Genomic DNA, 56,560 nt, shown 5'->3' with positions numbered 1-56,560 from the left:
CGCAATAGTTTCTTTCACGGTCCCCTTGATGCAGACGCTGAGCGAGAAGACGGGAAAGCCAAGTTCCCTGAGCTGAAGGGTGTCGCGCACGCCGGTGTCGGTCACGAGACCGCCGATGCCCTTTGCCAGGCAGGCGTTGGCGAGGACATCGCCGAAGGATCCGGCCTCTTCGTATTCGCCGGCCGATACGACGATGATATCGCCCGGCTTTGCATAGTTGATGGCAAGCTGCAGCATGATGTTGTCGCGCGGCGCGCATTTCACCGTAAAGGCCGGACCGCAGAGTTTCATGCGGTAGTCGACGGGCTTCAGGCGGGAGGAAAGGGCTCCGCGGCGCCCTTGGGCTTCGTGGATCGTCGCGGGTGAAAATTTGGAAACGGCGTCGATATCGGCTTTGCTTGGCCGTTCGGCAATATCTTTAATATGGATCACGGATGCCTCCCATCGTTGGCCGACGGCGGGCATGCCCCGCCGTCTGATTTCGTTTGGACATTATTATCGGATGACACCGAGGTCCTAGGGGATCGGGTCGAACTTCAGCTCCGAGAGCGATACGACCTTGTCGGTGCGCGTCATCTTGTATTCGGTATCCGGGCCGAGCCACTTGTCCCAGATCTTGTTGATCTCGCCTGATGTGTCGAGCTTGCGAAGGATCTCGTTGATCTTGGCGGTCAGCGCCGGCTGATCCTTGGCCATGCCGATGCCGATCGGCTGATACAGCATCGGCTCCTCGATCATCCGCATTGGCTTGCCCTTGCTCTTCGATTCATTGACGAACTTGGTCGTCGTCATGGTGTTGGCCACCATGCCGCGGGCCTTGCCCTGTTGGACGGCGAGATAGGCAGAGGCGGTATCCTGGAAGGTCAGCGGATCGGATTTGTTGAGCTTGATCGACATCTCAGACGTCGAACCTTTGGTCGAAGCAATGCGCTGGCCTGCGTAGTCGGCCTTCTTCTTGCCGGCATCGTCCGCCGGCACGATCAGCATTTCCTTGGCGAGATAATAGGGGTCGCTGAACTGGATCTGCTCGGCGCGGCTCAGAGTATAGGCAAGGTTGGCAACGGTGATGTCGACGCGGCCGAGCTTGACCTCGGGCACACGCGCCTCGACCGAAACCGGCTTGATCTCGGCCTTGACGCCCAATTCCTTGGCGATGGCGCCGCAGAGATCGACGTCGAAACCGGCCATTTCGCGGGTCTTCGGATCGGGTGAGGCGAAGGGAGGAACGTCGGCGAACGTCGCGCAGCGCAGGGTTTTCGCCGAGATGATGTTGTCGAGCTGATCGGCTTTTGCGGGCACGGCGGCGGCCATGCCGGCAAATGCGACGGTGAGGGTTAAGCATTTCCAGTTCATTGCTGTTCTCCTTTGTTTTTGGTGGTTGGTATCAATGCCTGAGATCAGCGAGGAATCGCTGCGCACGGGGATGGCTTGGATTGTTGAAGAAGTCCTCGGGGGTCGCCATTTCGAGGATCTGGCCCGCATCGATGAACCAGACCCGATCCGCGACGTCGCGCGCGAAGCCCATTTCATGAGTGACGCAGAGCATCGTCATGCCTTCCGACGCCAGGCTCTTCATGACGGCCAACACTTCGCCGACCATTTCAGGATCGAGCGCGCTGGTCGGCTCGTCGAACAGCATCACCGGCGGTTCCATGGCAAGGGCGCGGGCGATTGCCACCCGCTGCTGCTGGCCGCCTGAGAGTTGACCGGGATAGGCCCGGGCCTTGTCGGCAAGGCCGACCCGATCGAGAAGCTTGAGGGCCTTGTCCTTTGCAACATCCGGCGCCACGCCTTTCACGCGGATCGGCGACATCGACACGTTTTCGACCACCGAAAGGTGCGGAAACAGGTTGAAGTTCTGAAATACGAAGCCGATCCGGCTGCGCAGTGCATTGAGTTCCTTCGCCCGCATGGCGGCGTGAATGTTTTGCCCGTCGAGCGTAATCGATCCGCTGTTGATCTCCTCGAGGCGATTGATCGTGCGGATCAGCGTCGATTTTCCCGAACCGGACGGCCCGCAGATGACCACGACTTCGCCGCGTGTCACCTGCGCATCGATGTCCTTCAGGACCGGGTAGTCGCCGTAGCTCTTGCAGACCTGCGAAAGCCGGATCGTCTGCAATTCCTGTGCTGAAACTGACATGGTCATAGCTGCTCCGATATGATTTTCGATGGCGCGACCAAGGCGGCAGAGGGAAGGTTGGAAAGTCCCGCACGCCGCCGCGTGATGCTCCGCTCGAGGCGATTTGCGAAGTAGGTGAGCGTCCAGCAGATGGCGAAGTAGACGATCGCCAGAATGAGGAAGACCTGGAAAGGCTGGGTCAGGAGCTGGTTGTTGACCTGGCTTGCGGCAAAGGTCAGGTCCGGCACGTTGATCACGTAGCCGAGCGTCGTGTCCTTGATCGTCGAGACGAAGGTGGAGATGATGCTGGGGATCATGTTGTAGAGCGCCTGCGGCAGGATGATGAAGCGCATCGCACCGAGATAGCCGTGGCCAAGCGCACGCCCCGCATCCATCTGGCCCGGTCCGAGCGCGACGATGCCGGCACGGACGACTTCGCTCAGGAACGCGCTCTGATAGACCACGAGTGTCGTCAGCATCGTCACGAAGCTCGGTACATCGGCGCCGGTCAGCAGCGGAACGAGGAAATAGCTCCACAGGATGAGCATCAGCAGCGGCACGCCCCTGGTGAAATAGACCAGCGCAGTGACCGGCCAACGCAGCAGTGGCGACTTGGAGAGCCGCGCCAATGCGAACAGGATGCTGACCGGAAAGGCGAGAGCGATGCTGAGCGCCGAAAGGATCAGCGTATTGGCGAGCCCGCCAAGCGGCCCATTGGGATATTGGCCGATCAGCAGCAGCAGCCAGTAGTCTCGAACGATGGCGATCATGTCGTGGATCATGCGCGCGCGCTCCTGGCAGGATCGGTGCGCATCGACAGATAGGCGCCGATGCTCATGATCACGAGCGAGAAGAAAAGGTAGAGAACCGTGCCGACCAGGTAGATCTCGAAGGTCCGGAAGCTGAGGTTCTCGATCTCCTTGACCGCATGGGTCAGCTCCGAGGCTCCGATGACAACGGCGAGACTGCTGTTCTTGAACAAGGAAACGCTGTGATTGATGAGCGGCGGCAGCGCGTTGCGCACGCCTTGCGGCATGATGACGAAACGCATCGCGGAGACATAGCCGTGGCCAAGCGCACGCGCTGCCTGCATTTGGCCGGGACTGACCGAGCGCACGCCGGACCGAAGATCTTCGCTGAAATAAGCCGCCTGGCAGAGCCCGAGCCCGATCACCGCGAAGATGGCCTCCGCATTATGGACTGCCAGCCATTCGGCTACCCCGCTCGGCATCAGCGTGAAAATCCCGAAGTACCACAGCATGAGCTGAACCAGGGTCGGGACGTTCCGGTGGTAGGAGACGTAAGCGGCGACTAACGGATCGCCGAAGCGAAAGGGCGACAAACGCAAAGCCAGCAGCAGAAGCGCCAGCGCCATCGCCATCGACCAGGAGCCGGCATAGATGATGAAGGTCATCTCGATGCCATGCAGCAGCATGGCGGTATATTCCGGATTTCCCAGGATTGCCGAAAGGTCGAAACCGCTCACGGGCTTGGCTCCCCGGATTGATCCGTCTTCGCCGCAGCGGATTGATCCGGCTTCGCCGAAGGCTGGGGCTTTGCCGTCTGCAGCCCGCCCATAACCTGTAGCGTCGGCGTGATCTCCATGTGCCCGATATTGACGGCGACGGGGGCTGCTATGGCGAAGGCAATCGCGTCGGCGATGTCGGCCGCCTGCGGCAGTTCGAAGCCGTCGATGAACCGTTCGCGGATGCTGGGGTCATCGCCGTGGACGTGATTGAAGATATCAGTGGCGACCCGGCCGGGGCAGATTTCCGTGACCCGTACCCGCTTGCCGAAAGCGTCGATGCGTAGCTGGTTGGACAGCATGCTCACCCCTGCCTTGGTGGCGTGATAGGATGAGTTGCCGCCGAAATTGTAGGCGCCGGCGATCGACGAGATGTTGATGACATGCCCGCGGTCGCGCGCCACCATGCCCGGCACGACCATCCGGCAGATGTGCAGGACCGCCCGGAGATTGACGTCGACGATGAGATCGATATCGCCCTCGTCGGCCTCCAGGAACTTCTTCGGCCGGTCGACACCGGCATTGTTGACGAGAATATCGAACTCCACCCGACGGGTGAGCTCGGCCATGGCCTGACGGTCGGCCACGTCGATGACGTGGGCGACGCAGCCCGTCCGCGCAGCCAGCTGCTGCAGCGCTTCGGCACTGCGGGCAACGGCATGGACCTCGATGTTCTCCCGGCGGAGCCGCTCAACCACGGCTGCGCCGATACCGGAGGATGCGCCGGTCACCAGTGCGGTCTTGTAGTCGGAGAATGGCATTGTCGTTCCCTTGTTGTTGATTGAGACAGTAGCGAAGCTTTAACCCCTTGCCTAAGACCGATTATCTCTGGAGCAATAAGCAACGGTTATGGAGCCGGGAGGGCTGCTGGAAGAAGAGAAAGAGGTGGTCTCAGCATCACCTCGCAGTATCTCTGCCTCGGGCTGCCAGCGACCGCGTCGCGTTGCAAAAGCAATGCGCGTCTGCAAACATGTAAGCAGCGCAGATCAGAACGGTACCCCGATCCTCATGGACATCAGACGCCTCAAATCTTTCATCGTGATCGTCGACAGCGGCAGCATCACGCGAGCGGCGGACCTTCTGCATATCGCCCAGCCGGCTCTCAGTCAGCAGCTTGCGGCACTGGAGGAGCATTTCGGCCACAAGCTGCTGATCCGCAGCCAGCAGGGTGTCAGCATGACCGATGCGGGACACGCGGTGTATCGCCATGCGCAGATTATCCTTCGGCAGATGGAGCAGGCGCAAGCGGATGCATCGGCAGCCGGCAATTCGCTTGCCGGCCGTGTGTCCGTCGGTCTGGTGCCGTTCAGCAGTGCGGCCACGCTGTCGGTCGACCTCCTGGCGGAGACCCGCAAACGACATCCCGGTATTCTGCTGCATCTGACCGAAAGCGTCGGCCAGACCTATAGCCAGATGATCATGAACGGCCGGTTGGAGATGGCGCTTCTCCATGGAACAGGACCGATCAAGGGCGTTCGGTTCGAGCCGATCCTGAGCGAAGAGTTTTTCCTTGTCGCGCATCGGGACTTTGCGATCGAAGCGGATGCGAAACCGGTTCCGCTCAATGCTCTCGACGGAATACCGCTGCTGTTGCCGCCGGCCTACAATTTCGTCCGCCGCGCGGTCGATACCGCCTTCACGCGCACCCGCACCAATTTGAAGGTCGTGGCGGAAGTCGAAATCGTCCGCACTCTGGCCCGCGCGGTGGGCAGCGGTCTCGGCGCCACGATCATGCCGAAAGCCATCGCCGACCGTATCGTATCGGAATCGAGTGAGCCGCTGATCTGCCGGCTCGTCTCGCCGCGGATCGAAGAAACACTGTCGCTGTGCGTTTCCGACCAGAATCCCTTGTCGGAACCGGCCCTCGCCGTCCGCGACATCCTTCTCGAGTTGACGGCGCGGCTGAAAAGCTAAACCAGAGGCGCGACGCCGATCAGCGCATATCCTTGCAGAATTGAGCTATGCGGGCGCATCCTTCGCCGAGCTTTTCCATGCTCGTGGCGTAGGAAATCCGGAAAAAGGGGCTCATTCCGTAAGCCGCCCCTTGCACGGTCGCGACATGATGCTCGTCGATGAGCGCCATAACGAAATCGACGTCGGTGTCGATCTTTCGACCGCCCTTGCTGGTCTTGCCGATCAGCCCGGAAATGTTGGGATAGATGTAGAAGGCGCCCTCGGGCCTATGGCAGCGCAGCCCTTCCACCTCCGACAATCTGGCGAGGACGAAGTCGCGTCTTTCCTTGTAGATCGCGGCACGCTCCTTCAAGAGATCCTGCGGCCCGTCCAAGGCGGCGGTCGCCGCAGCCTGGGTCAGCGTCGCGATGCCGCCGCCATTCTGGCCGTTGACGTTGCTGACGGCGGAGATCAGGTCTTTCGGCCCGGCGCAAAAGCCGAGCCGCCAGCCTGTCATTGCGTAAGCCTTGGAGACGCCGTTCATCGTCAGGACGCGATCATAGAGCCTGGGCTCGACTTCCGCGATCGTGCAGAACTGGAAGTCGTCATAGACCAGGTGTTCGTAGATATCGTCCGTCATGATCCAGACGTTGGGATGTCGCAGCATGACCTCGGCGATGGCGGCCATCTCCGCCCTGGAGCAGGCTGCTCCGGTCGGATTGTTCGGGAAATTCAGGAAGAGCCATTTGGTGCGCGGCGTGATCGCTGCCTCCAGATCCTCCGGACGCAGCTTGAAGCCGCCCTGCTCGTGACAGGAAACAGCGACCGGGACGCCGCCGGCGAATTTGACGATATCGGCATAGCTGACCCAGGAGGGTGTGGGGATGACGACCTCGTCGCCCGGATTGCAGGTTGCCAGCATGGCGTTGAAGATCACCTGCTTGCCGCCGCCCGAGACGACGATCTGGCTGGCATCGTAGTCGAGATTATTGTCCCGTTTGAACTTCCTGATGATGGCGGCCTTCAGCGCCGGTGTGCCGTCCATCGGCGGATATTTCGTGTCGCCGGCAAGAGCTGCCGCATGGGCCGCCTCAATCGCGTGGGCCGGCGTGGGGAAATCCGGCTCGCCGGACGAGAGGCTGACGACCTTGATGCCTTGGGCGGCAAGTTCCCTGGCCCGCTGGGTCATGGCGGCGGATGCGGAGATGGAGACGTTTTTCAGGCGGTCAGCGATGACGGACATCGACATGGTCCTTCGATGAGAGATGGGAACGGGAAATCGCCCGCGGGCGATCGGGATTGCGTCAGTCGGCGAGTTCGGCGGCAGGCGCGAGCGCGGCACCCGTGGCTTCGATCTCACCGCGCACGATGCCGGCAAGCTCAAGGGCGCCGGGCGTGTCGCTGTGGACGAGAATGGAGCGGGCCGGCATTGCGATCACCGCCCCGTCGATCGTCTCGACCGTGCCTTCGAGGAGGAATTGCCGCACACGTGCACGCACTGCGGCTTCGTCCTTGATGACGGCCCCCGGCAGCCCGCGCGCGACGAGTTTTCCGCCGGCGTCATAGGCCCGGTCGGCAAGGAAAAGCGCCAACGTCTTCAAACGTGCGCGTTTGGCCGCCTGCTGAATCTCGCTGCCATGGGTGACGAAGACGACGAGACCCGCGTCCACCGTGGCGATCGCATCCATCATCAGATCGGCCAGCGCAGGATCGCGATTGACCATATTGCCCATGGCCGCGTGGAAGCTGATATGAGAGACAGTGACACCCTCGGCTTTGGCGATCGCCATTAGAGCCCCCAACTGATAGAGCATCTGCTGGCGAAGCTCATCTGCCGGAAACGGTATTTCGCGCCGGCCGAAGCCGAGCCGATCAGGCAAACCGGGATGCGCGCCGATGCCGACGCCGTTCAGCTTCGCAAGCCGGACCATGCGCCCCATGATCTCCGGGTCGCCGCCGTGGAAACCGCAGGCGATGTTGGCCGACGAGACGAGTTTCATCATCGCTTCGTCATCGCACAGCCGGTAGGGACCAAATCCTTCGCCCATATCGGAATTCAGATCGATCTTCATCAGTTCCTCCTTTTGACGGCCTGTTGGGCGACACGCATCAGGCCATCGCCTTCAAGGCGCGCTTGACCATTCGGGATGTCTGCCTGACGTCTTCGACATAGCGGGCGACAGCCTGTTCCACCGTGCGCGCCTCCGCATGCGTCGAGCGAACGAAATTCAGGCGGGCGCCGATGCGGGCTTGCCCGAGCCGCCAGAGATCGCATTCGATCACTCCGGCGATCTTCGGATATCCGCCGGCGGTGTTGGCATCGCTCATTTGCACGATCGGTTCGCCGCCGGGCGGAACCTGGATCACGCCGGGCACGACGCCGTGGGAGCGCATCTCGATGGATGCTGTCGGCGTGATCGGCTCGCCTGATAAGCGGTAGCCCGTCCGGTCGCTTCGGGAGGAAATCCTCCAGGTCTGGCTCCAGAAGGCTTCGCCATCTCCGGCGAAAAGATCATGCTCGCCGGCCGGCAGGGCGCGGATCGGCAAAGCGCCGTCGACAGTGGCCGGGAAGACATCGCGCAGCGCCACGGCCGGTTCGACGACGGCGAGACCAGAGGCCGGCAACATGACCATCTCTGCGTCCTCGCCGACCGCGATCCGATCGCCCTTCGCCAGGGGCCGGCCGGCATTGCCACCAAAGCCACCGCGGAGCGATGTGCTTTGCGAGCCCATGACAACTGGGATATCCAGCCCGCCTCCGAGCGCAACATAGGAGCGTGCAAGCCGCGGGGGCTGTGTCAGTCCGAGAACCTGTCCGGGCTCCGCGAGATAGGCGCACCAGGGAAGCAGTTCCGATCCATCCAGATCGGGATTGCCGTCGGCACCGGTAACGGCAAAGACCACGCGCCGCTCGAAACGCAGGCTGAACGGGAACGTCTGCACCTCTATCGCGGCGGCATCTTCGTCATTGCCGACGAGAATGTTGCCGATCCGGACCGCGAGCGGATCCATTGCGCCGCTCGCCGATACGCCGATGTCGCGATAGCCGGGGCGGCCAAGATCCTGCACTGTATTGAACGGGCCGCTTTCCAAGATCTCGATCATAGCTCAATCCCTGCTGGCAGGAACCGCACCGTATCTCCCGGCGCCATCATGGCGGGGGTCGGTGACCTGGGGTCGAACATCTCAAGCGTCGCGAAGCCAATGGAATTCCAGCCATTCGGACCTGTGAGCATGGCGACGCCGGTCTGCATGCCGCCGATGGTCACGCAGCCCTTCGGCATTTTCAGCGAGGGCACGGTCTTTCGCGGCATGTAGATGCGCGGATCGAGACCATGCAGATAACCGAAACCGGGAGCGCTGCCCAAGGCGAACACACGGTAGGTCGCTTCATGATGGATGCGGACGACCTCGCGGTCGCTCAAGCCTGAGAGATCGCAAAGGGCTGGAAGATCCGTCGCATGTTCGCCGCCATATTGGACGGGGATCTCGATGGTCTTGCCCTTGAGATCGATGCTACGGGCATTCTCCCATGCCTCCAGCAGCCGGGCGACCACCGCATCGGGATCTTCGGGGGTCTCCTTGAAGATCACCAGCAGATTGGTCATGCCCGGGATGTTTTCCGCAAGGTCCGTCCAACCTTTCACAGTCTGGGACAGAGCCCAGATCCGCCGCTGCGCGATAAGGTCGAAGTCGCCTGGCGCCTCGAGCAGGAAGGATCTGGCGCCGATCGAGGAAACCCGCGCCAGGTTTTTGGTGACCGGAACGATCTCGCGTTGCGATGCATGTCTGTTCGTCGTGACGATCATGACTGGAGCTCGATTTCGAACAGAGGATCACCGAAGCCGACCGGTGCGCCGGGTTCTGCGAGCAGCCTGGTCAAAACACCGGAACGGCTGGCGCGAAGGGGAAGCAGGATATGCCCTACCCCGACAAAGCCGACGATATCCGCTTCGGATACGGAGCGCGGCAGATTTTGCGGCGCGGCGGAGGCGGGATGCTCGACATGGAAGCGGCCGGCCATCGGCGCCTTCACAACCACCGATGCGGAGCCGGAAGCCAAACCGGGAACACGGGGCGTCGCTCCGGTCGAGCTGATCCGGGCGCCGTCTTTTCCGGCGACGACGATGCGAAGCTGTCCGTCCGGCCGGGAGATTTCAAGACCGTCCACGCCTGCGGCCATCAGCGCCTCGGTGAGCAATGCGATCGTCGCCGGATCGCTGAAATCGATCGCGCTCATGCCGCCCTCCGCAGCTTCAGCCATTGTTCGAGATAGTGAATGTCCGTCTCGCCGCGCGCGAATGCGCCGTCCTCGAACAGGGCGCGCAGGAAGTGGATATTGGTGGAAATCCCCTCGACCTCAGTGCCGGCAAGCGCTTCGCGCATTCTTGCCATTGCTTCCGTCCGCGTCGGCGCATGCACGATCAGCTTGGCGATCAGCGAATCGTAATAGGGCGAGACCTTGTAGCCGGCATGAATATGCGTATCGACGCGAATGCCCAGCCCGACGGGCAAAGCCAGATGGGTGACGACACCCGCCGATGGCAGGAAGGTTTCCGGATCCTCGGCGTTGATACGGCATTCGAAGGAATGGCCTTCGCATGTTACATCGCCTTGGTTGAGATCCAGAACGTGACCCTGAGCTGCCCTTATCTGCGCCTGGACGATATCGACGCCGCTCGTCATTTCGGTGACGGGATGCTCGACCTGAAGTCGCGTGTTCATCTCGATGAAATAGAAAGCGCCATCCTCATAGAGGAATTCGAAGGTTCCGACGCCCCGGTAGCCGATCTGGAGGCAGGCTTGCACGCAAGCCAGGCCGACCGGCTGGATGATGTCGGACGCGATCCCCGGCGCCGGCGCCTCCTCCACCACTTTCTGATGGCGGCGCTGCATCGAGCAATCCCGGTGTCCGAGCCACACGGCATTGCCGTGATCGTCGCAAATAACCTGGATCTCGATGTGACGCGGATGCTGGAGGAATTTCTCCATGTAGAGCGATGGTGAGCCGAAGGCCTGGCGGGCCTCTTCTCGCGTCAGAGCGATTGCTTCATGCAACACGTCGGCCTTTGGCACGACGCGCATGCCGCGTCCGCCGCCGCCGCCGGCTGCCTTGATGATGACAGGATATCCGATTTCCAGCGCTATGCGCTCGATCGTGGCGGGATCATCGGGCAGCGCGGTGTCCGGACCGGGAACGCAGGGCACGCCGGCCGCCATCATCGCGCGCTTTGCCGAGATCTTGTCGCCCATGGTCGCAATCGAGGAGGTGGTCGGACCGATGAAGATCAGCCCCGCTTTTTCGACGGCGTCGGCGAAGGCGGCGTTTTCCGATAGAAAACCGTAACCCGGATGAACGGCGCCGGCACCGGCGAGACGCGCCGCCAGAAGGATGGCATCCTGATTGAGATAGCTCTTGGCGGCAGTCGACGGGCCGATGCACAGAAAACTGTCTGCGGTCTTGCCGTAAGGCGCTTGCCTGTCGGCCTCGGAGCAGATGGCGACCGTCTTCAGGCCGAGTTCGCGACAGGCGCGCTGGATCCGGGCTGCGATCTCCCCGCGATTGGCGATCAGGACGGTATCGAAGCGGCCGGCCGCGGATTGTTCGGGCCTTTCCGGCATCAGGCAATCTCCGCCAGCAGATCGCCGGTCTCGACCTCGGCATCGTCGACTTCGGTGAGATGCATGATGCGCCCTGAGCGCGGCGCAGCGATCGTGTTGAAGACCTTCATTGCCTCGATGATGAAAAGGGTCTGCCCCTCCTCCACCTCGTCGCCGATTGTGACGAATGGCGGTTCGCCGGGCGCCGGGGTCCGGTGCAGAACGCCGAAGACGGGCGCCTTCACCGCATAGGAAGTTTTCTCGAGCCTCGACGGTGCATTGGAGCCAGCATCATGGACAACGCTCGTCGTCGATCCTGCCTTTTGCTGGGGCTCGGCAGTAGCCTCCTGACCCTGCGACGTGCGGAAAATCCGAACCGTCACGTCCTTTTCGGTCACGGTCAGCTCGGTAATGTTCGATCGTCCGACAAAGTCGATCAGCGTCTTGATCTTCGAGAGGTCCATATGCGTGCTCTGAATTTCAGAATTCCACCGCGCAGATCTGAAGTTTCAGATCGCCCGGCGTTGTGATTTTCGTAGCACGACGCGTCGATTGATGGGGTCAGACGAAGTTTTGATGGAGTGCATCCGCGTTCTATCGCGTGCCTATCCGTTGCAGGTCGCCAGACGGCCGCAAGCGCTGGACGGCGCTCAAGGCCGGTGGACCTCAACCAGTAATCGACAAAGCGATCTCGAAGTCAGGCAAGCTTGAATGTTTTTAACGCAGCTTCAAACTTACCATTCACATCATCCAGTTTTATGGCAACAAAAAATTCTGTTTCCGGCTTGAATGGGCCAGCATCAAGCTCCGGCTTAACAATTAATGATAGTATCCTGTCTGTACTCGAGGCAGAAGAATCCCTAAAAATCTTAATTTTATAGACCGTTTCATCAATGACACCATTTGGGTTCGAAACATCATCACTGCCGTTTGGTTGAGTAGATATATATATATATAATTTATTGCTTAGGCCGGAGCCCATAATTTTGAAAGGCGTTCGAACTAGTAGTGGAGCAACTACAGTCTCAGGCTCCAGGCGCTCGATTGTAACTTTTGGGGTTGCGGTAGACATGTTGTCCTCCCTAGTCCGTCCTATATTCAGATCAATCGTTGTCGCCAGATCTGCGCGGAATGAACCCGCCTGATCTTGACATCACGCCACCAGAGCGGGACAGGGCACCGCCCGATCTGGACATTGCGCCGCTCGTCATCCCTCGGGGATCAGCAGAAACCTCGACCGACAGCAGAATTTGCTCAAAGGTTCCGGTTTCGGCATCGAGCCTCATTGAGACATCGCTCTTGTCGTAAATCCAGACCCTCATGTCCTTAGCAAGAGCTCCGATTTGGGAACCAAGACCGGTTCGCGCACTCGAGCCAGGGGACCGAGACAATCTGTCGTACTCGATATCACCTGCCACGTTCCTTGGGGGTGGATCGTCGGGGTCGGCCCCGGGGCCGTGGACAACGAAGATCACTGGTCGACCAAGTTCAACGAATGTTCCTTCGAATGAGAAAGCAAAAATTCGCGCCATAACCGCGTCGTCTGAACCAAGCTGGTCCCTCAGGAAATTGTTTCTTCCTGCTATTGGTACGCTTAGACCCTGATAAATGGGGCCGCCTCTAAGGATCAGATCGCTAAGCGGGCGCCCGAATAGATGTATCGCCGATATGCCGAGCAAGGTTTCATTGTCTGCCACGTCTGCCTCCATCTACCTGATTATTGACCGATGCTTAATCTCGACAGCAGAACTTTTTCGCGATAACTCATCCTCGGAAGCTCTAGATAATCTATCGGCAGCAATGTCCGCGCAGAAAGGACATGGCTGCGATGCTCGCCGCCTTTGAGGTGCGCGCCGGCGTGCAACTCGCCGATCGCCCGTCGCGTGAAGTTCCTGCTGATAATCCTTGCGAATTGGCCGCTGCTTTCGTCCCGATCGATCGCCAGCACCGTCCTCGCGACATCGCCGTAGTCCAGAAAATCGGGAGCGAGAGCCCACAAGGTTTCCGCCAGATACATCCCGACGATATCGCGTGCGTCGAGCAGTGCTTCGACAAAACCATCTGAGTTCCGCGCGAAAGCGCGGTCGAAAGCGTGCTGCACGGGTGCCTCGGCAGCCGGATCAAATTCGGCAATATCGGAGAGATCTTCGACGGCCCGTGAGATAAGGCCTCGCGCCACCAGGCTCTCGTGAAAGATATCGACGAGTATATCGAATATCGCGCCGGTGAGCGGTTGCGAGAGTTCATGCTCGTCCTTCCACTCATGTGCGAAGTCGGCCATCGTCCTTTTGTTGTTTGCCGACCGTATCTGGCGATGTGGCGAAAATTCCGAGAAGCGCGCTAGGCGATTTGCCCGATAAAGGTTGCCGCGCGTCTCCGCGAGAACATTGTCGATCACGGACGGAAAATGCATGGCCGCGATCAGCGACACGCAGTCGGAGAAGGCCTCCTGGAAACCAAGATATTCCGGGTACTCGGTCCCCGGCCGCGGCACGCCCAGTACGCTGAAGATGATCGCGTGCCCCACCTCATGAGCGATGACGTCAAAATCCAGGCTGAAGGGAAGGACGCGCCCGTCGTTTTCGAACTGGCTCCCAACTTCGAGGAAACCATAGCCGTATTGAGCGTTGTCCCATCGCGGCAGGATCGAGATTTCCAGACGGTCGTAATGATCGCGAAAATGCCAGGTGAGCGGCTGGCCGAGATAGCGCTCCCACACATCCAGTGTGAATCGCACGCAACCAAAAACATGCGCGGCTTCGAAGCCAGCCATTGAAGGTCGAAGATAGTCGAAATTGCCGCACCCATCGGGGTTGGCCGGCTGAAGGATTTTCCCGGTCCAGGGCGGCAGATACATGTACGGCGTTCCGAGCGGTCCGCGGTTCACACCGTAAGGACCGGTCTTGCCGACCGGCTCTACAACGAACATGCGATCGTCGGCCGGACCAGCTGTCAGGCTACCCAGCGGAGACGACACTTCGACAATCTCGGGACTGGACCGAGCATCTTCAAATGGAGGCTGTACAAAAAGTCTGAACCGGGTGCTCATCCGCTTCCCCTCAAAAGACTTTTATGATGCCAGTTTAAGTTGACCTTCGGCGCTCGCGAGAATTTTAGCAAGTAATGAAATAGTATTAGCGCCAGCCTGCCAAATGTACGAGGCGTTATTCAGACAGTTCAACCAATCTCGAATAGCGCGGGTGACTGCGAATGGAATCGAGGTCGGAATCGTTCTTGAACCACAGCCGCATCTCGGCGCCGACCTGAGGCATCCAGGCTTCCAGCACCTCGATCGCTCGGTCAATCTCGCCAAGCAGCGCATAAGTGCAGGCGGCGTTGTACTGAATGTTTATGTCGTTGGGATCAGTCGCCAGTGAGCGGGCCAGCCACTCCAGTGCCCGATCGCGGACACCGAGAAAGGCGAGCACGGTTGCTCCAAGACAGGCAACATTGGCATTCTCCGGATGTAGCCGCAATTCTTCCTCCGCCTTTTTCAACGCGATCCAAGCATAACTATTGGCCTTGTCTGTTTGCCCGAGTGAACGAAAGACGTGCACAAGCATGGTCGGCGCACCATAATCGGCAGGCTTGATTTCCATTGCACGCTGAAAGTAGGTGGCCGCCAGCTCGAACTGACCGTCGGTGACGCAAAATTCGGCATAATACCGGTTCGCCTCGTGGCAATCGGCGTCGAGCGATAAAGCCTGCTCGAATGCGGAAACGGCTTCAGCGCGATTGCCGGCGACGGCCAACGCAAACCCTTTGGCCGCGTGTGCCTCTGCCAGATTAGGATCAATAGCGAGCGCCATTGCGGTGTTGGCAAGAATGTCCTTCACCGGGATCTGTACGCCGAACTGGGACCGCAGACGCGCATCGCAAACCGCGACGCCCGCATAGGCGCGGGCATAGTCCGGATCCAATTCGATAGCTCTCGCGAAACTCTGTCTGGCCATTAAATGGTTTGAGCGCGAGGCAATGTGATAGTACTCGCGCCCCCTGAGGAAGTGCGTATAAGCTTCAACGCTCTCTGTCGGCGCCTGCTCGATTGCCTTCTTTTCCTCCGGGAGTAGCTTGACCTTTAGTTGCTCGACGATCGCCTTCGTGATCTCGTCCTGCACTTCGAAGATGTCGGTGAGGTCGCGGTCGTAACGCGCCGCCCACACGTGGCCATCGCTGGCTGCGTCGATCAATTCAGCATTGATCCTCACATGGTTGCCGGCCTTGCGGACGCTGCCCTCTACGATATAGGCAACGCCGAGTTCCCTGGCGATGCGCTGCAGGTTCTCGCTGCGGCCTTTCCATGTGAAGACGGTGTTGCGGCTCAGTACAAACAGGCCTGAAACGTTCGAGAGGTCAGTGATGATATCCTCAGTGATGCCGTCGCTGAAAAACTCCTGGGCGGGATCGTCGCTGATGTTGGCAAATGGCAGGATTGCAACCGATGGCTTGTTGACGGGTGCGCGCGTGTGCCCGCTTGCGGCAAGCGGCACCTCCTCACCGGAGGCGACATTGCCCCAATCGGCAAAATAGACATGGACCGGGCGGGAAATGTTTTTGACGGTCTTGGCGCCCTGGTCCGCGAAATCGAGGCCGAGCTTGTTTCCGACTTCGTGGCGCACAGCCGCCGAACAGGCAATGCCGCCAGGATCTGCAAGGGCTTGTAGCCGGACCGCCACATTAATGCCGTCCCCATGAAAGTCATCCGCATCGAAGACGATGTCGCCCAGATTCAAGCCTATTCGAAACGCAAAGTGCCTGTCCGCTGGAATCCCCATGTTGCGCTCCAGCATGCCGCGCTGGATTTCGACTGCGCATCGTGCAGCACTGAGCACGCTGCCGAACTCGACCAGGAAACCGTCGCCCATCACCTTGATTATACGCCCGCCGTGGGTCGCGACAGCGGGATCGAAGAGCTCGCGGCGATGCTGACGAAGGGCGTTAAGCGTCTCCTCTTCGTTGGCTTCCAGGAGACGGCTGTAGCCTACCACATCGGCGGCCAGGATAGCCGCCAATCGGCGCTCGACAAGCTCTGCACACATGCCCGTCTCCCCAACGTGCTGGTGGCAATATTACTCAATTCTAGAAGTTAGCCGATCATGTTGCCGGATGATTGTATTACTGACAACTAAAATATCCCTCTGTCGCCAAACCAACAGTTTACGCTGAACACTGTAGGGCTGTAATGGCGTCGACCGACAAGAGATCGAAGTACCGAGGATCAAGCGGCGGATTTTGATTGATGTCGAGGGTAATCCCCTCGCCGCGGCCGGCTCCGTCAGTTCTTCGGAGCAGCGATGCTCTCCCGCAAGATCAGGCTGCTGCGGATGACGGTACGAACCGTCGCCGTATTCTGCCTCTGGCCAATGGCGTCGAAGAGGAGATCCACCGCGGCGCGCCCCATCTCTTCCACCGGCTGCTTGATCGTCGAGAGTGGCGGAGAGCAAAATTCGCAGACGGGGGAGCCGTCGAAGGAGACGACGGACACATCACCGGGAATACTTAGGCCCGTCCGTTGGATACGGCTGACAAATGAAATGGCCATGTCATCGCTGGTCGCGATGACGGCTGTCGGTTTCTCGGTCAACTCGGCGAAATCATCCGCCGCCTGGACACCAATGTCGAAGCCGTGCTGATAATCGAGATGACCACCCGAGCGATGCACCGAATCCTCGGACAATCCTGCCGCCTCGAGCGCCTCGAGCACGCCGCCGTAACGCTCGACATCGTGATAATTGCCTTCAGGCCCTGCAAGATAGAAGAACCGTCGATGACCCAGTCGGATCAATTCGGCTGTGACGTCGCGCACGGCTTCGCGGTCGTTGGTAACGACGCTCTGCAGGCCGGCATCGCTCATGTCGAGCAGCATCGACACGATCGGCAGGCCGGAGTTGGCCAGCGAGCGTCCGTCAACCTCCGGAAGCTTCGACGACAGGATGATGGCTCCGCGCACGCTGCCGCCGAAGGCGAGGTCGAGAATGTGCCGTTCGGAAATCTCGTCGCGGTCGAGGTTGGCGATCATCAGGTTGTAGCCGCCCTGGATCAGCGATTTATTGATACTCTGCAGCACCTGCGGAATGACCTGGGAAGCGCCATAGTAGAGCGATCCCGGCAGAATGATCATGATGATATTGGATTTGCCGACCCTGAGACCGCGCGCCATCGCGTTCGGGGTGTAGCCCAGTTGCCTGGCTGCGGCATTGATCTTGGCGCGCGTCTTTTCGTTGACCCGTCCGGGATTGGCGAGCGCCCGGCTCACTGTCGATATCGCAACGCCGGCGAGCCGCGCGACATCGGCCATCAACGCGCCTGATTGATCCTCCCCGACTACATCCTTGTTTTTGTTCACGGTTCTTTCTTTCTCCGGGATGCTTTTGTTTGCAACTCTAAGACAAGTGGCAGCTTATAGCAAACGTTTGCCAAAAACCGCTTGCGTAAAAAAACAGCTTGGCTATTATCTAATCATGGCAAACGATTGCCATTCGCTAATGCATTGAAAATTATACGACTTATGAATGCGGAACGGCCCTTCCGCAAACGGATAGGTCATGCCTTGAAAAGGGAGTGATTATGGCTGCTGACGACAGGCTGCGCTTCGGCGTCGATCTCGTGACATTCTTCCATCCCGGCTTTTGGGACGTCGATAGCCATGACGCGATCGTCGACTATGCACGCGCCGAGCCGCGCGCCTTCTGGGACAAGATCCTCGACGGCGTCCAGGCCTCCGGCGTTACCGGCGTCGAGCTGACCTTCTCTCCCTTCAACTGGCAGGACGCGATCAAGACCTATGGATCCGTCGATGCCTTCGCGGCCGAGCTGGCAAGACGCGGTCTGACGCTGTGCAGCGGCTTCTTCGCGGAACTTGAGGCGGCCGGCGACTTCGCCGAGCCCGAGGCCCAGCGCGCGCTGATCGACAAGGCGGAACGATATGCCGACTTCCTGAAAGCCTGCGGCAGCGACATCATGGTGATCGGCGCGCCCTTACGCCAGACGCTCGGCGCCCAGCCGGTGCAGTTCCATGATTTCGATCGCGCCAAGGTGATCGCCGATTTTCTGAACCGGCTCGGCGCGACCCTCTATGCCAGGGGCGTACGGCTGGCGCTGCACACCGAGGCGCACTCGATCTTTGCCGCCGCGCGCGACGTCGATCTGATGATGCTTCTCACCGACCCGGCCTATGTGCACATGTGCCCGGATACCGCCCACATCATCGTGGCCGGCTCCGATCCCGTCCAGCTCGTCGATCGCCATCACGAGCGCATGATCATCGCCCACTGGAAGGATGCGCGCGGCCCGATGCCCGCCGACACGCCGATCGACAAGCACATCCATGAACGCCACCAGCCCTATTTCTGCAGCTTCGGCCTCGGACGGGTCGACTGGCCGGCCTGGATCCGGCTGCTGCGCGACCGGGCCTATGAAGGCTGGGCGATCCTCGAACTCGATGCCGCGCCGGATCCCGTCCGCGACATCGCCAACGGGCTCACCCTCGTCCGGCAGGGGCTCCTGCCGATCTATCGCTGACAGTCATCCCTAAAACAACGAACGCCCCGCAAAGAGGGCATTTTCAAGAGGTGGAACAATGAAGACCATGATGAAGCTTTTTCTTGCCGGCGTGGCATTCGCCGGCCTGTCTGCCTCGGCCCATGCCGAGGACAAGCCGACGATCGAGATCATGTCGTCCTGGACGTCGGGCGGCGAAGCAGCCGCGCTCAACGTCATCAAGACCGAGTTCGAAAAGCGCGGCGGCGTCTGGAAGGATTCCTCGATCGCCGGCTTCGGTGCGGCCGATGCCGCCTTCCAGAACCGTATCGTCGCGGGTGACGCGCCCGGGGCCAAGCAGGGCGTCATCGGCCTCGCTGCCGCTGATTTCATCAACCAGGGCCTGTTCAATCCGATCGACGACGTCGCCACCGCCGGCAAATGGGCTGACGCCCTGCCGAAATCGATCCACGATCTCATCTCCTATGACGGCAAGGTCTATCTTGCGCCGACCGGCGCCCATGGTGAAAGCTGGCTCTTCTATTCGAAGGAAGCCTTCGAGAAGGCCGGCATTGGGCAGGAGCCCAAGACCTGGGACGAGCTCTTTGCCGATCTCGACAAGCTGAAGGCTGCCGGCCGGGTTCCGGTCGCCTGGGGTGGCCAGCCCTGGCAGCAAACCAAGGTCTTCAACATGATCCTGCTCTCGCAGGTCGGGATCGACGGCTTCCTGAAGATCTATGTCGATAAGGACAAGAGCCCGGCATCCGTCGAAGGCGTGAAGAAGTCCCTTGAAATCCTCGGTAAGCTGCGCGGCTATGTCGATGCCGGTGCAGCCGGGCGCAACTGGAACGACGCGACAGCCATGCTGATCACCGCCAAGGCCGGCGTGCAGTTCATGGGCGACTGGGCCAAGGGCGAATTCACCGTTGCCGGCAAGGAGCCGGGCAAGGATTATGGCTGCATGATCGTGCCGGAGTCGAAGGGCATGGTCTACATCGCCGACTCCCTCTGGTTCCCCAAGACCGGCAAGGCCGAGACTGACAAGGCGCAGAAACTTCTCGCCGAAGTCGTCATGGATCCGGCCGTTCAGGTCGAATTTGCCCTGAAGAAGGGCTCGGTGCCGATGCGCGCCGACGTCGACAAGTCGAAGCTGGACGCCTGCGCGCAGAAGGGTGTCGAGCTGATGAGCGCCGGCGCAATCGTGCCGGACCAGGCGATCGTGCTCACGCCCCAGCAGGTCGGCGCGCTCGACGACCTCGTCGACGAATACTGGAGCGGCGGCTCGAACGAAGCAGATGCCGCGGCCGAGAATTTCTTCGCCATCTTCGAGTAGGATAGTACCCGTGGCGTCGGCCTGATCCGACGCCACGGCTGCCGGCTGCCCCCTCACGCGGCGGCCCGAGCCCTGCTTTCCACTCCGTCAACGAGCTGGCCGATGTCCATCAAACGCAAGCCCAATCTTTCCGCGACCATCGCCCTGCTGCCGACATGGTTCGTCGCGGTCGTGGTCTTCATCGGCACCATGGCTTGGTCGATCCGCCTGTCCTTCACCAATTCGACGCTTTTTCCGTCCTCGACCTATGTCGGCTTGGCGCAGTATTCGAAGCTCTTCTCTTCCGCCAAATGGCTGGCCTCGCTGCAAAACGTGTTGATCTTCGGCGTCCTATACGTCGCAGGCTGTTTGCTGCTGGGCTTCCTGCTGGCTGCGGCGCTGGATCGTAAGATCCGCTTCGAAAGCGCCTTCAGGACCATATTCCTCTATCCCTACGCCATGTCCTTCGTGGTGACCGGGCTTATCTGGCAATGGATGCTCAATCCGACGCTCGGCATCCAGGCGAGCGTGCGTTCGCTCGGCTGGGAAAGCTTCGTCCTCGACTGGGTGGTCAATCGCGACATGGCGATCTATGCGCTGGTGCTTGCCGGCGTATGGCAGGGCGCGGGGCTCGTCATGGTCATTGCGCTCGCCGGCATGCGCGGCATCGAGGCCGAGCAATGGAAGGCGGCGCGGATCGACGGCATTCCCGTCTGGCGGATCTATGTCTCGATCATCCTGCCGCAGCTCGGGCCGGCGCTGGCCGCGGCCGGCATGCTGCTCGCCATGGGCGTGATCAAGACCTATGACATCGTCGTCGCCATGACCAATGGCGGCCCCGGCAATGCGACGGAGGTGCCGGCGAAATTTATCATGGACAATCTGTTTGGGCGCCAGAATCTCGGCCTCGCCACAGCAGGCGCGACAGTGCTTGTCCTCGGCGTGATCATCGCAGTCGCTCCGTTTCGCTACATCATGCACATGCGCGACAAAGCAAAGGGGGCTGCGTGATGGCCCGTCCTCATCCAAACGGCCCGAAGCCGGCACAGATCACCGCCGGGCGCATCGGCCTCTATGCCTTCCTTGTCGTCGCCGCGCTTTTCTTCCTTTTGCCGCTCTACACCATGGTCGTCACCTCGCTGAAGTCCATGGACGAAATCCGGCTCGGGCAGATCTTTGCCCTGCCGGCCACGCTCGATTTCTCTGCCTGGGCTACCGCCTGGTCGGGCGCCTGCATGGGAACCGTCTGCGTCGGCATTCGCAGCGGCTTCTGGAATTCGGTGGCGATCACCCTTCCCTCGGTCGCGCTCTCGGTCTTCATCGGCGCCGTCAATGGCTATGCGCTGTCGCTTTGGCGGCCGCGCGGGGCAAACCTGCTCTTCGGCCTGCTGATGGCCGGTGGCCTGATCCCCTACCAGATCTTCCTCTATCCGATGGTCCGGGCGATGGCGAATATCGATCTCTACAATTCGCTGGCCGGCATCATTCTCGTGCATGTCATCTTCGGCCTGCCGCTGGTGACGCTGCTCTTCCGCAACTATTTCGTCAGCGTGCCGGAGGAGCTCTGCAAGGCGGCACGCGTCGACGGCGCGGGCTTCTGGCGCATCTTTTTCGAGATCATGCTGCCGATTGCCGTGCCGATGGTCGTCGTGGTCTCCATGCTGCAATTCACCGGCATCTGGAACGACTTCCTGCTCGGGCTCGTCTTTGCCGGGCGCGACAACCTGCCAATGACCGTGCAGCTCAACAATATCGTCAACACCACGATGGGCGAGCGAACCTACAACGTGAACATGGCGGCGACGATCCTCACCGCCATCGTTCCGCTCGCCATTTATTTCCTGTCCGGCCGCTGGTTCGTGCGCGGCATCGCGGCCGGCGCAGTCAAGGGGTAACGCTTCCATGCAATCTGCCGTCTCCGTGAAGGACCTGAAGATCGCCTATGGCGACCATACGGTGATCGAGAAGATGTCGATCGATATCGCGCCGCGAGAGTTCCTGGTGCTGCTCGGCCCTTCCGGCTGCGGCAAGTCTACGCTTTTGAACGCCATTGCCGGTCTCCAGGACATTACATCAGGCGAGGTCTGGATCTCGGGCAAGAATGTCAGCTGGGAGGAGCCGAAGGACCGCGGCATCGGCATGGTCTTCCAGTCCTACGCGCTCTATCCCCGCATGTCGGTCCGCAAGAACCTCTCCTTTGGACTTCGCGTCGCCCGTCTGCCGGAGGCCGAGATCGAGGCCCGTGTCGCTCGCACCGCCGCCCTTCTCCAGCTCGACAAGCTGCTCGACCGGCGCCCTGCCGAGCTATCGGGCGGCCAGCGCCAGCGCGTCGCCATCGGCCGGGCGCTGGTGCGCGAAGTCGATGTCTTCCTGTTCGACGAACCGCTGTCGAACCTCGATGCCAAACTGCGCAACGAATTGCGCGTCGAGATCAAGAAGCTGCACCAGCGCCTCGGCAATACGATGATCTACGTGACCCACGACCAAGTCGAGGCCCTGACGCTTGCCGACCGCATCGCCATCATGCGCGACGGTGTGATCCAGCAGCTCGCCTCGCCGGCCGAGATCTACCGCCGCCCGGCCAATCTCTTCGTTGCCGGTTTCATTGGCGCTCCGGCCATGAATTTCATCGAGGGCCGGATCGAGCGCGGCGACGGGGCGCCCATCTTTCTGGGCAACGGGCTGACCATCGATCTCTCCGGCTATTCCTTTGGTGCGGCCGCGGCGGAAGGACCTGCTACACTCGGCTTTCGCCCGGAACACCTTGTGCTCGATGGGGCGGCGAGCGGCCTGCCCACCATTCCCGGCCGCGTTGCCGTCGTCGAGCCGATGGGTTCGGACGCCGTTGTCTGGTTCGACTGGGCGGACCAAAGCCTCTCGCTCCGGCTGATGGGCGACGTCACCCTTGAGCCCGGTGACGCCATGGCTCCCGGGCTCGATATCGCCAAGGCCTCCCTCTTCGGCGCTGACGGATCGCGGCTGTGACGCACCATCCCTTTGTTTTCCCGCAATTCCGGGCGCGTTTCGCGCCGTTTTGAGGATTGCTCCAGGACAGGATTTGAAACGACATGTCTGAGATCGTCTATGATGCGCTGGTGATCGGCTCCGGCGCGGCGGGTTCATTTGCGGTAAAAGAACTGACGGCACAGGGGCTGTCGGTGCTGTTGCTCGAGGCCGGTCCCGCCGTCGGGCCGAAGGATTTCGATCCCGTGCGCAAGAAGGCGCCGGCAAGCAGCATCAATATCTGGGAGCGCGCGCGGGCCACCTTGAAGGGCCAGCCGATCCAGGCCCGCGCGGCCTTCTTTACCGAGCGTTTCAGCCACTTCTTCGTCAACGACCGCAAGAATCCTTATACGACGCCGAAGGGCGAGCCCTTCCTCTGGATCCGCGGCCGCCAGGGCGGCGGGCGTCTCCACAGTTTCGGCCGGGTGCTGCTGCGCTGGACTGACGATGATTTCAAGATCCGCTCTCGCGCCGGAAAGGGTGTGGACTGGCCGGTCTCCTATGAAGAACTGGTGCCTTTCTACGACGAGGTCGAGGCTTATCTCGGCCTCTACGGCAATAGGGATAACGTGCCGAGCTTGCCGGACGGCATCTATGCGAAGCCGGCAAGCCTGACGCCCGCCGAACAGATCTTCAAGCAGGCGGTCGAAAACCGCTGGCCGGACAGGCACGTCGTCTCCTGGCGTTACATTGCGCCGGACGCCGACCGCATGCCGCGACCGCTGCGAGACGCTCAGGCCACCGGTCAACTGACCGTCCGCTACGACGCCGTCGTTCGCCGCATCACCACGGACGAGAAGACCGGCCGCGCCACCGGGGCGGAGTTCATCGATCGCAATACGGGCGAAGTATCGACCGCGCGCGCCGCGACGGTGGTGCTTTCGGCCTCGCCGATAGAGAGCGTACGGCTGCTGTTGAATTCGGCGTCGGCGAATCATCCTGATGGGCTCGGCAACAGCTCGGGCGCTCTCGGCCGCTATTTCATGGACCAGCTTCCGTGCCTCGCCTTTGGGTCCTTTTCGAAGGCGAAGGGTTGGGCGGTCGACGAGTCCGCGCCGACCGACCCGTTCTACAATCCGTCGGGCGGGATCTTCATTCCCCGCTTCGGCGAGGGCGATGCCGCCCGCGGCGATTTCGACTACCAGGGAAGTGTCGGCCGTGCGCCGATCTCCGCAGACGCAGATGCACGTCTCGCCTTCTTCGGTTTCGGCCGCATGCTGCCCTATGCAGACAATCGCATCACGCTCGACGCCAGGCGTAGGGATGCCTGGAACATTCCTGTGCCGCATATCCGCTGCGTCATGCGACAGGAGGAACAGGCGCTGCTCAGAAGGCAGGAGGAAACGCTGATCGCGATGATCAAGGAGGTCGGCGGCGACCTCGAATTCATCGGCTCGCCCACCGGCCTCAAGGAGATGAGCAAGGGCGCCTTTCCCGAAGCCGATGCCTTCAGCCGCTTCATGTTCCGCAAATGGTTCCGCAAGACCATGTGCATGGGCGCGGCAATCCATGAGACGGGCGGCGCGCGCATGGGCGAAACCCCGGAGGCTTCGGTGCTCAACCCCTACAACCAGGTCTGGGATGTCCCGAACCTCATCGTCACCGACGCCAGCGCCTTCCCCGGCAGCGGCATCGCCGGCACGACGCTCACCGTCATGGCATTGACGATCCGCGCCTGCCGGAATCTTGTCGACCAGTACCGGACGGGACAGCTATAGGCGCGCCTCGGCGGCTGAAGCGCATTCGACGCCGCAATCATCGGCTTAAGAGATCGGGACGTTGCTGTTCCGGCTTTGGCTTAGCCGAACCGTCACACAAACTTCGCAGTGACATGCTCCTGTCAGAAAACGCAGGAAGGAAAAGCCCATGTCTCAAACACATCAGGACCAGCTCAGCCGTATTAAGGCCGAGATCGCCGACAGCTTTGATGAAGAGCTGGAAATGCAGATGGAGGAAGACCGGCTGGACGATCTCGTCGCCGAAGGAATGTCGGAGCCGGCGGAGCAGACGCTCGAGCGAAAGACCTATTTCCGCGAGCTCTTCCGGCTGCAGCACGAACTGGTGCGGTTGCAGGATTGGGTTCAGCATAAGAAGCTGAAGGTGGTGGTGCTGTTCGAAGGCCGGGATTCAGCCGGCAAGGGGGGCGCGATCAAGCGCGTAACCCAGCGGCTCAATCCGCGCGTCTGCCGGACGGTCGCGCTGCCCGCGCCCACCGAGCGGGAACGTCATCAATGGTATTTCCAGCGTTATGTCCCGCATCTTCCGACCGCCGGCGAAATGGTGCTCTTCGACCGAAGCTGGTACAATCGCGCCGGTGTCGAGCGCGTCATGGGGTTCTGCACCGATGAAGAACTCGAGGAGTTCTTCCGCTCGGTGCCTGAATTCGAGCGGATGCTGGTCCGTTCCGGCATCGTGTTGATCAAATACTGGTTCTCGATCACCGACGAGGAGCAGGAATTCCGCTTCAAGATGCGTATCCACGATCCGCTGAAGCAATGGAAGCTCTCACCGATGGATATGGAAAGCCGTGTGCATTGGGAGGAATACACCAAAGCCAAGGAAGAGATGCTGGCGCGTACGCACAGCCCCGATGCGCCTTGGTGGGTGGTTCAGGCCGTGGACAAGAAAAGGGCGCGGTTGAACTGCATTGCCCATCTTCTCGAGCAGATCCCTTACGAGGATGTTCCGAAACCGGAGATCCAGTTGCCAGACCGCATCCGTCACGCCGATTACAACAGGGCGCCGGTTCCGCCTGAAATGCTTGTGCCGGAGCGCTATTGAAAGCATCGCCGCGTTGGGCGGCGGGCTACCGCATAATTCTTCAATTCGGAATCGTTTGAGGGATTGCTCCGCTACGCCGCGCAAGACGTGGCGTAGCGTCGGATCGCCGGCGACCGTCAGGCGGCGATATCAGCCATGCGGTTCAATTTCGAGACGGCGTCATCCGGCAGCAAGAGCGCGGCGGCGGCGAGATTTTCCCTGAGATGGCTGACGGACGAGGTGCCGGGGATCAGCAGGATGTTTTCCGCACGACGCAGCAGCCAGGCGAGCGCCACCTGCATAGGCGTGGCATCAAGGCGTGCGGCGACCTCAGAGAGGGTGGAAGACTGCAGTGGGGTGAACCCGCCGAGCGGAAAGAACGGCACATAGGCGGTGCCTTCGTGCGCGAGATCGTCAATCAGCCTGTCGTCGGCCCGATGCGCCAGATTGTACTGGTTCTGCACGCAGACGATCTCGGTGATCCCACGCCCCTCAGTGATCTGTTTGGATGTGACGTTGCTCAGCCCGACGTGACGCACCAGGCCTTGCCGTTGGAGATCGGCGAGGACCGTCAGCGGCGCTTCGATCGACCCTTCGGCCGGGCCGCGCACGTCGAACATGATCCTGAGATTGACGACGTCAAGCACATCAAGGCCGAGATTGCGGAGATTGTCGTGCACTGCCGCGGTCAGTTCTTCACGCGAGAAGGCCGGCATCCACGATCCGTCCGTGCCGCGCCGGGCGCCGATCTTGGTGACGATGGTGAGATCGTCGCGATAGGGATGCAGCGCTTCACGAATGATCTGGTTGGTGACGTGGGGGCCATAGAAGTCGCTGGTGTCGATGTGGTTTACGCCGCTCGCGACCGCCTCGCGCAGTACTGCCAGGGCCGCGCCATGATCTTTGGGCGGGCCAAACACGCCAGGACCAGCGAGCTGCATGGCACCATAGCCAAGCCGCTTCACGCTGCGGCCGCCGAGGTTGAACGTGCCGGATTGATCGATAGTGGACATGGTCTAACTCCTTTCAAGAGATGACACCAAGATAGGCGTTGGCGGCACGTGTGAAAATTGGCTATAATCCGCACGGGCTGTGCGGGGTAGCGAACAGTGAAAGCAGATCTGGGTGATCTCAATGCCTTTGTTGCCGTGGCGCGCGCCGGGGGTTTTCGTGAAGGGGCTCGCGTAAACGGCAGCAGCGCCTCTTTCCTCAGCGAAGCGGTGCGTCGCCTGGAGGCCCAACTCGGCGTCAGGCTGCTCAACCGCACGACACGCAGCGTCGTCCCGACCGAAGCGGGCAAGGGCTTGCTGGAGCGGCTCGGTCCTGCTTTGAGCGAGGTAGAGTCTGCCCTCGACGTCGTCAACGGTTTTCGCGACAGGCCGGCGGGTGCATTGCGCCTCAATGTGCCGGTCAGCGCGGCGCGGCTGGTGCTGCCCGCCATCGTCCCAGCGTTCCTCGCCGCCTATCCCGATATTCGGCTGGAAGTGGTAACCGATGAGAGTTTTGTCGACGTGCTCGCGGCCGGCTGCGACGCCGGCATCCGCTATGACGAGCGGTTGGAGCAGGATATGATCGCAATACCGATCGGGCCACGCGTCCAGCGCTTTGCCATCGCCGCCTCCCCCGACTACCTGGATCGCCGCGGCCGGCTGCAACACCCGAGCCAGCTGCTCGGCCATGCCTGCATATTGGGCCGCTTCGATAGCGGTGCGATGACGGCGCCGTGGGAATTCGAGCGTGATGGCGAGATCGTGCGGGTCGATCCAACGGGGCCGCTGATCGTGCGGGTCGGCGGAGCGACCGACCTGACCGTCGATGCAGCGATATCAGGAACAGGGATCGTCTGCCTCTTCGAGGACTGGCTGCGCCCGCATTTCGACAGCGGTGCGCTCGAGCCCATCCTCGAACCGTGGTGGCAGCGCTTCTCCGGGCCATTCCTCTATTATCCCGGACGGCGTCTGGTGCCTGCGCCGCTCCGGGCGTTCATCGATTTCGTCAAGGCATCAGCCAATCAGGCTTGATGTTTGTCGGCCAGAGACGTGCCTCCCGATCTTCGTTGAGTGCTTCCATGCGTTAGAGCTCGACCTCGGCACTGTCGCCCATATCAGGTTTCTGTTCGCGGCGGCGGCCATCTTGATATAACTGATGATCGTGCCTGGGCTGTCCCAACCACGCAGTCGATCAATGAACGCTTGGGGTTTTCATGACCATTGCGAAGTCTTCGGCAACCAGTTCACTGACGGCGATGAGAACTTCCTCCCGGGAAAAACCCGATGTCAGAGCGCGTTGGATCAGATCCTGCAGATCCGGCTCCACGACATCGCGGCAATCCTCGAGGCGTTCTTCGGAAACGGTGAGGCTATTGAGTTCGTCCATTGTCTGTCCTTTCACGGAATGTAGCAGCCGAAGCTCGGGGCTAGTTGGGAATGGCTGCTAACGGGTGGTCGCCACCCGCTTGGATCCGGCGAGCAGGCCTTCACGCTGCATCTTCTTGCGTGCGGCCTTGCGATGCCGACTGATCGCCTGCGCCTTTTCTCTGACGCGCCGTTCGGACGGCTTTTCATAGGCGCGCCGTTCCTTCATTTCACGGAACAGTCCTTCGCGCTGCATTTTCTTCTTCAAGACCCTGAGCGCTTGATCGACATTATTGTCTCTGACGAGTACCTGCATTTCAAGTTCTCCTTGTTTGGGTGGTGCGACGATCGCAGGCTCAGCCAAGCTGCTCGGCGATCAGAGCCCGCAATTCGCGGCGGGTGAGAAGGCAGGGGAACGGCTTCCAGCTCCCAGCAATGCGGCGGACAGTCTCGTCATCCTCACGCGGTTTCGCCACCGCAACCGCGGTGGCTGTATTAATGTGGTTCAAAAAGAAATCCTTTGCCGATCTCGGCCGGCGTCATCGATTGTTTGTGGGGTTGCCCGTCACGCAGCCATAACGGCGCGCTCGGATGTACAAGCGCTTCAATCATGAGCCAGCAACAGCTTAGATTTCCGCTTGATCGGGTATTCCCGCAACATAGGTATCGGCGGGCACAATTGCAACGGATGGCCCGGATGGCATGGCACGGGCATCGCCAATCGCCTTCAGATATACTCAGCGCCATTTTATTCAAGTTATCCGGGTATAGTTTCCGCCGAATTTTCTTCAATTTGGCTTGAAAGTGACATTATTCCGCCGGAATGGAAGCAACGCGGAGGTTGGCATCGAAATTAACCTTCTGTTAAATAGACCATTGACTTGTAGTATTAATAGGTTGTTAAAGGAGCCGCTCGCTGAGGTCGAAATTGACCCGCCAATAAACAATTTTAGGAGAGAGCTATGGCTTCGCCGATACATGCAACTGATGATAGTGCAACATTTAAAGAAACCGACGTTATTTCTGGAAATCTGCTTTCCAACGATTCATCCGACAACGGCCACCTGTTCCTGCGCGCCTTCGATGGCGCGAGCGTTGGCGCCAAGGCCGGCAACAGCCAGGTCACCGAGATCCAGGGCGACTACGGCACCTTCTTCGTCAAGCCCGATGGCAGCTACACCTATGTCCTGAGCGACGCTGCCAAGATCGGCTTCGCCAACGGTGAATCGTACCAGGAGAAGGTTTCCTACAAGATCTCCGACGGCAGCGGTCATACCGATGTCGGCCTGTTCACCCTGAACATCCAGGGCGTAACCCAGGTCAAGCCTATCGCGGTCGACGACCACTACAGCTTCAACGAAGGCGACGCCATCGGCGGCAACGTTCTGGACAACGACATTGCCGGCGACAACGGCAAGCTCTTCCTGCGTCAGTTCGACGGCACGAACGTCAGCGCCAAGAGCGGCCTCGACGCTGTTACCGACATCGTCGGCGACCATGGCGTCTTCCACGTCAAGCCGAATGGCGAATTCACCTACACGCTGACGGAAGACCTGGCTGCCGGCCAGAACGTCACGGAAACCGTCCAGTACTACAAGATCTCCGATGGCGAAGGCCACACGGATGCTGGCGTTCTGACGCTCAACATCACGGGCACCGACGCTCATCTTGCTTGATCAGCAGCAATAAATCATTGAGACACAACGCCCGCCGCGCAATCGGCGGGCGTCTTCATATGTCCGCTTGTTTTGACGCGCGGTGCCGGCGGGGTTCAATCATGTGCGGTTGAAGGTCTGAAAAGCGGGTATAATACTTTTTAGCTAGTTCTTATAAATGCCGGGGTGGCGTAGTCTTCATGTTCGGAGGACACGCCGTTGACCGAACACATCGAACCCAGGCAAATCGAAACAGACGATCTGACGAAAGTCTGGTCCGTGACGGAGTTCTGCGCGCGTCACCGCATAGATACCGAGGAACAAGCGCTGCTGCTCAAGCTTTTCGGGCCGTTCGCGACCGCCTCCGAATTGCTTCACAATGCCAAGCGCGCGCCAAGGTTCAGATAAAAGGTCCTTCACCTCGTTGCCTGGACGGATGTGCCGATGAGGCCCCCTCTCTCGCTCTTCAACGATCTTGCCATAATGCCCGGCAGGTCCTTCAGTGAACGAGACTGCGCAAGATATCACCCGATCGGGCGACGCTCGCTGTTCTTGCCTCTCCATAGACATTTATGCAGTAATCGAAATGGTGCGATCGTTGCAATTGGCGGAACCATCATCGTGAAAACGAGCGGCGCTAGTATGGATCATGTCGATATCATTGATGCTGTCTATCAGGCTGCGGTCCGTTCAGAATTATGGCCGGATACCCTATGCTCGATCGTTGACTACGTCGGCGCCATCGCCGGAAATATTGTCTACCAGGCGCCCGATGGTCGCGGCAGCTTTTTGATCCCCGGCCGCATGCGTGAAGATTTGAATGCGCTCTATCTTCAGCATTATACGGGAAACCCCTATGCCCGCGCATTCGAGAAGGTAAAGCCGGGTGAGATTGCAGTCGGCAATACGTTGATCGATGCAGAGGCCGTCCGGCATTCGGCGTTTTATGCCGATATCTGCGCGCCTCAGCACATCTTCAATCAGCTCTTCCTGCCGCATGCCAGCCTGCACGAGCGTGGAGGTATCGGCGGTGTCGCTCTTTTCCTGTCTCGTCAGCAAGACGAACACGCCGTCGAAGCGGCTGAAAGGCTGAAGCTGCTGAGCCCGCATATGGCGCGGGCAATCGATCTTTCCTTTCAGGTAAACCAGATCGCCCGTGCACCCGAATTGCCGCAACGGCTGATCGATGCAATGGCTGATGCGGCCGTGCTGATCGATAGTCGCGGTGCAGTCCTTCTGTTGAATGCGGCGGCCGAAGCACTGCTCAAGCAGGCCGACGGCATTTTCCTCAGCAGATCCGAGAGGCCCTCGCTTGCTGCCCATATTCCAGAGACATCCACCCGGCTAGTGAACGCCATTCGCCAGGCGTTGCTGATAGCCGATGGCGAGGACACGCCGTTCGAAGGAGCTTTGTCGATCTCTCGGCCATCGGGTTTGCCACCTTATCTGGTGATGATCACGCCGCTTGCAGCGACAGCGGTTTCCATATGGGATGCGGTTGACAGCGGAGCGCGCGTCCTCATTCATATCGTCGATCCGGAAGCCAAGACGCGACGGCAAGCGCAACAATTGCAACACATCTTTGGCCTGACCGAAGCCGAAACTCGGGTCGCTGCGCTGATCGGCAGCGGAATGAATTTGCCCGAGATTGCCGAGGTTCTTGGAATTTCGTCCAACACGGCAAAAACACACACTAGCCGATGCTTTGGCAAAACGGGAACTCGATCCCAGGCGGCTCTCGCCAGGTTGATTGCGTCGATCCCGATCGCGGGAAACAGGACGGCGGCGCCGTCCCGTGCGAAGGGGAACAGCCTTCCGCGGCAATCGTAAATTCCCAAGCCATCTTCACATTCAATATGCTTCGAAGAGGCCGCTGCGTGACCTTCATAGGTCAGGGCGATTTTCCTGAATTGCTGCTCACTCTCTGCACAGAATCTGCAATTCGACGCAGCATTCTTCCGCCATGAGCAAGAATGACATCCCGCCCCGCTTCACTCCGCCCGCTTTGCCGGATCGCCTCCGCAATGACGGATGGTGGCTGACGGAGACAGACGGGCCCCAGGCTGCCGAGAAGGTTTCCGTGATCATGCTCATCGTGATCGAAAAGCGCCATTTAGAGGAGCAACTATGGACGCAACCGAGACATTGACGCCACCAATCCCTCTCAGGCGCGGCAGCGGCCGAATTGCCGCGCTGCTTGGGCTCGTGGCTCTTGCGGATTTTCTGATCTTCGGCCAGCAGCCCGGGATAAATCTTTTCCTTTTTGCGCTCGCTGTCTGCGTCGGCATTCTGCTCTCGGCCACGAAAAGTCCATCGCCTTTGATGGTAGCTCTGCTGCTCGGCTTTTCGGTCTTGGCTTCAGCGCCCCTGCTGGAAGCGCCTTCACCGATCGGCTTTGCCCTTTGCCTCGTGGCCCTGATGTCGATTGCTCTCGTCAGTGGAAGGCTTATGCCCCGTCGCCTGACGGGCCTGCCCGTTGTATTTTTCCGTTTCGCTCTCGTCATTCCCGTGCGGCTTGCCGCGGATATCAGAAAATATCTTGCGACACCGGCCAAACGTTCCTCCCTCGTCGAGCTTCGCCGGGGCGTCGGCCTCTGGATCATGCCGCTCATACTCGCATTGGTCTTCGTGCTTCTCTTCGCTGCCGCAAATCCGCTGATCGAGAGCGCGCTGCGCAGCATCCGTTTTGAGGTTCTGCTGCGGCTTTTCGATCTTTGGCGGATCGGCTTCTGGATGATGATCGCCATCGTGGTCTGGGCAATGTTGCGGCCGCACCTGAAGCGTCGCGCTGCGAGGTCGCAAGCCGGCAGGCCCTTCATGATCGTGCCCACCAGAAATACGCCGCTCGGCCATGCCTCGCTGTTGCGGTCGCTGATCCTGTTCAACGCGCTCTTTGCCGTGCAGACGCTTCTCGATCTCGTCTATCTCTGGGGCGGCGCAGATCTGCCCGATCACATGAGCCATGCTGAATATGCTCATCGCGGCGCCTATCCGCTGATTGCGACGGCACTTCTGGCCGCCGGTTTCGTCCTCGTTGCCATGCGGCGCGGTGGCCCCGGTGATCATAGTTCGCTCATCCGCGGCCTCGTTCACGCCTGGATCGGCCAGAACATCCTTCTCTGCCTGTCGTCCATGCTGCGGCTCGGGCTTTACGTCGAGGTCTATTCGTTGACGGAATTGCGTGTCGCTGCCGGTCTCTGGATGGGACTCGTCGCTATCGGCCTTGTCTTGATCCTGCTGCGCATTCTGCTCAACCGATCCAACGAGTGGCTGATCGCCGCCAACCTCGCCTCCCTGATTGCGGTGCTCTATATCAGCGCCTTCATCGATTTCCCGGCTGTGATCGCCCGTTTCAATGTCGTCCACAGCCAGGAGATCAGCCAGGAAGGCCCACCGCTCGACCTCGATTATCTCTCCTCGCTCGGTCCTTCCGTCATTCCGGCGCTCGATCTCTATCTCCAGATGTTGCCGGGTTACCTGGTCGACAAGCGGAATCAAGCGCTGGCATTTCGGTACTACCTCGTCAGGGATTTCGAACGGCGCCCGCGTGACTGGCGGAACTGGACCTTCCGGGCGGCGCGGCTGGAGACCCATCTTCTATCTCCTGCTGCCATTGCAAGATAGAAAGAGAACGATAACAACAGGCACGACAAAACAACGCAGGACTGGTGGATGGCGCCCCGAATTCTCGTCGTCGATGACGAACCTCACATCCGCGACGTGATTTGTTTCGCGCTTGAGCGCGCCGGCCTGGCATCGATGGCCGCCCGCAACGGCACCGAGGCGATGGCGGCCTTCCGCCGAGGCAACATCGATCTCATCATTCTCGATATCGGCATGCCAGATATGGATGGCCTGGAGGTCTGCCGCCAGATCCGCAAGACGTCGGGATTGCCGATCCTGTTTCTTTCGGCGCGTGACGAGGAGATCGACAGGGTACTGGGTCTCGAAATTGGCGGAGACGATTATGTCACCAAACCTTTCAGCCCGCGCGAACTCATGGCTAGGGTCAAGGCTATTTTGAAGCGCAGCAGCAATGGGGCAGAACCTGAGAGACGCCACGCCACACTTCTTGCTGGCGCGCTCAGCCTGGATCGTCGCGGCAGGACAGTCACCTTCTGCGATGGTGAGATCGCAATGACGGCGCTCGAATTCGCAATTCTGGATGCTTTGTTGTCACGCCCCGATACGGTTTTCAGTCGCGAACAATTGATGGAAGCGGCCTATGGCGCCGGTACCTATGTCGCTGACCGGACGATCGACAGCCATATCCGCAACATCCGGGCCAAGTTCCTGGCGGCCGGCGGCCAGGGGGTCATCGCAACCGTTCACGGCATCGGCTTCAAACTCGGCAGTGAAATCGGGAGGAAGGCCTGATGTTGGCGCCCAAGGTCAAGACAAAATGGCGGCCGACGCTGGCGCTGATCGTCTATGTCGTGCTTCTTGCGGTCATGGCGCTGCCGATCCTCATCGTCATCTGGTTTCGCACCGTGGAGACGAGTTCGAACCGGATGGCACCTGCGGAAATCGGCGCCCTCGCCGTCGTCTTCATGCTGACGCTCGGCGTTGCCTATGTGCTGACGCGCACCATCACCGGCCCTATCGACGCCTTGATTGCCCGCGCGGACGAGATCGCTCGTGGCGGCAAGGTGGCAATCCGGCCGCTTGAAAGCTATGGAACACGCGAGATCGCTTTGCTGTCGCAAAGCTTCCTCGATCTTGCCGGAAAACTGGTCGATCGCACCGAATATATCAGCTCCTTTGCCGCCCATGTCTCCCACGAACTGAAATCGCCGCTGACGGCCATCCGCGGTGCCGCCGAACTTTTACGCGACGATGATGCGGAAATGCCGATGACGAAGGCGCAGCGTTTGCACTTTCTCGATAACATCGTCGCCGACGCAGTCCGGCTCGATGCGTTGCTGCAGCGGCTGAGGGAACTTGCGCAGGCGGAAACCCTTGTCGCCGAGGGCAGAAGCAGTGTCGCCGACATCATATCCTCACTGGGCGGGCAATTTCCCACCCTGGATATTTCCGGCTCAGGCGATACGGAAATATCGGTTGCTCTTCCTCAGGAAGCAGCCGCCATCGTCTTTGCCAACCTTGCTGAAAACGCTCTTCAGCACGGCGCCACACTGTTGGAACTCAGAGTGTCGACCGACGCCCGAACAGCCGTCATCCTTGTTCGTGACGACGGCAGCGGTATTTCCGAGGCAAATCGCCAACGCATCTTTCAGCCGTTCTTCTCCACCCGCCGCGAACAGGGCGGCACCGGCATGGGCCTCGGTATCGTCCGCGCCATGCTAGGCTCCCATGGTGGGACGATCTGCATACGGCAGACGACCGGCGCCGGCGCCGAGTTCGAGATCACCATACCTGTGTAATTCTCGCTTGATCGAGGAGATCCACATATGGCTAGCACACTTTGGAGCCTGATACCGACCGCACGCTACCAGAACGCCTGCGGCACGATGCCCCAAGCTTTAAGCGGGCCGTTGGTACGGGCGAAGACGAATCGCCCTCCCCTACCGATGCTCGCGCTTATCGCGTCGTATAGCCGCCGTCGATAACCAGCACTTCGCCGGTGACATAACTTGCCGCCGCGGAGCAGAGGAACAATGCGGCACCCGCCACCTCCTCCGGCTGCCCGACGCGTCCCATCGGGGTCATGCTGCGCCAGGTCGGGAACCAGTCGGGATTGTCGATGCCGCCACGCGACAGATCGGTCTCAATATAGCCGGGGGCGATGGCGTTGACGCGGATATTCTCGGCGGCAACCTCGCTGGCGAGGCTCTTCGTCATCATGTGGACCGCCGCCTTGGAGGCGTTATAGGCGACCTGGTTCTGCGGAATGTTGGAAACGATGCCCGAAATCGAGCCGATATTGAGGATGGCGCCGCCGCCCTGACGCCGCATGGGTGCGAGTGCCGCCCGGCAGGCACGGAAGACGGTGTCGACATTGACGGTCATGATCTCGCGCCAGATGGCATCGGAGAACTCGCCGCTGTCGCCATGAATGGCGATGCCGGCATTGTTGACAAGGATGTCGAGCCGTCCTGTTCGTGAAAGGGTCTCAGCGACGAGTTCGTCGGCAGCGCTTTCCTTCATCAGGTCGGCAACAATGAAATCGCAATCGACGCCGGCCTTGGAGAGCCGGTCTTCTGCCGCTGCATTGCGGCTTCGGCCCGTGATGATGACTTTGGCGCCCGCCTCGCCGAGCGCCTCGGCGATCGCAAGCCCGATGCCGCGCGTGCCGCCGGTCACCAGCGCCACCTGTCCGTTCAGGCGAAATCTGTCGAAGATCATGTCCGTTTCCTCTCGGCGATTGTTGAAGGCGATCGCGCTTTCGTCAGATGTCGGCGCTCTGCGGCAGGATAACGAGATCGCGAATCGTAATGTTGCGTGGGCGAGTCAGCATGAAAAGCACGGCCTCGGCCACTTCGTTCGCCTCCATCAGGCCGCCCGCGGCGAGCGCCTCATCCAGCTTCTCCTGCGGCCAATCGCTGAGAAGGGCGGTGACGACCGGACCGGGAGCGATGGCGCCGACGCGCAAGCCATGCTTGGCCACCTGCCGCCTCAGCGTATGGACGAATGCCTGGACTGCATGTTTCGAGGCGGTGTAGATCGGTTCCCAGACGACCGGGATCATGCCGGCAACGGAACTCGTCAGGATGATATCGCCGGTCTTGCGCTCGACCATATGCGGCAGAACGGCATGCACCGAGCGGAATGCGGCGTTGATGTTCAGATTGAGCATGCGGTCCCAGGCATCAGGGTCGCCACCCAATACCTCACCGCCGATGTAAGAGCCGGCATTGGCGTGGAAGATATCCAGCTGGCCCGCTCTTTCCAGGATCTGCGGCATCATCCCTTCAACGCTTTTCGGATCGGTGAGATCGATGACCAACGGAATGGAGTTTGCGTCGAGTTTCGAGCAGATTTCCTTCAAGGCTTCTTCATTGCGGTCAACCAGCACGACCCGAGCGCCCGCGGCAAGCAAAGCCTTGGCGCATTCAAGGCCGATACCCGACGCCGCTCCGGTGACGGCCGCGACTTTTCCAGACAGATCCTGACCCATTTTCTTCCTCTGGTTTCCTGGTTGCTTAGAGCATCTCCGTTTTCTTCGAATCACGGAAGTGCTCTATCTCTTTGTTTTCACGCAATTCCGGACGCAAAACCGCTGCGCACTTTTGCTGAAATTGCTCTAAGCCCGGCCGTGCGAGATCCGCGATCGGCGTGCCAGCGAGTCGACGATGACGGCGACGGCAAGGACGGCGCCCGTGATCATGTATCGAAGCGACGATGACAGATCGAGAAGCGTCAGCCCGCTGGCGATCGACTGAATGACGATGATGCCGAGAAGGGCTGAATAGGCACTGCCACGCCCGCCGAACAGGCTCGTGCCGCCGATGACCGCCGCAGCGATGGCGTTGAGATTGACGTCGCCGGTGCCGGCCTGCTGACTTGCCGTCGCCAGCCGGGCGGCAGAGAGAACGCCGCCGGTTGCCGCAAGCAGGGCGCACATGACGAAGGCGCTCGTGTAGATCCGCGAGACGTTGATGCCGGAACGACGGGCCGCTTCCCTGTTGCCGCCGACGGCGTGCATGGAGCGTCCCCATTTGGTGCGCGTCAGTGCATAGTTCATGGCGACGGCGAGCCCGACGAAAAGACCGAACATCCACGGAATGCCGCGCGACTGGTTGAGATAGAACGCGACTGCTTCCAGGGCGAGTGTGATGATGACAGCGCGGATAAGCAGTCCGCGGGCCGATTTTGCCGACAAGCCGGCCGCCCGCCGGCGCGCCGACGTGCGGTAGCTGGAGAAGAAGAACGCAATGCCGGCAAGTGCTACCAGCAGATAGGCGATCGGGTCCGGCATGACCATGATCTGGCCGAAACTCACGAGCCAGGAGCCATAGGGAAGATTGATCGAACCCGTCGCTCCGAGGATATAGAGCTGCAGGCCGAGAACCGCGAGCAGTCCGGACAGGGTGGACACGAAACTCGGCATGCCGAAGCGGTTGAAGACAAACGCGTAGAGCGAGCCGATCAGGGCGCCGACGATCATCGCGGCGAGGACTGCAAGGACCACCGGCCAACCCTGGTTGACCCAGAAGACGCCGACCAGCGCCGAGGCGAAGCCGCTGACTGACCCGACGGAAAGGTCGATCTCACCCACCATCAGGATACAGACGATACCCAGCGAGATGACGCCGACCGTCGAGCAGTCGAACAGCATGTTGACGAGGTTGCTGCTGGAGAGAAACACCGGATTGAGCGCCTGAAACACCGTCCAGATGATCGCCAGGCCGACAATGACCGGCAGTGAGCCGAGATCGCCGGAGCGGATGCGATCCCAAAAGGCCTGGATCGAGCCGCCGAAACTGTCGTCATGGCGCACTCTCTCATCACGCCGGTCGAGCAACGCCGGTGCTACCGGATCATTGTCGATGGTCTTCATCATGGCCTGCCCTCCTCGTTCGGTTGGCTTTGCGCCTGGCGGCGCGACGCGCGGCGGGAGACGGAATTGTTGGATGCACCGGTGATGGCGCTGACGAGCTGCTCGTTGGACGCGTCGGGCAGCATGGTGCCGTTGTTGCGACCGAGGCGAAGGACGACGATGCGATCGGCGACGGCGCGCACATCCTCCATGTTGTGGCTGATCATGATGACAGCGAGGCCGCGTTCCCGCACGCGCTCGATGAGGTCAAGCACTTCAGCGGTCTGGGCAACGCCGAGCGCTGCTGTGGGTTCATCGAGCATGATCAGTTTCGGCTCGAGCAGCAGCGATCGGGCAATCGCTACCGTCTGGCGCTGTCCGCCGGAAAGTGAGGCGACGGGCTCGCGCACACTTGGAATGCGGGCCGAAAGCTCATTCAAGAGTTGCCAGGCGCGGATCTCCATGGCGACCTCATCGAGCTGATAGGGGCTGAGCTCCTTGCCGAGGAAGATGTTGGCGACGACGTCGAGATTTTCGCAAAGTGCCAAATCCTGGAAGACTGTTGCAATGCCGAGGCCGAGAGCAGCACTTGGGCTCGGCAGGTTTACCGGCTTGCCTTCGAACAGGATCGTGCCCGAGCTTGGCTGATGCACGCCGGCAAGGATCTTGACCAGCGTCGATTTGCCGGCGCCGTTGTCGCCCACCAGCGCCACGACCTCGCCGGCATACACATCCAATTCGATATCGCTGAGCGCCGACACCGCCCCGAAGTTCTTCGATATTCCGCGCAGACTGAGGACAGGCTGACGGGAAGGGTCAAGATTGTGAGAGGTTTCAGACATCGCCTGGCCTTTCGGAAAAAGCAAAACGGAAAGCGCGACCGGCGGCCGGTCGCGCTTTCCTTGCGGATTACTTCGTGATGCCAAGCTTCTTGCAGCCGTCGGCATAGCGGCCGGTGCACAGCTCCTCGGCGGTGTTGATCTTCTTGTCGATGATCTCGGCCTTGAGGTTTTCGGCAGTGACGACGGCAGGGACGAAAAGCTGCGCCGGCGTGTCGTAGAGCGTCATTTCGGCCTTCGGCGTTTCTCCGGCCAAGAGCTTTACGGCGACATCGGCAGCGGCGGCGGCGACGATTTCGCTCGGCTTGGAGATCGTATTGTACTGATCCCCCGCGATGATCAGCTGGAGTGCCGCGATCGTCGCATCATTGCCGGTCACCGGCGGCACGGGGTCGACACCCGCCGCCTTGAAGGCTGCGATGGCGCCGCCACCAGTGCCGTCATTGGCAGCGACCACACCGACGATCTGTTTGCCGAAGCGGGTGATTTGGCCGCCGGCCCATTGCTGGGCATTCGAGGGCTGCCAATTGGGTGTGTCGAATTCAGCAAGCGTCTTGTATCCGCCACTCGCCAGACCCTCATGAATGCCGTCCTTGATCAGCCCGGCAGCCGCATCGGTCGGCGAACCGTTGATCTGCAGGATGCCGCCTCCATCGGTCGGCACATTCTCAGCCTTCAGATGCTGGACGAGCGATTCCGCAATTGCCTTGCCGATCGCCTTGTTATCGAAGGAGACGTAGAAATCGGCCTTGCCTTTCGGAATCGGACGGTCATAGGCAATGACCTTCACACCCTGGCTCTGTGCGAGCTGGACGAGCGATGCGGCCGCCGCCGAATCCACCGGGTCCAGCACGATGACTTTGGCGCCCTGGGTGATCGCCGAATTAAACTGCTGCTGCTGTTTTGCGATATCGGCATCGGCGTTCTGATAGAGAACCTTGCACGACGCGCAAAGCTTCTTCATTTCCGCGACGAAGCCCGGGTGATCGTGCTCTTCGTAGCGGGTAGAGCCCTGATCGGGCATGAGGAATGCCACTGTCGCATCCGAAACGGCCGTTTGCGCAAAGGCGGAAGTACCGCCCAGCAAGGACAGGACAAATACCGCGGCGCCTGCCGCCTGTGTTGAGAATTTCATCATTTCCATCTCCTCCCATTGGTAAAAATTGTGTAGGTTCGTGATTGCACTGCCTGCTGTGGCCGTTCGGCTGAATGAACGGTCGCGCCTGTCCCGGCGTTTGATGTTTTTGAGGACAAGCATCTCCGATCGCGAGCCGCTCATCGCACGCCCACGTTCAAAGTCAGTGTCAGTTTTCGCTCCTCCTCCTTGTCCTCCCTCGTCCCTTGGACCGTGCTCGTTCGGCTCCTCCAGAGCATTTCCGTTTTTCTCCGAGTCACGGAAATGCTCTGTCATTTGTTTTACGCAATTCCGGACGCAACACCGCTGCGCACTTTTGCTGGAATTGCTCTAGGCCGCCTTTGCCACATTGATATTGTCACCCAACAACCGCCGGAAACGCGAAGGCGTCATGCCTTTTTCCGCGAGAAACTGCCGGTTGAAGTTGGACAGGTTGTTGAAGCCGACCTCGAAGCAGATATCGGTGATCGATGCATGGTCATCGCTCATCAGGATCTGGCAGGCGAGATTGATGCGCAGGCGTTTCACATATTGTACCAGCGACATGCCGGTATGGCGGCGGAAGCCTCGCGAAAAGGCGCCGGTCGACTGTTCGGCGATCGCCGCGAGATCAGCTTCGTCGAAGGATTTCGTGAGGTTCTCTCTGATATAGGCGAGCGCCTTGTTGATGCCGGCCGACATGTAGCCCGATGGATCGGGCAAATAGCTCGGGCTGGCGAGAAGCTGGGAATCCTGCGCCCGGCTGAGCAGGCCGACGATCATCATGAACAGCTCGATGCGACGCACACCATGCGCCTGCTGCACCTCGTTCATCAGGGGAGCAACCTGCCGGCTGGTATCGGCGCCGAAGAGCACGCCGCGGCGGGAGGCTTCAAGAACCGGATCGAACGGGCCGAGCTCGGCCAGCACCTTCATCGTGTCACTGATGAAGCCCTCGCTGAACTGGATGAGCTGGCATCGAAGCGGAATGCTCGAGCCCTTCGGGACATCGCTGATCCAGTTGTGGGGGAGATTGGGACCAGCAAGAACGAGATTACCAGGCTCGAATTCGCCGATGAAGTCGCCGACGAAATACCGTCCCGTTGTCGCCACGACGAGATGAAGTTCGTATTCCGGGTGAAAATGCCAGCGAACAGTATGGTAGGGATAGCCATGCGCCTTCGTTGCGAAAGATTCGCCGGGCCGGATCTGAATGACTTCCAAGTCAGGTTCCATTGTCTCCTCCTCCGAGGACGGTTCCAGGCCCGCCAGCCAAATTCTTTTTGGCTTTTATTGTTGAAGGGGAGTGTAATGGGCTCATGTCCCGCCCGCCACCACGATTCCCGGTCAAAACCGATACTTTTTTGACAATTGACGCTGCGCAGCCGGCGTAAAGACGACAGCAATCCGCATTTCAGATCGTCTAAGGGCCGGCCTCAGGCGGCCAGGGCTGCAATGACGTTTCTGACCAGCGCAGAAGAGGACAGCCGGCTTGTGGCACAGCTAGGGGCGCCGATCGCACCGACACGCACGGAAACGCCGCCGCGCGCATTGGCGATCGCAAACATCGACTCGTCGGTCAGATCATCGCCGATGGTAATCGGGCAGCGGTTCTTGAACGGGTCGGACTGGAAAAACCGTTCCAGCGCATCGCCCTTGCTCGACCGTGCCGGACGCAGCTCGAATACCATCTTGCCGAGCTGCAATGCCCAGTTCGGCCCGGCGAGCTCAGCATAGTGGTGCATGCGGTCTGCGAGCACCTTTTCATATTCGGGCGCGAGCCGGTAATGGGCGGCAACGGCCGCACCCTTATCCTCGATCAAGACTCCAGGATAGTGCTCGGCTTCCTCCGTCAGCGCATGCTTCAGCGCCTGAAACTCAGCTGTCGCCTCGACCGTCTGCATGCCCGCGGCGTTCCTGATTTCCGCGCCGTGCAGGCCTGCTGTCGGAAATGCAAAGGGTTTGAACAGCGCGTCTGCATAGGCAAGCGATCGGCCGGTGACCAGTGCCAAGGCACCGCCAAGCTTGTTCGACAGGCGATGAAGTTGTCCGGGGAGCGCCTCTGGGACCTCGATCGCATCCGGCGTGGGCGCGAGATTGAGCAGCGTCCCATCGATATCGAGAAACATCGCCCAGTGGTCGGGCTCTTCCAAGACCAGTGAAAGCATTTCCTGAGTAGCGTCGTCGTCCTGCACGGCATTCTCCAAACTCTGCAATCATTGAAGCTAGGTCGCCGGCCAACAAGGACAAGGTGGCTTTTCAGACTCCGGAACATCCTAAGGCTAGTCCGCGTTGTGTCTCGCCGCCCGTTCGAGCACTCGCGCCCTAGAAGGTACATTGATGGCCAAAAGCAGTTCAGATCCCCGTGATGAGGTCAATGCCCCGCTGGCACATGGCGCTTTAAACCTGCCATTGGTGGTGATCGACGATTACAACAACGAACTGCGTGACAAGAATGGTTTCGTTGGCGACAACGCAAACAAGAAGACTTTCCAACAGAAGCTTGATGATTGGAGAAAACGCATCCGCAAGGTCGGAGACGACCCGATCGGCAAGATTGAGACCGACAAGCTCTCCAAGAAAAAAATCGACGCTATTTTGAAGGGCGATGATTTGGCGGCGGCGGCGTTGATCATGGGGGCTGTGGAGGATTTTGCCCAGGACTTTGCCGATGTGATAGGCAAGTTTCTGAAGGACAAACGCTGGGGAAAGACGGAACGCATCGTCGTTGGCGGCGGCTTCCGACGGAGCCACTTTGGCGAACTGGCGATCGCCAGGACGATGGTTATTCTCAAGGCGGCCGGCATCGCCGTCGAGGTCGTGCCGATCGTTCACCACCCCGATGAGGCCGGACTGATCGGCGCGGTCCACCTGATGCCCCGCTGGATGTTCAAAGGCCACGAGGCCATCCTCGCCGTCGATATCGGCGGCACCAATGTTCGCGCCGGCGTCGTCAAATTCGGAAAGGACGACGTGCCGAATTTTGCGGATGCAAGCGTCTGGGATTCGGCCATCTGGCGTCATGCCGACGACGAGCCGAGCCGAACTGCGACCATCGAGAAGTTGGCCGCGATGTTGCGGGATCTGATCGGTAAGGCCGAAAAGGCCAATCTCAAGCCGGCGCCCATCATCGGGATCGCATGCCCCGGCATCATCAAAGCCGATGGCTCCATCGAACGCGGCGGACAGAACCTGCCCGGCGGAAACTGGGAGAGCGACAGCTTCAACCTTCCTGCCGCACTGATGAAGGCCATTCCTGAGATCGGCGACGATAGCACATTCGTGATGATGCACAACGATGCCGTCGTGCAGGGATTGTCGCAGATCCCTTTTATGAACGACGTGTCGAGATGGGCAGTGCTGACCATCGGCACGGGGTTGGGCAACGCGCATTTTACCAATCGCGAAGGAACGAAGGCGCGGTAGGCTCAGCAATTCGAGACGTCCGGCGCTGCCCCATGACGCATTTCGGGGTGCGCTTCAAGATGAGAGCCCTCCCCTTTCCTGCCCACGTTGGAATACATGGTGATAACTCCGACAGACGGTTCTCGGCAGGTTTAAATTGCGCTTATCTCTGCAACTCCACGCAATCGATCCGCAGACGAAAGATGGACTATGAACTTCAAGGGAATAAGCGCCCCGCTTAATGCCGGCCGTCTCGAACAGATGCTCGGCCTTGCCCCGTCACGCCGCGATGCCGAAACCGAGGACGCTAGTGACAAGCCCTCCAGCAACGAACCCGCCCGCGGGCTGGAGGCTGAAAGCTCATGCCGTTCGTCTGCCTATAAATGAGAACCGATTGTCTGATTCGGACCGTGCTCAGCTCGGCCGCTAGCCGGTGGGTCGGCAATGGCGTTCAGCCGTATCGAAAATGGGCTGTAACGAAAGGATGGGGGCGATGGATGCGGACACGGCCGCCACTGTCAGCTGACAATTGAGCTAAGAATTTCCCGTGACTTCCGAAAGAGACGCGGGCGCTCTGGTCGCGTGGCATTCTTCTCTCGCTAGGAAACTCTGGGATTTTCGACAAGACCAACGCTTTGCTATCGCCACGGCCACAACGGCGCTCGCTCTCTCTGACGGGTCCTTCATTGCATTCGCCGTCGTCGAGAAGCCCACATAAACACGACGGTCTTGTTTGCGCTTGGAGCAGATCGGCAAGGTCGGCGTGCGCGGCATCGAGCTGGAAGGCAAAGCCGCCATCAACGACCGGGTCAATCTCACACTTGCCTATTCTTATTGGGATGCCGAAATCCGCGAGGACGGAACCGGCGGCAATATCGGCAACTGGCCCTCGCGCGTGCCGCGGCATCTGGCATCGGCCTGGCTCGACTACACGGTCCCTGGAGACGGAAAGCGCGGCGACCTGACGCTCGGCGGCGGTGTGCGTTATATCGGCCAGACCCATGGGGACGAGGCGAACACCGTATCGGTCGCAGCCTATACGCTCGTCGACGCAGCCGTCAGCTACAAGGTGACGCCTGACGTGACGCTTGCCGTCAACGCGACGAATCTGTTCGATCGCAAATATGTCGCCAGCAGCTACTTCGGCACAGAATATTACGGCGATCGGCGCAAGGTCGTCGGCACCCTGAAGTATTCCTGGTAAAGGTTGGCGGACGCCGCCTTGTCCAATCAAGGCGGCGCTCGCAATCTGCGCCAAGGGATCACCCTCTCGGCAATGTGGACTGCATTTGGTCCATTCCGGAAATGATAACCCCACGACGAGGCTTTGATTGACGCAAGAGGGAGCCGCCTCTACCTAAGAGCGAGTTTTCATTTCGAACGTGCTCCAATTTGGCAGGTTGAACATGTCCGAGAGTTCCCCGAGCTCAGTCCCGAAAATTTGGACGTCCCCGAATCGGCCCGGCTTCCGCAAAACTTTCGCTTTAGAACTCGACGACCATCTTGATATCCAGCATGCATCGCGGCAGCTTCTGCCAACCGGTCCAACCGTGGGGGCAGCGGGAATCGTTGCGCTGTTCGTCGCGCTGATTACCAATTTCGACAAATGGCAGGCCGGTGACGTCGGGACATTCGCTATCTATGTCCTCGCAACAATCGTTGCTGGCGCGCTCGGGGTCTTTCTGTTGCTCGGGCCGATCCGGCGATTCCTGCGTTCCATGTATCGCCGACGACTGGTGAAGGCGGAAGCGATCGGCAGGCCCGTCGAGTCTACCGTGGACCAGAGCGGCATCAGCTACACGGTCCTGGGTCAGACGGTCACATGTACCTGGGATTCGCTCTATGCGCTCGAAGAGGATGCCGGAACCTTCCACTTTTGGATGTCCAAGATGGTCTCTCATCCGTGGCCGGCGAGATTGTTTGCCTCCGAGGAGGAGCGACAGGTCTTTCGCGAAAGCGTATTGAAGTGGTCCGGCCGGTCGTTCTCCCCGCCCGTACTGGCCCGCCTCGGAGCAAGAGGCAGGGCCAACTTGCCGGCGAATGAGACGACGCCAAGGTGAGATCATTGATGGTGTTGCGTGGGCACCCCCTCAGCCGACAACGCGCTTCCGCATCAACAGCATCAAGAACGGTGCGCCGATGAGTGCGGAAACAAGACCGGCAGGAATCTGGTAGGGCGATACGATCGTGCGGCCGACGAAATCGGCAGCAACCATAAGCCCCCCTCCGATCAGAGCGGCACCAAGCATTTGCGGCAGCGCGCGTGCCAATCCCGCCTCCCGCGCAAGGTGAGGTCCCATGAGGCCAATGAATGACAATGGGCCAACCGTCAGCGTCGCGGCAGCCGTCAACAATCCTGCGAGGCCAAAAAGCGCAAATCGCGATTTCGCCAATGGTACACCGACCGCCGCCGAAGGAGACGGCCCAAGGGGAAGTATGTCAAGCCAGCGGCGGACGGCGAGCGAGACGGCAATCAGCACGGCGCCGAGCGCCACCTCCGTTGCGGCGGTCGATCCCTCGATAAGATAGGTGGACCCGCTCATCCACCGCATCAGCAGAACAGCTCTCGGATCTCCCGTCGAGCTCAACACGCCGACGACGGCATCGACCATCGCGCTTAAGGCAATGCCCGCAAGCACGACTCGCTCGGGAGCGAACGCCGATCGCCGGGAGCTGGCGAAGATGACGACAAGCACACTGATCGCACCGGCCACGGCAAAGGCAAATTGACCGGAAAACCCTGGAGCGACGGCAAAGAGGGCAATCGCAACTCCGAAGGTCGCTCCGGCACTGATTCCCAGAACTTCGGGACTTGCCATTTCGTTGCCGGTCAGCCGCTGAAGAATAGAGCCCGCGACCGCAAGCATCGCGCCCGATGTCAGGGCGGCGAGGATTTTAGGTATCCTGATGGAAAGGACATCGTACGAGAACTCGCCGGAAGCGAGAGCCCAGCCGCCATTGACGTCACGTCCGAGAAAAACGCTGACCGTCAATAGCACAAGCAGGCCGGCAGCCGCGATGATGACCGGTGCCGTTCCATCCCACCGGCGGGACCGTTTGAACGCCGGCGATTGCTGCAGTCTATGACGGATCTTCAGACGCGGCAGCAGCGCGAGAAGCAGCGGCGAACCGAAGATGGCTGTTACCGCCCCCGTCGGCAAAAAATCGCCAAGCCCCCCTGCGGCCAGTTGCAGAACAGAGTCGGCGAAGAGAAGCAGCCCGGCGCCGATCAGGGGGGACCAGAAGATGAGCTGCGCGGGACGCCGTGCTCCGGACAATCGCGCAATCGTCGGCGCGACCAGTCCAATGAAACCAATGACCCCAACGGCGCTCGTGACAAATGCAGCAAGCGCGACAGCAAGCGCCACGACAATGAAGCGCAGGCGGACCAATCGGACGCCCAGCGCCGTGGAACTGCTCTCGCCAAGATCGAGCAGCGAAAGCGGTCTCATCACGAAAGCGCAGACGATGGCGATGGCGCCGAACTTCCAAAGAAGCGACAAGGGAATGACCCAGCTTTGCTGTGCCAGCGAGCCGGCGCCCCAGATGAACAGGCTCGAGAGATAGCGCTGGTTCAAATAGGTCAGGATGGCAGAGAGGCCACCACACCATAGACTGAGAACCAGCCCCGACAGAACAAGCGAATAAGGCGAAAAACCGCGGCGCGCGCCCAGGCTGACGACGATCACGGCAGCGGTCGCACTGCCGATCAGAGCGACAAGATCACGGCCGGCGCCAAGCAAGTCGGGGAGAAACAGCGATGTTACCACCAGCGCCAGGTTTGCTCCGGCCGACACGCCGAGGGTGGTCGGATCGGCGAGCGGGTTTCGCAAAACTTGCTGAAACAGCGCCCCCGACAAGGCAAGCGCGGCTCCGGCAATCAGCGCCGTCGCAAGACGGGGAAGCGTCGAATAGGTGAACACCATTCGCGTGACATCGTAATCCGGTCGACCCATTTCTGACAGCGCTGGAACGGCAAGAAACCACGATGCCACGCCTCCACCGCCAATCAGGAGGAGGAAGACAATTGCTGGCCCGATATTGTCGCGGCGGGATACCATCATGCTTCTTTTTCCAGAAGATCTGTCAAAAGGCCCGCGAAGCGCATGGCCTCGTTCACCATGCCAAACATCAGGGCCGGCGGCAGAATCGACAGATGGCCCGGACGCGCAAACGCCAGCCTGTTCCACAGCGGGCTCTGAGCGAGTTTCGGAAGAACGTCCGGAGGAACGGGATCAAAGGCGATCAGACGCGCGTCCGGATCGGTGATCTTGGAGAGATCTTCAATACCGATCGTTTCAAAACCCCAGTAGTTCGACTCTCTGGTCCAGGCGTTGCGGACACCGATGCGCTCGAGCACATTGTGGAACAGCCCAGGACTCGAGTAGATGCGGACATGGCGGGCATCCATGAAATTCACGAGGGCGACTGGCGGCAGGTTCTTGCCCGCCAGCCGACTGCGGCATCGCTCGAAGAAGGCGTCGGCGCGCGCGAGGAACTGCTCTGCTCCATTCTCGCGGCCAAGCTCACCAGCCAATTTACGCGTCGCCGCGATGGCAGCGGGAAGAATAGATCCAATGCCCGGCGTAAAGACTTCCAGCCGAACGACTTTCGCCACCGACTGTAGCTTGGGCAACAGCTCATCCAGGTAAGGTGTGGTCAAGACAATGTCGGGCTTCAGCGTGACGAGAATTTCAAAATTGACCTCGAACGAACTGCCAATATCGACGACGGATTTTGGCATCGGCGGCTCGACAACCCATCTGTCCCAATCGGCGAGGTCCGAAATCCCGACCGGAGGCAATCCGAGGGATAAGAGAGTGGACGCAAGGCCATAGTCGAGGCTGACGATCCTTGGGCCTATCGACTGCGCAAACAGCGGAGCTGGAACGACCGAGGCCGCCGCGAACTGCAAAAGGGAGCGCCGCGTAACACCCATTGCACGCCTAGCCTCAACAAACATAGGCGAGCGGATAAGGCAGGTTGGGCGCGGAGATCACATCCATGTCGATCCCATAGATCTCTTGCAGCGTGTTTGGAGCAAGGATCGCGCTCGGCGTTCCGCTCGCAACAACGCGACCGCGTTTCAATGCATGGATCCGATCGCAGAAGCGAGCGGCCATGTTGATGTCGTGGAGAACGATGACGACACTGCTTCCAAGCTCGTGCGCCAAGCGTCGCACAAGGGAGAGCACCTCAATCTGATGCGCAACATCGAGTGCCGCAGTCGGTTCGTCGAGCAACAGGCAGCGAGCATCCTGAGCGATCAGCATCGCGATCCAGGCACGTTGCCGCTCACCGCCTGACAATGTTCCGACGATACGGTCGGCGAACTTCTCGATATACGTTGCTCGGAGGGCTTCCTCGACTTTCCCTTCATCGTTCTTGGTGAAGCGGCCAAGCGCCCCGTGCCACGGATAGCGACCGCATCCCACAAGCTCGCGGACTGTCATTTCCGATCCGGTCGTGACATCCTGGGGCAGATATGCGACCGAACGAGCGAAGACGCGTTCACCATACGTCCTAAGATCCCGGTTGCCGTAAGAGATCGATCCAGCGCTCGGCACAAGCTGGCGAGCCAACATCTTGAGAAGACTGGATTTACCGGAGCCGTTGTGGCCGACCAGTGCCACAACTTCTCCTGCCGGAAATTTGAGACTTACATCGCGGAGAATCTCGTTCCCCTCTATCAAAAGACCTATATTTTCGGCGACAAAAGTTTCAGCCGTTCGAGGCGGATCTTGCGTCGGGGGGAGCATAGCCACGTGACATCCTTTAACCGGGTGATAGCTCGGTACTAAAGATGAGACTAGCAATCAACTATTTTCGTTGTTCCAATATCTCTGCCTAGCGCCTCGTCATCCTCACGCGGGCGGCAGGCCTTTCGGCCACCTGGTCAGGTTGACTTTCCCAAGTGCGATGCGCCGTCTCAAGGACGCCCAAGGTCGCAACATATCTCAACAATAAAGTGCAAACCGCAACACCGAACCGCAGCATAATGAATCGGTCCCGGCCGACTTGCCGGTTTGCTGAAGCCTTCTCCAATCATCGAAATGACGAGGCACTTTAATGTACACAAAGATAATCGCGCTGGCCGCTGTGGCTTTCTCGGCGGTGCCGGCCTTTGCCGCCGATGCCGTGGTTCAGGATCCTGCTTACGTTCAACAGGGACACACCCAGTCGGCCTTCGACTGGTCGGGATTTTATCTCGGGCTTCAAGGCGGATACACCTCGACACATGCGAGCTACCTCGACGGTTCCGAGCAGGATCTTGATGGAGGTTCGACGGGTATCTACGGCGGATATAATTTCCAGCACGGTCCTTTCGTCTTCGGTATCGAGAATGACTTCAACTACAACTGGAAGGATGGGAGCGACGTTTCCCTCAAATGGGATGGCTCGGCGCGTGGACGTGTGGGATATGCCTTGGACCGTACGCTGATCTATGGAACCGGGGGTTTGGCGGCCGCGGGCGGAGAAGTCGACGTGCCTGGAATTGGCAAGAAGGACGACATTCTGATTGGCTGGACCGCCGGTGGCGGTGTAGAACGCGCCCTGACCGACAATATTATGATGCGCGCTGAATATCGCTATGACGATTTCGGACGCAAGGATTTCGGCTCGGCGCTCGGCGATTTCGAGGTTAATCAGCAAAAGGTGACGGTCGGCACGAGCTTCAAATTCTGAATGTCTGATCTCCTGTTGGGATGAGAAATCCGCGGCGAATACTGCCCGGTGCTTGGAGATAGGCTGATTTGACAACCTGCTATCGGCCGCCGGCATTGCGGCCGAACTGCATTTTCGGGCGATGCTGCGGATATTGGCATTGCAGGCAATCTCTGATCTAGTCTCGAACTCTCTCCGCCGGGCAGTTCAGCCGCAGGCTCATGATATTTGAAACGAGCGAGAGCCATATTCTCATGACCACTCACCGCTTCATTCCGACGATCTTTCACAATGTCATCGGCTCTCTTCCGCCGGCCCTGCGTATCGCCGACGGCGACACCGTGGTCACTGAGACGCTCGACGCCGTCGGGTATGACAAGGACGGCGTCAAGCAGACATTCGGCCCCAATCCGATGAACGGCCCGATCTTCGTGGAAGGTGCTGTGCCCGGAGATGCGCTGAAGGTCGAGATCATCAGCATGATCCCGACCAGGGCCACGGGGTTTACCCGCAGCGTCGTCGCCGCCAATGTCGTCGATCCCGAGACGGTTCGCGACCTGCCGGCGCGCGATATGGCCATCTGGGTCATCGACCGCGAGGCATTGACCGTTCGGCTTTCCGAGCCGGTCGCCGGCCTCGAAAACCTCGTTCTGCCTCTCACCCCGATGATCGGCTGTTTCGGCGTGGCGCCCAGCCTCGGCCAGGCAATATCGACCGCAACCAGCGGCGAATATGGCGGCAATATGGATTATCGGCTGTTCGGCCCCGGCACCACGGTCCGCTTCCCGGTAGCCGCTCCCGGCGCCCTGTTCTTCCTCGGCGACTGCCATGCCGTGCAGGGGGATGGCGAGATCGTCGGAACCGGCGTCGAGACGACGTTCGAAGTCACGGTGCGGCTGACGGTGGAAAAGAAGGCCGGACTGGTCTGGCCGCGTGGGGAAACCGCCGAAGACATCTTCACTATCGGCAACGCCCGGCCCCTCGATCAGGCGCTCCAGCATGCGACCAGCGAAATGTTGAATTGGCTGGCATCAGATTATGACCTGGACAGGACGGCGGCCAGCCATCTGCTCGGTCAGGTGGTGCGTTACGATGTCGGCAACGTCTTCGATCCCGCCTATACGATGGCTTGCCGTGTTGCCAAGAAATGGCTGGTTCGTCGATAGAGGGTTCTCGGGAGCTGCCGTCCCCGACAGGACTCTGGACCAGCCCAGACGGTGAAATGATGCGCGACGATCACCAGGTCTGCCATGGAGCGCGCCTCGTCGACGGAACGAAGGTCGCGTTTATGGCAACGGCTGATGACTTCGCAGCGGTCACCCCGAAAAATGGAGGGAAGATAGGAAGCGCCCGTCGTCTATCGATTAGGGCACCATGGGGAAAAGGGGTTCGACTCCCCTAGGGCGTGTCATTCCAGCTCTATGTCAATGCATCTTCGATCTGTGCAATTCTTGCATTAAGCTGCGGGAATGAATTTTGCCAATAGCGGTAGGTATTCACCAGGTTGCGATATGACGCAGGTAAATCGCTTGCTGGCAAATAGCCTTTTTCAAAGGCAAAATTAAGCACATCCTCATAATAGGTGATCGCATAGATGAACTTCCAGTTGATCTGCGGGTTCGACGTGGCGTTCTCATGACGCCTAAAGTACGAGAGCGGCTTGGGATGTATAACGAAATCGCCGAGTTGAGCCAATTCAACCCACGCCGACAGGTCAATCAAGCCTCGGAAGAGATCACCTTCCATGCGATACAACCGGAATTGTCCATCGCCGTCAAATGCGTCCGCCTTGCGAAATAAGGCTGTTGTGTACTCCCCAACAAGATTCACATGATTGAGGGCCGTCAACCTTAGGAAATCACGGCCGGAAACCATTTTTAAGCCGTCTCCGGAAGCGTTGAAATGGTTGATGAAACCAGTCGTATGATTTCGGTCATCGATCAGATGGCGTGGAGAAAACGCAAGGCGCGTATTTCTATCCCTTGTCGCATCGAGTGCCTCCAACAGGAATTGTACGCAAAAAGGATGAAGAACGTCATCATCGAACAGGAATTTTATGTATTCGCCGTTCGCAATCTGAACCAGTCGACGCACGTTGCTCTCGGGCCCGGGATTCGGATTACGGCTATATTGAACAAACCGAACATATTTATCACATATTACCTTGATTGCATCGGTCGGACAGTCGTCAGACACAAGAATTTCAGCATCGACAAAGCTCTGGGCCAGTGCACTTCGAAGGCACAGCTCGAAATAATCGGGATTATATGCAGGAATACAGATCGATACACGCGGCATCGATACCCTCCGGACTTAAGAAAGATTGGAATTGGACGCAATTACCGCGTCCCGCCAGCTTCGCACATAAGGAAAATACTGGCGCAAAGATCGGGATAGATTTGCCCCAGGTGATAGCATCCCTCGAGATATTCGCTGGAGATAATATCGGTCTCCAACAGCCGATCCCACTGAAAATTGGCCAACGCTTTGAAGAAGATGCCTGAGCGATGCACCACATTTAGCCCCGCTAATTTAGCATCACGCTCCAAGGTGTCCAACGAGTATGTGATCCGATGACCGTGTTCCAACTCCGCCGGCGTTACTGCCGAATTGTGACGTATCAAACCCATTTTGACCGCGATCTGACGTGAGGGAGCGTTCGCATTTGGGCAAACCAAGAAGAGCCTACCGCCTTCCGACAACCATTCCTCGTTGACACGTCTAAGCACTCCCACAGGATCATCCAGATGCTCGAGAACGTGCGTCAGCAGAATATTGTCATAGCGCTTGGGCAACGTCACGCCTTCGAAGACGTCGTTGATAAATATCAGCCCTTCGCCTAGATCGCGCTTCGCTATGGCTATCGCCTCGTCGGATGCTTCGACGCAGGTGATGTCGTCAAAATACGGCATCACTCGTTTGGTGAAATCGCCTCGAAAACTTCCAAGCTCAAGTAAACTCCCCCGACGAAAGAATGGAATAAAGGACTTCAGCATATAATGATGCATGACATCGAAATCGAAATTGTAAGCATAACGATGATCACTGGTGTCTTTTATTTCATTGTTATAATCACGCTTGTCGGTCACTTTTTGGCCCCCAAATCCAGCTTCATAATGAGCGTTGACTGCCCGCCACCCAACGGCACAAACCCAAATTTTCCGTAGACCGCGACTGCCGCCATATTCCCAGCCTCTACTTCAAGCTGTATTGTGCCGAAGCCTTTTTCGTCTGCGTGAGTGATGCATTGCTCAAGCAACGTCCCCGCTATTCCACGGCCTCGCCAATCCTCAAGCACACTCACGTTCGTAATGAATGCCGACTTCAGCTTGTCGTCGTTGCAATACATAGCCAAGAATCCGACTAACATGCCGTTCGACCATGCCTCGAAGCGCTCGGCATTTAGAAGAATTTTCTGCGCATAGATCCCAATGTCGATTCTTGCACTGAGCTCGGTTGCAAAACTCTCACCACACTCGTTTAAGTGTCGGGCTATTTCGTCTACCGAAGCGAAGTTGCGGCTCCAATTTGGGGTCAAGCGGTCCGCTCCAATATCGCAGCGCCGAATCCATACCGGCCGAAGTGGTTTCCGTTGTACAAAAGGTAAATAGCACCGTCTGACTCAAATACATGCGGATAGCAAAGCATGTCAGAATCCCACTCGCCACTTGTTCCTTCGATTGCTAGTTCGACGTCATCGCGCGACCAGTTAATCAGGTCGTCCGAACAGGCGTGGCCGATTTGATAGCCACGGCTTTTATTCGTGCGAAAATCTGACGATTGCCGGTAGCAAAAGAACATATGATGACGCCCCTCGATCTCGATGACCGTAGGTAAAGCCTGGCTTTCATCTGGACCAAGCCGATCAGCGATAATCTGTCGGGCTTCTTCCTTCTGCCAATTGATGCCATCCCGGGATGTTGCGTGACCGATTTTATAGGTGCGGTCTGGCGCGGTTTCGGAGGAATATACTTTCCATCCAGTTCCGAAAATGTACCACATGTGGAAGGTGCCGTTGATGAACCGTACGAAGCCATCGCCGACCAAGCAAGGCTCGCCGAGCGACGCAGACAAAACTGGCCCATCGCCGATCCTCTTGAACGACAACCCGTCGTCGTCACTGACGGTGAGGCCGATTGCAGTATCAACCGATACCGCAACCCTTCGATTCCAACCGCATGAGTAGCCGTAGATCTTTCCTTCATGTCGTATCACGTTCATCGGGAAGATACCGTGCTCGTCGAAACAGCCTAGTTTCCCAAGCTCTATAACGGGCCGGTCGGAAACTCGAACAATCCGATCCATTGTCTTATCCATATCAACGAAAGCGATATGGCTGAGATACTTGCCATTCGTGTCAACGGCGCGAGTTGAGAAGTATATTCGGATAAAGTCGTCGAAAACGAGTGCTTGAGGTGACTGCGCGTATTCGACACATCCTGCCGGCAGCTGATGGCGAGTGGGATCGAAGATCTTACCTAACTTCTTCCAGCGCATCTTCGTCATACATCACCCAACTTTCCGTCGAGGATAGCAAGACCGAAGCCATTGCGACCGACCTGATTGCCGAGATAAGCCATGTAGGTCTTGCCATCGATCTCAAAGACGTGCGGATAGCTGACCATCTCGTCGTCCCATCCCGTATCCGATACAGTTAGGCCAGCCTTGGAATCGTCGCGATGCCAGTTGATCAGATCAACGCTCGATGCATAGCCGATTCGATAGCCTTTTTCTTTACCTCTATAATTCGTGCTATACCGGTAACAGAAGAACATGTGGTATTTCCCCCCGGCAAAAATCACATCGGGGCTGGCCTGTGCTTCGTCATCTTCGACAATGCTGTTGATCAGGTTTCTATTTAGCTTTGTCCAACGGATGCCGTCTTCCGAGGTAGCGAGCCTTATTTTGTAGACAGGCTCAGCGCGCCCGTCGGCCATCTTCCACTTGGAGCCAGCGATGTAAAAGAGGTACCAGGCATTGTTAAAGCGCCGGATTTTGGGACCGCTCAAAACAAACGGCTCATCGGGCGAATATGGTAGCACCGGTCCACGACCTGCCTTCACGAACGTTCGACCTTCATCGGTACTTAGTGCCAAGCCGATACCGACGTTGAAAGGCACGGACTCGCAACGAGTCCAGCCGGCATAGTAAGCCCGAACGATATCGCCATCTCTTGCTACGGAAATCGGATAGGTACCAAATTGGTCAAATTCACCAAGGCTACCCAATTCCAGAACGGGACGTTCGCTGATGTGCCTGACTTTGAACAAATCAGCTCTGTCCACGTCGATATAAGCGGAATGCGACACATATTGCCCGGATTCGTCTGCCGGTGGTCGGCAGGAAAAATATACGCGCACAAAATCATCGAAAATCAGGGTTGCTGGCGCCTGAGCAAACTCCTTGAGCCACGGGCGATTCGTCACATCTTGCGGCGTGAACACCTTGCCCAGCTTTTGCCATTTAAACATCTACGTCACCGACTGGATTTCTTGATGGAGTCCGGACTGCCGAGTGCGGCAGCGACTACGGTTAAATAAGCTCATATTCGTTGAGTATCTTCGCCTGGATGCTCTCGGCGGAGTTGAACATGATCACGTCGATGATCGATAACCAAGGCAGGAATTCCGCTCCAAACTGGGGATATTCTAAAGGCTTCGATTTGATGAATTTCAGGTCGATGTCACGCGCATTGAACGTTTCGCGCGAATAGAGATCCACTCCCCCGATTGCGTTTATATATACGCTTGCACCGGCCTCTTCACAAAGAGCCAAAACCTTTGTCTCTGCCTTAAGACCGTGATCTATTTTCATTTTGGACGAGACGATGAATTCTGTCTTGATGCCGAGATAATCGCAAATTTTCGTGATTGAATTGAATATATAGGAATAGAGGTTGCTGTCTTGGAAGCGGATTGCCTGTTCTATCACTGGAAAAGCATTTGAAAAAAATGGTGCACGTCGATAGGCGCCTTGAATTTGATTAACTAGCTTATTGCGGTCGAACTCTGTCGACAGTGTGCGGTCGCATATATCTAGGCTGTCCGACGCGGCCTTAATCGGCAGAGAAAATGTATAATCTTCACCATTCCGCAGTATGCGGTTTCGATTAATCCAACCCTTTTTTGTATATTTTATGTTGTCGTAGACAACAAATTTATCGACCGCGTGGATCAGCTGAAAGTAACCAATATAGGGGAAGAAATATGGCTGCATGATAGCCAGTTTCATCTCATATATCCCTACTTGCGGTGAAAGCACCTGTGCTCAATGAAGCAATGAGCGCGCAGACCTTGTCGACGATCTCCATCTCCATGTCCGGATAGATGGGAAGGCAGAGCACCTGCTGTGCGGCCTCGGTTGCGACCGGCAGATTCGAGGGCTGCGAGGAA

At 59.2% G+C, this 56,560-nt stretch carries 58 protein-coding genes and 2 pseudogenes (1 of these 60 cut by a window edge); 20 read left to right on the top strand and 40 right to left on the bottom strand.

Going from position 1 to position 56,560, the window contains the following annotated elements; translation table 11 throughout:
- The 6 genes from MOV76_RS16785 to MOV76_RS16760 form a co-directional block, all read right to left on the bottom strand.
- Positions 1-432: the 5' portion of a 4-carboxy-4-hydroxy-2-oxoadipate aldolase/oxaloacetate decarboxylase gene (locus tag MOV76_RS16785; protein ID WP_026188807.1), read on the bottom strand. The gene continues 243 nt to the left of window position 1, outside the view; only the first 432 of its 675 coding nucleotides appear in the window; its start codon is at positions 430-432; its stop codon lies off the left edge, out of view.
- A gap of 84 nt (positions 433-516) precedes the next feature.
- The gene (locus MOV76_RS16780; RefSeq protein WP_047620532.1) at positions 517-1,353 is read right to left on the bottom strand and encodes an ABC transporter substrate-binding protein; all 837 of its coding nucleotides are present in this window, start codon (positions 1,351-1,353) and stop codon (positions 517-519) included.
- A gap of 31 nt (positions 1,354-1,384) precedes the next feature.
- The gene (locus MOV76_RS16775; protein WP_018246881.1) at positions 1,385-2,149 is read right to left on the bottom strand and encodes an amino acid ABC transporter ATP-binding protein; all 765 of its coding nucleotides are present in this window, start codon (positions 2,147-2,149) and stop codon (positions 1,385-1,387) included.
- A complete protein-coding gene (locus tag MOV76_RS16770; RefSeq protein ID WP_018449058.1) occupies positions 2,146-2,904 on the bottom strand; it encodes an amino acid ABC transporter permease in 759 nt (252 codons plus the stop codon). Before MOV76_RS16770 ends, MOV76_RS16775 begins: the two co-directional genes overlap by 4 nt.
- Positions 2,901-3,608: an amino acid ABC transporter permease gene (locus tag MOV76_RS16765; RefSeq protein ID WP_047620533.1), complete on the bottom strand. Its 708-nt coding sequence runs from the start codon at positions 3,606-3,608 to the stop codon at positions 2,901-2,903. The genes MOV76_RS16770 and MOV76_RS16765 overlap by 4 nt, the downstream gene beginning before the upstream one ends.
- Entirely contained in the window at positions 3,605-4,408 is an 804-nt protein-coding gene (locus tag MOV76_RS16760) for an SDR family oxidoreductase (RefSeq protein WP_247264910.1), read from the bottom strand. The genes MOV76_RS16765 and MOV76_RS16760 overlap by 4 nt, the downstream gene beginning before the upstream one ends.
- A gap of 193 nt (positions 4,409-4,601) precedes the next feature.
- Between MOV76_RS16760 and nac the strand changes: the two genes are divergently transcribed.
- Positions 4,602-5,561 (top strand): nitrogen assimilation transcriptional regulator NAC, encoded by a 960-nt coding sequence (gene nac, locus MOV76_RS16755; protein WP_018449055.1) that lies wholly within the window; start codon positions 4,602-4,604, stop codon positions 5,559-5,561.
- Between the two features lie 19 nt (positions 5,562-5,580).
- Here the strand turns inward: nac and MOV76_RS16750 are convergent, their stop codons facing one another.
- The 12 genes from MOV76_RS16750 to MOV76_RS16695 all read right to left on the bottom strand — a co-directional run bounded on the left by MOV76_RS16750 (position 5,581) and on the right by MOV76_RS16695 (position 17,487).
- Positions 5,581-6,783, bottom strand: coding sequence for a pyridoxal phosphate-dependent aminotransferase (locus MOV76_RS16750; protein WP_130654223.1), 1,203 nt, complete (start codon positions 6,781-6,783; stop codon positions 5,581-5,583).
- Between the two features lie 61 nt (positions 6,784-6,844).
- A complete protein-coding gene (locus MOV76_RS16745; RefSeq protein WP_130654222.1) occupies positions 6,845-7,612 on the bottom strand; it encodes a 5-oxoprolinase subunit PxpA in 768 nt (255 codons plus the stop codon).
- Positions 7,613-7,649: 37 nt separating this feature from the next.
- Positions 7,650-8,645 (bottom strand): biotin-dependent carboxyltransferase family protein, encoded by a 996-nt coding sequence (locus MOV76_RS16740; RefSeq protein WP_130729847.1) that lies wholly within the window; start codon positions 8,643-8,645, stop codon positions 7,650-7,652.
- A complete protein-coding gene (pxpB, locus tag MOV76_RS16735) occupies positions 8,642-9,349 on the bottom strand; it encodes a 5-oxoprolinase subunit PxpB (protein WP_130654220.1) in 708 nt (235 codons plus the stop codon). Before pxpB ends, MOV76_RS16740 begins: the two co-directional genes overlap by 4 nt.
- Positions 9,346-9,780, bottom strand: a complete 435-nt coding sequence (locus MOV76_RS16730; protein WP_130654219.1) for an acetyl-CoA carboxylase — start codon at positions 9,778-9,780, stop codon at positions 9,346-9,348. The genes pxpB and MOV76_RS16730 overlap by 4 nt, the downstream gene beginning before the upstream one ends.
- Positions 9,777-11,162 carry an acetyl-CoA carboxylase biotin carboxylase subunit gene (gene accC, locus MOV76_RS16725; RefSeq protein ID WP_247264909.1) on the bottom strand — a complete coding sequence of 462 codons (1,386 nt, stop codon included), beginning with the start codon at positions 11,160-11,162 and terminating at the stop codon, positions 9,777-9,779. The genes MOV76_RS16730 and accC overlap by 4 nt, the downstream gene beginning before the upstream one ends.
- On the bottom strand, positions 11,162-11,605 hold the full coding sequence (locus MOV76_RS16720) for an acetyl-CoA carboxylase biotin carboxyl carrier protein subunit (protein WP_247264908.1): 444 nt from the start codon (positions 11,603-11,605) through the stop codon (positions 11,162-11,164). Before MOV76_RS16720 ends, accC begins: the two co-directional genes overlap by 1 nt.
- A 233-nt stretch (positions 11,606-11,838) precedes the next feature.
- Positions 11,839-12,213, bottom strand: coding sequence for a hypothetical protein (locus MOV76_RS16715; RefSeq protein ID WP_131586931.1), 375 nt, complete (start codon positions 12,211-12,213; stop codon positions 11,839-11,841).
- A gap of 31 nt (positions 12,214-12,244) precedes the next feature.
- On the bottom strand, positions 12,245-12,850 hold the full coding sequence (locus tag MOV76_RS16710) for a hypothetical protein (RefSeq protein ID WP_018246892.1): 606 nt from the start codon (positions 12,848-12,850) through the stop codon (positions 12,245-12,247).
- 8 nt (positions 12,851-12,858) lie between these two features.
- Positions 12,859-14,190 (bottom strand): hypothetical protein, encoded by a 1,332-nt coding sequence (locus tag MOV76_RS16705; protein WP_247264907.1) that lies wholly within the window; start codon positions 14,188-14,190, stop codon positions 12,859-12,861.
- A 115-nt stretch (positions 14,191-14,305) separates the two neighbouring features.
- Complete coding sequence (locus MOV76_RS16700; RefSeq protein WP_018246894.1) at positions 14,306-16,180, bottom strand: adenylate/guanylate cyclase domain-containing protein; 1,875 nt, start codon at positions 16,178-16,180, stop codon at positions 14,306-14,308.
- Positions 16,181-16,416: 236 nt separating this feature from the next.
- On the bottom strand, positions 16,417-17,487 hold the full coding sequence (locus MOV76_RS16695) for a LacI family DNA-binding transcriptional regulator (RefSeq protein ID WP_115157896.1): 1,071 nt from the start codon (positions 17,485-17,487) through the stop codon (positions 16,417-16,419).
- Positions 17,488-17,708: 221 nt separating this feature from the next.
- On the opposite strand from MOV76_RS16695, the gene MOV76_RS16690 reads away from it, so the two are divergent.
- From MOV76_RS16690 to ppk2, 7 genes are all read left to right on the top strand, one after another.
- Entirely contained in the window at positions 17,709-18,662 is a 954-nt protein-coding gene (locus MOV76_RS16690; RefSeq protein WP_247264906.1) for a sugar phosphate isomerase/epimerase, read from the top strand.
- Positions 18,663-18,720: 58 nt separating this feature from the next.
- Positions 18,721-19,953: an ABC transporter substrate-binding protein gene (locus MOV76_RS16685; RefSeq protein ID WP_247264905.1), complete on the top strand. Its 1,233-nt coding sequence runs from the start codon at positions 18,721-18,723 to the stop codon at positions 19,951-19,953.
- A gap of 102 nt (positions 19,954-20,055) precedes the next feature.
- Positions 20,056-20,943 carry a carbohydrate ABC transporter permease gene (locus tag MOV76_RS16680; protein ID WP_017958256.1) on the top strand — a complete coding sequence of 296 codons (888 nt, stop codon included), beginning with the start codon at positions 20,056-20,058 and terminating at the stop codon, positions 20,941-20,943.
- Positions 20,943-21,827 carry a carbohydrate ABC transporter permease gene (locus tag MOV76_RS16675; protein WP_025398247.1) on the top strand — a complete coding sequence of 295 codons (885 nt, stop codon included), beginning with the start codon at positions 20,943-20,945 and terminating at the stop codon, positions 21,825-21,827. The genes MOV76_RS16680 and MOV76_RS16675 overlap by 1 nt, the downstream gene beginning before the upstream one ends.
- 7 nt (positions 21,828-21,834) lie before the next feature.
- Positions 21,835-22,917: an ABC transporter ATP-binding protein gene (locus MOV76_RS16670; RefSeq protein ID WP_247264904.1), complete on the top strand. Its 1,083-nt coding sequence runs from the start codon at positions 21,835-21,837 to the stop codon at positions 22,915-22,917.
- 83 nt (positions 22,918-23,000) lie between these two features.
- A complete protein-coding gene (locus MOV76_RS16665; RefSeq protein ID WP_247264903.1) occupies positions 23,001-24,653 on the top strand; it encodes a GMC oxidoreductase in 1,653 nt (550 codons plus the stop codon).
- Positions 24,654-24,801: 148 nt separating this feature from the next.
- Positions 24,802-25,716, top strand: coding sequence for a polyphosphate kinase 2 (ppk2, locus tag MOV76_RS16660; RefSeq protein WP_018246902.1), 915 nt, complete (start codon positions 24,802-24,804; stop codon positions 25,714-25,716).
- Between the two features lie 116 nt (positions 25,717-25,832).
- Here the strand turns inward: ppk2 and MOV76_RS16655 are convergent, their stop codons facing one another.
- Positions 25,833-26,708, bottom strand: a complete 876-nt coding sequence (locus MOV76_RS16655) for an aldo/keto reductase family oxidoreductase (RefSeq protein ID WP_113542802.1) — start codon at positions 26,706-26,708, stop codon at positions 25,833-25,835.
- Between the two features lie 96 nt (positions 26,709-26,804).
- On the opposite strand from MOV76_RS16655, the gene MOV76_RS16650 reads away from it, so the two are divergent.
- Complete coding sequence (locus tag MOV76_RS16650; protein WP_247264902.1) at positions 26,805-27,716, top strand: LysR family transcriptional regulator; 912 nt, start codon at positions 26,805-26,807, stop codon at positions 27,714-27,716.
- A 52-nt stretch (positions 27,717-27,768) separates the two neighbouring features.
- Here the strand turns inward: MOV76_RS16650 and MOV76_RS16645 are convergent.
- From MOV76_RS16645 to MOV76_RS16630, 4 genes and pseudogenes are all read right to left on the bottom strand, one after another.
- A pseudogene (locus tag MOV76_RS16645) lies at positions 27,769-27,863 on the bottom strand (general stress protein); the annotation flags it as partial.
- Positions 27,864-27,876: 13 nt separating this feature from the next.
- A complete protein-coding gene (locus MOV76_RS16640) occupies positions 27,877-28,071 on the bottom strand; it encodes a hypothetical protein (RefSeq protein WP_003538349.1) in 195 nt (64 codons plus the stop codon).
- Positions 28,072-28,128: 57 nt separating this feature from the next.
- On the bottom strand, positions 28,129-28,365 hold the full coding sequence (gene rpsU / locus MOV76_RS16635; RefSeq protein WP_018246906.1) for a 30S ribosomal protein S21: 237 nt from the start codon (positions 28,363-28,365) through the stop codon (positions 28,129-28,131).
- 40 nt (positions 28,366-28,405) lie between these two features.
- Positions 28,406-28,558, bottom strand: a complete 153-nt coding sequence (locus MOV76_RS16630) for a hypothetical protein (protein WP_165505709.1) — start codon at positions 28,556-28,558, stop codon at positions 28,406-28,408.
- 453 nt (positions 28,559-29,011) lie between these two features.
- Here MOV76_RS16630 and rapA2 point away from each other — a divergent pair, with 453 nt between their 5' ends.
- The 6 genes from rapA2 to MOV76_RS16600 all read left to right on the top strand — a co-directional run bounded on the left by rapA2 (position 29,012) and on the right by MOV76_RS16600 (position 35,088).
- The gene (gene rapA2, locus MOV76_RS16625; RefSeq protein ID WP_018246908.1) at positions 29,012-29,725 is read left to right on the top strand and encodes a calcium-binding lectin RapA2; all 714 of its coding nucleotides are present in this window, start codon (positions 29,012-29,014) and stop codon (positions 29,723-29,725) included.
- A gap of 198 nt (positions 29,726-29,923) precedes the next feature.
- Complete coding sequence (locus MOV76_RS16620) at positions 29,924-30,112, top strand: hypothetical protein (RefSeq protein WP_018246909.1); 189 nt, start codon at positions 29,924-29,926, stop codon at positions 30,110-30,112.
- 144 nt (positions 30,113-30,256) lie between these two features.
- Positions 30,257-31,534 (top strand): helix-turn-helix transcriptional regulator, encoded by a 1,278-nt coding sequence (locus tag MOV76_RS16615; RefSeq protein WP_247264914.1) that lies wholly within the window; start codon positions 30,257-30,259, stop codon positions 31,532-31,534.
- Between the two features lie 297 nt (positions 31,535-31,831).
- Positions 31,832-33,328, top strand: a complete 1,497-nt coding sequence (locus tag MOV76_RS16610) for a DUF4153 domain-containing protein (protein WP_168300156.1) — start codon at positions 31,832-31,834, stop codon at positions 33,326-33,328.
- Positions 33,329-33,376: 48 nt separating this feature from the next.
- Positions 33,377-34,081, top strand: a complete 705-nt coding sequence (locus MOV76_RS16605; RefSeq protein WP_247264901.1) for a response regulator — start codon at positions 33,377-33,379, stop codon at positions 34,079-34,081.
- Entirely contained in the window at positions 34,081-35,088 is a 1,008-nt protein-coding gene (locus MOV76_RS16600; protein ID WP_247264900.1) for a sensor histidine kinase KdpD, read from the top strand. The genes MOV76_RS16605 and MOV76_RS16600 overlap by 1 nt, the downstream gene beginning before the upstream one ends.
- A gap of 157 nt (positions 35,089-35,245) precedes the next feature.
- On the opposite strand, the gene MOV76_RS16595 is transcribed toward MOV76_RS16600, so the two are convergent.
- The 7 genes from MOV76_RS16595 to otsB form a co-directional block, all read right to left on the bottom strand.
- On the bottom strand, positions 35,246-36,010 hold the full coding sequence (locus MOV76_RS16595) for an SDR family NAD(P)-dependent oxidoreductase (protein ID WP_131647205.1): 765 nt from the start codon (positions 36,008-36,010) through the stop codon (positions 35,246-35,248).
- Between the two features lie 43 nt (positions 36,011-36,053).
- Complete coding sequence (locus MOV76_RS16590; protein WP_247264899.1) at positions 36,054-36,782, bottom strand: SDR family oxidoreductase; 729 nt, start codon at positions 36,780-36,782, stop codon at positions 36,054-36,056.
- A 126-nt stretch (positions 36,783-36,908) separates the two neighbouring features.
- Complete coding sequence (locus tag MOV76_RS16585) at positions 36,909-38,168, bottom strand: sugar ABC transporter permease (RefSeq protein ID WP_047620556.1); 1,260 nt, start codon at positions 38,166-38,168, stop codon at positions 36,909-36,911.
- Positions 38,165-38,986, bottom strand: a complete 822-nt coding sequence (locus MOV76_RS16580; RefSeq protein WP_026188811.1) for an ATP-binding cassette domain-containing protein — start codon at positions 38,984-38,986, stop codon at positions 38,165-38,167. Before MOV76_RS16580 ends, MOV76_RS16585 begins: the two co-directional genes overlap by 4 nt.
- Before the next feature lie 67 nt (positions 38,987-39,053).
- Complete coding sequence (locus tag MOV76_RS16575) at positions 39,054-40,127, bottom strand: sugar ABC transporter substrate-binding protein (RefSeq protein WP_026231084.1); 1,074 nt, start codon at positions 40,125-40,127, stop codon at positions 39,054-39,056.
- Between the two features lie 321 nt (positions 40,128-40,448).
- Positions 40,449-41,333, bottom strand: a complete 885-nt coding sequence (locus MOV76_RS16570) for an AraC family transcriptional regulator (protein ID WP_018246919.1) — start codon at positions 41,331-41,333, stop codon at positions 40,449-40,451.
- Between the two features lie 200 nt (positions 41,334-41,533).
- Positions 41,534-42,313: a trehalose-phosphatase gene (gene otsB, locus MOV76_RS16565; RefSeq protein WP_018246920.1), complete on the bottom strand. Its 780-nt coding sequence runs from the start codon at positions 42,311-42,313 to the stop codon at positions 41,534-41,536.
- Between the two features lie 124 nt (positions 42,314-42,437).
- Here otsB and MOV76_RS16560 point away from each other — a divergent pair, with 124 nt between their 5' ends.
- From MOV76_RS16560 to MOV76_RS16550, 3 genes and pseudogenes are all read left to right on the top strand, one after another.
- On the top strand, positions 42,438-43,523 hold the full coding sequence (locus MOV76_RS16560; RefSeq protein ID WP_018246921.1) for an ROK family protein: 1,086 nt from the start codon (positions 42,438-42,440) through the stop codon (positions 43,521-43,523).
- Positions 43,524-44,244: 721 nt separating this feature from the next.
- Positions 44,245-44,706, top strand: a pseudogene (locus MOV76_RS16555) (TonB-dependent siderophore receptor); the annotation flags it as partial.
- Between the two features lie 346 nt (positions 44,707-45,052).
- On the top strand, positions 45,053-45,562 hold the full coding sequence (locus MOV76_RS16550; RefSeq protein ID WP_245384581.1) for a hypothetical protein: 510 nt from the start codon (positions 45,053-45,055) through the stop codon (positions 45,560-45,562).
- A gap of 30 nt (positions 45,563-45,592) precedes the next feature.
- Here the strand turns inward: MOV76_RS16550 and fhuB are convergent, their stop codons facing one another.
- The 3 genes from fhuB to MOV76_RS16535 are packed head-to-tail and all read right to left on the bottom strand — an operon-like array spanning position 45,593 to position 49,261.
- Entirely contained in the window at positions 45,593-47,563 is a 1,971-nt protein-coding gene (fhuB, locus tag MOV76_RS16545) for a Fe(3+)-hydroxamate ABC transporter permease FhuB (RefSeq protein ID WP_247264913.1), read from the bottom strand.
- Positions 47,563-48,441: an iron-siderophore ABC transporter substrate-binding protein gene (locus MOV76_RS16540; protein WP_247264898.1), complete on the bottom strand. Its 879-nt coding sequence runs from the start codon at positions 48,439-48,441 to the stop codon at positions 47,563-47,565. The genes fhuB and MOV76_RS16540 overlap by 1 nt, the downstream gene beginning before the upstream one ends.
- Before the next feature lie 13 nt (positions 48,442-48,454).
- Positions 48,455-49,261 (bottom strand): ABC transporter ATP-binding protein, encoded by an 807-nt coding sequence (locus MOV76_RS16535; RefSeq protein WP_032980105.1) that lies wholly within the window; start codon positions 49,259-49,261, stop codon positions 48,455-48,457.
- A 310-nt stretch (positions 49,262-49,571) separates the two neighbouring features.
- Here MOV76_RS16535 and MOV76_RS16530 point away from each other — a divergent pair, with 310 nt between their 5' ends.
- Both MOV76_RS16530 and MOV76_RS16525 read left to right on the top strand, forming a co-directional pair.
- On the top strand, positions 49,572-50,189 hold the full coding sequence (locus MOV76_RS16530) for an outer membrane protein (RefSeq protein ID WP_247264897.1): 618 nt from the start codon (positions 49,572-49,574) through the stop codon (positions 50,187-50,189).
- Between the two features lie 233 nt (positions 50,190-50,422).
- A complete protein-coding gene (locus MOV76_RS16525) occupies positions 50,423-51,334 on the top strand; it encodes an acetamidase/formamidase family protein (RefSeq protein WP_018246929.1) in 912 nt (303 codons plus the stop codon).
- 253 nt (positions 51,335-51,587) lie between these two features.
- On the opposite strand, the gene MOV76_RS16520 is transcribed toward MOV76_RS16525, so the two are convergent.
- The 7 genes from MOV76_RS16520 to MOV76_RS16490 all read right to left on the bottom strand — a co-directional run.
- Positions 51,588-52,466, bottom strand: a complete 879-nt coding sequence (locus tag MOV76_RS16520; protein ID WP_018246930.1) for a glycosyltransferase — start codon at positions 52,464-52,466, stop codon at positions 51,588-51,590.
- A gap of 41 nt (positions 52,467-52,507) precedes the next feature.
- Positions 52,508-53,257, bottom strand: a complete 750-nt coding sequence (locus MOV76_RS16515) for a class I SAM-dependent methyltransferase (RefSeq protein WP_018246931.1) — start codon at positions 53,255-53,257, stop codon at positions 52,508-52,510.
- Positions 53,254-53,706 carry an N-acetyltransferase gene (locus tag MOV76_RS16510; RefSeq protein ID WP_018246932.1) on the bottom strand — a complete coding sequence of 151 codons (453 nt, stop codon included), beginning with the start codon at positions 53,704-53,706 and terminating at the stop codon, positions 53,254-53,256. Before MOV76_RS16510 ends, MOV76_RS16515 begins: the two co-directional genes overlap by 4 nt.
- Positions 53,703-54,674, bottom strand: a complete 972-nt coding sequence (locus MOV76_RS16505; protein ID WP_018246933.1) for a hypothetical protein — start codon at positions 54,672-54,674, stop codon at positions 53,703-53,705. Before MOV76_RS16505 ends, MOV76_RS16510 begins: the two co-directional genes overlap by 4 nt.
- Entirely contained in the window at positions 54,671-55,639 is a 969-nt protein-coding gene (locus tag MOV76_RS16500) for a glycosylase (protein WP_247264896.1), read from the bottom strand. Before MOV76_RS16500 ends, MOV76_RS16505 begins: the two co-directional genes overlap by 4 nt.
- A gap of 61 nt (positions 55,640-55,700) precedes the next feature.
- Complete coding sequence (locus tag MOV76_RS16495) at positions 55,701-56,399, bottom strand: WbqC family protein (protein WP_018246935.1); 699 nt, start codon at positions 56,397-56,399, stop codon at positions 55,701-55,703.
- 1 nt (position 56,400) lies between these two features.
- On the bottom strand, positions 56,401-56,560 hold a 160-nt coding region (locus tag MOV76_RS16490; RefSeq protein ID WP_309506196.1), incomplete at its 5' end, for a DegT/DnrJ/EryC1/StrS family aminotransferase.

The sequence above is a fragment of the Rhizobium sp. PRIMUS64 genome (assembly GCF_023006465.1).
Classification (GTDB): domain Bacteria; phylum Pseudomonadota; class Alphaproteobacteria; order Rhizobiales; family Rhizobiaceae; genus Rhizobium; species Rhizobium leguminosarum.
The sequence above is the reverse complement of the archived record's forward strand: the minus strand, read 5'-3'. Positions and strand labels throughout refer to the sequence as shown.

Excerpts from the sequence above, each read along its gene's own strand:
- MOV76_RS16780 (WP_047620532.1), bottom strand. The coding sequence starts at position 1,353 with ATGAACTGGAAATGCTTAACCCTCACCGTCGCATTTGCCGGCATGGCC.
- MOV76_RS16775 (WP_018246881.1), bottom strand. The coding sequence starts at position 2,149 with ATGACCATGTCAGTTTCAGCACAGGAATTGCAGACGATCCGGCTTTCG.
- MOV76_RS16770 (WP_018449058.1), bottom strand. The coding sequence starts at position 2,904 with ATGATCCACGACATGATCGCCATCGTTCGAGACTACTGGCTGCTGCTG.
- MOV76_RS16760 (WP_247264910.1), bottom strand. The coding sequence starts at position 4,408 with ATGCCATTCTCCGACTACAAGACCGCACTGGTGACCGGCGCATCCTCC.
- nac (WP_018449055.1), top strand. The coding sequence starts at position 4,602 with ATGCGCGTCTGCAAACATGTAAGCAGCGCAGATCAGAACGGTACCCCG.
- MOV76_RS16750 (WP_130654223.1), bottom strand. The coding sequence starts at position 6,783 with ATGTCCGTCATCGCTGACCGCCTGAAAAACGTCTCCATCTCCGCATCC.
- MOV76_RS16745 (WP_130654222.1), bottom strand. The coding sequence starts at position 7,612 with ATGAAGATCGATCTGAATTCCGATATGGGCGAAGGATTTGGTCCCTAC.
- MOV76_RS16740 (WP_130729847.1), bottom strand. The coding sequence starts at position 8,645 with ATGATCGAGATCTTGGAAAGCGGCCCGTTCAATACAGTGCAGGATCTT.
- pxpB (WP_130654220.1), bottom strand. The coding sequence starts at position 9,349 with ATGATCGTCACGACGAACAGACATGCATCGCAACGCGAGATCGTTCCG.
- MOV76_RS16730 (WP_130654219.1), bottom strand. The coding sequence starts at position 9,780 with ATGAGCGCGATCGATTTCAGCGATCCGGCGACGATCGCATTGCTCACC.
- accC (WP_247264909.1), bottom strand. The coding sequence starts at position 11,162 with ATGCCGGAAAGGCCCGAACAATCCGCGGCCGGCCGCTTCGATACCGTC.
- MOV76_RS16720 (WP_247264908.1), bottom strand. The coding sequence starts at position 11,605 with ATGGACCTCTCGAAGATCAAGACGCTGATCGACTTTGTCGGACGATCG.
- MOV76_RS16715 (WP_131586931.1), bottom strand. The coding sequence starts at position 12,213 with ATGTCTACCGCAACCCCAAAAGTTACAATCGAGCGCCTGGAGCCTGAG.
- MOV76_RS16710 (WP_018246892.1), bottom strand. The coding sequence starts at position 12,850 with ATGGAGGCAGACGTGGCAGACAATGAAACCTTGCTCGGCATATCGGCG.
- MOV76_RS16705 (WP_247264907.1), bottom strand. The coding sequence starts at position 14,190 with ATGAGCACCCGGTTCAGACTTTTTGTACAGCCTCCATTTGAAGATGCT.
- MOV76_RS16700 (WP_018246894.1), bottom strand. The coding sequence starts at position 16,180 with ATGTGTGCAGAGCTTGTCGAGCGCCGATTGGCGGCTATCCTGGCCGCC.
- MOV76_RS16690 (WP_247264906.1), top strand. The coding sequence starts at position 17,709 with ATGGCTGCTGACGACAGGCTGCGCTTCGGCGTCGATCTCGTGACATTC.
- MOV76_RS16685 (WP_247264905.1), top strand. The coding sequence starts at position 18,721 with ATGAAGACCATGATGAAGCTTTTTCTTGCCGGCGTGGCATTCGCCGGC.
- MOV76_RS16680 (WP_017958256.1), top strand. The coding sequence starts at position 20,056 with ATGTCCATCAAACGCAAGCCCAATCTTTCCGCGACCATCGCCCTGCTG.
- MOV76_RS16675 (WP_025398247.1), top strand. The coding sequence starts at position 20,943 with ATGGCCCGTCCTCATCCAAACGGCCCGAAGCCGGCACAGATCACCGCC.
- MOV76_RS16670 (WP_247264904.1), top strand. The coding sequence starts at position 21,835 with ATGCAATCTGCCGTCTCCGTGAAGGACCTGAAGATCGCCTATGGCGAC.
- MOV76_RS16665 (WP_247264903.1), top strand. The coding sequence starts at position 23,001 with ATGTCTGAGATCGTCTATGATGCGCTGGTGATCGGCTCCGGCGCGGCG.
- ppk2 (WP_018246902.1), top strand. The coding sequence starts at position 24,802 with ATGTCTCAAACACATCAGGACCAGCTCAGCCGTATTAAGGCCGAGATC.
- MOV76_RS16655 (WP_113542802.1), bottom strand. The coding sequence starts at position 26,708 with ATGTCCACTATCGATCAATCCGGCACGTTCAACCTCGGCGGCCGCAGC.
- MOV76_RS16640 (WP_003538349.1), bottom strand. The coding sequence starts at position 28,071 with ATGGACGAACTCAATAGCCTCACCGTTTCCGAAGAACGCCTCGAGGAT.
- rpsU (WP_018246906.1), bottom strand. The coding sequence starts at position 28,365 with ATGCAGGTACTCGTCAGAGACAATAATGTCGATCAAGCGCTCAGGGTC.
- rapA2 (WP_018246908.1), top strand. The coding sequence starts at position 29,012 with ATGGCTTCGCCGATACATGCAACTGATGATAGTGCAACATTTAAAGAA.
- MOV76_RS16610 (WP_168300156.1), top strand. The coding sequence starts at position 31,832 with ATGGACGCAACCGAGACATTGACGCCACCAATCCCTCTCAGGCGCGGC.
- MOV76_RS16605 (WP_247264901.1), top strand. The coding sequence starts at position 33,377 with ATGGCGCCCCGAATTCTCGTCGTCGATGACGAACCTCACATCCGCGAC.
- MOV76_RS16600 (WP_247264900.1), top strand. The coding sequence starts at position 34,081 with ATGTTGGCGCCCAAGGTCAAGACAAAATGGCGGCCGACGCTGGCGCTG.
- MOV76_RS16595 (WP_131647205.1), bottom strand. The coding sequence starts at position 36,010 with ATGATCTTCGACAGATTTCGCCTGAACGGACAGGTGGCGCTGGTGACC.
- MOV76_RS16590 (WP_247264899.1), bottom strand. The coding sequence starts at position 36,782 with ATGGGTCAGGATCTGTCTGGAAAAGTCGCGGCCGTCACCGGAGCGGCG.
- MOV76_RS16585 (WP_047620556.1), bottom strand. The coding sequence starts at position 38,168 with ATGATGAAGACCATCGACAATGATCCGGTAGCACCGGCGTTGCTCGAC.
- MOV76_RS16580 (WP_026188811.1), bottom strand. The coding sequence starts at position 38,986 with ATGTCTGAAACCTCTCACAATCTTGACCCTTCCCGTCAGCCTGTCCTC.
- MOV76_RS16575 (WP_026231084.1), bottom strand. The coding sequence starts at position 40,127 with ATGGAAATGATGAAATTCTCAACACAGGCGGCAGGCGCCGCGGTATTT.
- MOV76_RS16570 (WP_018246919.1), bottom strand. The coding sequence starts at position 41,333 with ATGGAACCTGACTTGGAAGTCATTCAGATCCGGCCCGGCGAATCTTTC.
- MOV76_RS16560 (WP_018246921.1), top strand. The coding sequence starts at position 42,438 with ATGGCCAAAAGCAGTTCAGATCCCCGTGATGAGGTCAATGCCCCGCTG.
- fhuB (WP_247264913.1), bottom strand. The coding sequence starts at position 47,563 with ATGGTATCCCGCCGCGACAATATCGGGCCAGCAATTGTCTTCCTCCTC.
- MOV76_RS16540 (WP_247264898.1), bottom strand. The coding sequence starts at position 48,441 with ATGGGTGTTACGCGGCGCTCCCTTTTGCAGTTCGCGGCGGCCTCGGTC.
- MOV76_RS16535 (WP_032980105.1), bottom strand. The coding sequence starts at position 49,261 with ATGCTCCCCCCGACGCAAGATCCGCCTCGAACGGCTGAAACTTTTGTC.
- MOV76_RS16530 (WP_247264897.1), top strand. The coding sequence starts at position 49,572 with ATGTACACAAAGATAATCGCGCTGGCCGCTGTGGCTTTCTCGGCGGTG.
- MOV76_RS16525 (WP_018246929.1), top strand. The coding sequence starts at position 50,423 with ATGACCACTCACCGCTTCATTCCGACGATCTTTCACAATGTCATCGGC.
- MOV76_RS16520 (WP_018246930.1), bottom strand. The coding sequence starts at position 52,466 with ATGCCGCGTGTATCGATCTGTATTCCTGCATATAATCCCGATTATTTC.
- MOV76_RS16505 (WP_018246933.1), bottom strand. The coding sequence starts at position 54,674 with ATGACGAAGATGCGCTGGAAGAAGTTAGGTAAGATCTTCGATCCCACT.
- MOV76_RS16500 (WP_247264896.1), bottom strand. The coding sequence starts at position 55,639 with ATGTTTAAATGGCAAAAGCTGGGCAAGGTGTTCACGCCGCAAGATGTG.
- MOV76_RS16495 (WP_018246935.1), bottom strand. The coding sequence starts at position 56,399 with ATGAAACTGGCTATCATGCAGCCATATTTCTTCCCCTATATTGGTTAC.